Genomic DNA, 46,584 nt, shown 5'->3' with positions numbered 1-46,584 from the left:
ACTGATCAGCCTATTTGCACCTGAATCCTGCACTCCAGAAACAAAAAAGGATCATTCTGCCATATCTCACTGCATTACGATATTTTCGGCAAATTCACCCAGTCACTTTTTGAGTGACTGGACCTTTTCCATTTTCTCTGCCCTGCCGGATTCAGGTTGCGTTTTCCCAGAATAAGATCAATTAAAAGTGGACGGACTGGCGAAGGATCCCCCTCCTCCTCCCGCTGATTTTCCACCAGAAAAACCTGCAGTTACAGGTGTATAAGCCTGACTGTCAGCCACGGCATCTCCACACTCGGCGACACTCTTCTTGTAGCCGGCTGTAATAATCATTTCTGAAATATCATGATTCATTGCCGCCTCTCTCACATCCTGTCCCTTGACACCGGCACAATAGAGCGCAACAACCAGGTTCTGAGGATTCAACCCTTCAAGCGCCAGTCCTCTTTCTACTATTGCATCAGGCTCAGCACCTTCCTTCAAAGCATCTATAACCGCCTGATCAATGCCTTTATTAAAAAAATTATCTTCAAAATCAACCTGCCATTCTGCAAATGCCACGGTACAGAACAATACAGTTGAAATTATCGAGATCAAAATTCTCTTCATCTGGCCCTCCTTTAAAATAAATCGGAACAACGCTTCCGACTCTCTGCTGCCGATAAATCTTTACAAAATATCTATGCAAATAATGAGCCAAAAACAGACACACCCTCCATCACCGTTCATCTCAGTGTATTTACAATTCTTTTAAATGTCAATCCCTTTCAGCCATCTTTTTGTCCTGTTTTTCGAAAAACATTTTTCCGGAAAAACGACCCAAACAGTTCGGATTACCTGTTTCGGGGTGCGGTTTTTTCCAGATTATCGATAAATCCATGCAAAATAAGGCTCTGATTCTTTTCCAGGTCAAGAAATTTAAAACCATGGTACCGTTTTTCACCTCGGCGGGACATCCATAAATGCTTCACGGGTATATCAATCAATTGGTTTTCCGCCGTTCCAGGAAAAGATATTGTCACCACACATTCCCTGCAGACAAACCCAAGTTTGTCAATATTAGCAAGAAATCCTGTTCTGGAAATATTCAGCAGGGTGCCGTCTAGGGCAAATTCAGAAAAATAACTTGAACAGGTTATGGCCATCTCAACTTCGTATCTGACAGCTCCCCGGAAAAAACGATTGGCTCTCAGTCTTGTCAAAAAAGAGTGGACAATCGCCGGGCAGTTCTGTGGTTTTTCCCTTCTCTGGAAGGCTCTTATCATTCCGGCAATTCTTTCTGTAAGCCCGTCAGCCAGGAAGTTACAGAGGAAATAAATGAGAAAAATTCCGAAAAGGAAAAATTCCGGCAATTTCAGGATGCCGCCTACAATACCAACCCCGGAAAGAATGATTACCAAAGTCAGAAGTATTTTTACAGCCTGCTTTTCACTGCAGCCATGTTTTACCAGAATATGGTGAAAATGAGTTTTATCAGGCTTAAAGGGACTTTTGCGCTCAAAAATCCGTTTCAACATAACAGTAAGGGTGTCAGCGATCGGAACGGCTAACACGAGCAGGACAATTATTGGCGAAATAGTTGAAATTTCACCCTGGGTAAGGGCGATGGCCATGAATGACAGGGAGAAACCCAGACAAAGACTGCCCGCATCACCCATAAACAGTTCAGAAGGTGCCCAGTTGAATTTCAGAAAACCCAGAACAGCACCGGCGAGTGCGAGATTCAGCAGCATCAAGGTATTATCTGATGACAAGGATGCCAGGACGGCGAATGCAATAAAGGCGATAAAGGCAAAACCACCAGCCAGCCCGTCAAGCCCGTCTATCATATTGACCGCATTGGTTACCCCCACAACACAGAAAACAGTCACAGTCCAGATAATCCAGGCAACAGCGGGGACAACGATCGCTCCAAGGCCAAGCAGGTCACCAAAAGTGTGAAGTTGCACCTTGCTGAGATAAATCAGCAGACTTGTTGCTGCAATCTGCGCAAGAAATTTTTTCCGATGTCCGAGTTCGAGAAAATCATCAAAAAATCCAACGAGAAGCAGCAGGGCAAGCCCGGAAAAATACCCTCTCATCCCCCCCAGGGGTACAAAAATCAGGGAACTGAATGTCGCTGAAATTATAATACCGATACCACCGACAAGTGGCTGTGGCACATGGTGCATCTTCCTTTCATTGGGTACATCCACCAGACCAATTCTTTTGGCAATAATTGATAAATTAGGCAAAACAAACAACGCCGAAAAGAAAGAAACCAGAAAAGTAAGTATTACACTGAGTTCAAAAGGCATTTAATCTGCCACTCCACTTTATTCCGCAATAAGAATTAACCTGCATCCGTCAAAAAAACTAGAATTTTCATCTGAATCCGGAAGCATCCGCTGGTAAAACTGCCTGATTTTTCTGTAAACAGACCTAATTATTCCCACCTTGAAAAAATTTATCTTTTCAAGGTGAACTTATGAATTTCATGTTCACCTGGCGTGATGTTATCACACGAAAATATCGCAAAGCCATCACGGATTCAATTTTTCATATTAACAACAGGATAGCATATTATCAGAGTTTCAATAGTAATTTTTTGATAAAGAAATCTTTATTGCGGACAAAACTCAGCCTGGTACTTGTGAACCTGGGGATGTGGCTGAATTTCATGGGTAATAAGAAAAATCTTTGGCACCTCCGACCAAATACGGTTCAAAGATGATAAAATCAGATAGTTGTTACCCCTGTGAGGAGTTACACCTGTTGAGTTCGCAGAAAACTTTCAGCATCCCCTGACAGTAGTCCCGGTTCATCGATTCCACTACCGAAATAAGAGTGACACGAACCCGACCCGACCTGCACCAGGTTGATTTTGACCGTTTCATCTCGAAGGATTTCGGTTATAAACTGGAAATACTGTTTTTTCTCACACGCGATGAAATGATAACATCAGACATCCCCCCCGGAGGCTGCCGCAGGAAACACAGATCGGGAAATTCTGACAACAATTTTAAAACCGCAAATGACATATTGAAAATGACAAAAATGTACCTTGGAGTAGACGCAGGCTCAATCAGTCTGGATGCAGTCATAACAGACCACAACGGCAAAACCGTGGCTGAAACTGTTGTTCTCACCAGGGGCCGGACAAACCATGCGCTTGAAAAGGCTCTCCTTGAACTTGACAGAAAATATCCAGACTGTTCGTTGGCCGGCGTATGTGTCACCGGATCAGGACGAACCATTCTTGCGGAAACTCTCCAGGCAGTCAGCGTGAATGAAATAACCGCCCACGCCATGGGTACAGCCCCCCTGCTGCCTGAAAATAAGGCATGTTCCCTGCTTGAAATCGGTGGTCAGGATTCCAAATTCATTACCCTCAAGCGTCGAGACCGAACAGTAGAGGTCCTGGACCACTCCATGAACAGTCTCTGTGCAGCCGGTACAGGTACTTTTTTTGACGGCCAGGCAGCCCGACTCGGCATATCTGTTGCCGAACTTGGAGAACTTGCCCAAAAGGCGAAAAGGGCTGCCCATGTGGCCGGTCGTTGTGTTGTCTTTTCAAAAACCGATATTATCCACCATCAGCAGACTGGAACAGGCAGTGACGAGCTGGCCCTCGGCCTCTGTGAAAGTGCTGTACGTAATATCATAGGCACCCTGATACATGGCAGGACAATTCACCCCCCTCTTTTTTTTACCGGCGGTGTGGCCGCCAACCGTGGAATGTGCCGGGCCCTGCTCACAGTTTTGAATTTGAAGAAAGACCAGTTGATTGTGCCGCCCGATCATCGTTTACTGGGGGCCATCGGTGCTGCTTTACGGGCCAGAGAGGAAAAAACAGACGGTTCACAAAAAACAATTCGGGAACTGCTCAACATGCTGTCCCCGGCAAAAAAAACAGCCTGTGCTCCCGCCGCCTCCTTCACTGACGCTCCAAAAACCATACGGCCTCCTTCCCGTCCATCCTCCGTGGAACCGGGAAAAACAGTGGACATAGGTTTTGATCTGGGCAGTGTAAGTATCAAATGGGCCATAGTTTCCAGCAAAAGCATTCTCGATGAATATTACGCCTTTACCAGGGGGGACCCCCTGAAAGCCCTGGCCCGGGCCCTGACTGAACTCCGGAAAAGCCCGGTATTGGTAAACAGAAGAGTCCGTACTGTCGGTGTCACAGGTTCCGGTCGAAAACTGGCAGCCAGACTACTCAAAGCTGATATCGCGGTAAACGAGATCACGGCCCATACCACCGCCATGCGCATGCTGGACCCGAAGGTTGACACCATTTTTGAAATCGGAGGTCAGGATGCCAAATTTGTCCGTTTCGAAGGCAATCAGATCAAGGAATTTTCCTTGAACACTGCCTGTTCCGCCGGTACCGGTTCACTTCTTCTTGAAGAATCAAAAAGACTGGGACTCAATGTCGAAGAGCTGGACCATATGGCCGCCATGACGGAACATGCTGTCGATCTGCAGGATCGATGTACTGTTTTTATCGACTCCGACCTGGTGGCCAAAATGCAGCAGGGTGTCACCCTGGAAAAATTAAGCAGGGGTCTCCTCCATGCCGTAGCCCGCAATTATATAGAAAAGGTGGTGGGACACAGGAAAACAGGCAGCCATATTGTATTTGCAGGTGGTGTATCCCGTTCCCGCGTAATCACGGATGAACTTGGTCGTCTCACGGGAAAAAAAGTCACAGCTTCACCATGGGGGCCGTTCAGCGGAGCCATTGGAGCCGCCCTGGTTGCCGGCCGTACAACTCTTTTTCGAAAAGAACATGATCTCTCCAGCCTCACCATTCCACTCAAACTCAGGAAAAACCTTCTGTTCACCTGCAACGGGTGTGGAGGAAGCTGCTCTGTCAGGCAACTGGAATTTGACAATCTGAAATTTTATACAGGAGACGGCTGTGGTCGTTGGAGTGAAAAGAATACCAAACCGTCCGACAGCGAAGCTGATATTCACCGCCCCCGCAACCTGCTGGACAAACGAATTCACCTCTGGGAATTTGACGAAGAAAAAACACCTCTCAGCCCTCAGACCATTGGAATACCCCGCGCCCATCAGACATGGGACATGCTCCCCTTTCTCAGGACATTTTTCTCTGAACTGGGACTACAGATCGCGCTTTCTCCACCAAGCACACCATCTTCTGTTCAACATGGCGTCACCCTGAGCCGTGCAGAACAGTGCATGCCTGTGAAAATCGCTCTCTCCCACGTTGATATGATCCTGCAAAAAGGGGCAAAAGCCCTTTTCGTTCCGGTTTTTGGTGAAATGGAACAGGACCCCCGCCTGAAGGATCCTGTTGCTGAAAGACTGATTAACTGCATCTATTCCCTGCAGCTCGGCTCAGTTATCAGGGCAACTTTTGCGGACCGGGCGAACAAACGCCGACTTCCCCTGCTCCATCCATCCATCCCCATGAACCAGGAACGGGAAAAACTTGCGATACAATCCCTCTGCAAGGCTATGAGACCACTAGGAAATTTTTCCCGCAGCCAAATCCGCCAGGCTTTTCGAAAAGCAAAAGCCAGACTGCAGAATATCAAAGAACAATCCTCCCGGCTCGGCCTGAAAACTCTCGGCAACGCAACAGCGAAACAACCGGTTGTTGTTCTGTTCGGTCGCTCCTATACACTCTATGACCCGGTTCTCAATATCCAGATAAGCCGCAGGCTTGAACGACTGGGACTGACTCCGGTACCTTATGATACCATTCTGGCTGACAGTACAGTTCCCCCCGAACTCAGTCATATGCAGTGGCAGACAGGTACCGAACATATACGCGCAGCGGCAGCTATTAAAGCTGTTGCCGGGGCCTACCCGCTCTTTCTCTCTTATTACGGCTGCGGGCCGGACGCTTTCATTGCCAAAAGCCTGCGCCAGGTCCTTGGAGACCGTCTTTCCCTGCAGATTGAACTGGATGGACACAGCGGAGAGGCTGGACTTGAGACCCGTCTGGAAGCTTTCGCCGATGCCATTTTCTCAGGCAATTCCCTGAAAACAGGCGCCCGGACAAAAAAACAGAATATTCCCCTCCGGCACCCCGAACGCCTCAAGGGCAGAACCATTGCCATGCCCTATTTCGCTGACCATGTCTATGCTTTTGCAGGAGCACTGGAGCGGGCGGAAATGTCGGTGATCATGATGCCCCCGGCCACGGAAGAAACCCGTATCCTGGGAGAGCAGTATTGCGATGGAGGCGAATGCAGCCCCTATGCGATGATCCTGGGAGACCTGGTGAAATGGGCCCGGGACAATTCTCTGCCCCAGAACAGAAAAGGATTCTTTATCACCTCGGCCAAAGGTCCCTGCCTGCTAGCCCACTATGCTCACGCCTTTTCCCGTGTTCTCACGGACCTTGACGCCCATGAGCTGCTCGTATGGAACCCGTATGGCTCTGAACTGCCCAGAGTCATGTCCCTGTCCGACCTGATGGAACTGTGGCGGGGAATTGTCGCCTGTGATTACTTCTGGCGCTGGAGCGTAGCCCTTCACCCTTACGCACTCCGGAAAGCTGATCTTACCGAGGCAAAAAAACAGGCCTTAGACTGGATCCGGACCGGGGTGCGGGAGGGTTCTGTTTACGAAAATATCAGAAAAGGTGTTTCCATCATGAAGGCCGTGCCCGTAGACCTGAGCTCCAAAGAGAAACGTTTTAAAGTCGGTATCGTCGGCGATATCTACACCCGCGTCAACCCCCTGGCCAACCAGGGACTGTATGACAGGCTGGAGGAACTCGGATGCCAGGTGCTCGCTCCACCCTTCATGCTGGACGGCCAGCTCTATGATGCCTGGACGGACCCCATCCAGGATATCTACAGCAGAAGATTTAGAACAGCTCTTAAACGCACTGTCCAGTCAACCGTCCAGCTCAGAGAGGCAGCCCGTATCCGCAGACTCTTTCCCAACAACCCGGAAATCAGTTTTGACGGTTCGGGACTCGACTGGTTCCGTAACACATCCACCTACTGCAGCAACCAGTCCGACGGCTACCTTGCCCAGAACCTTGGTAAAACCCTGGACTTTATCAAAATGGGTGCGGACGGTATTCTCAGTGTAATGTGTCATAACTGCATGGTCGGCCTTACTTCCGATGCCCTTTTTCCGGAAATACGTGCCAACCACAACAACATCCCGATCGCGTCAATTTCCTATGATTCGATAGGAGACACCCACATTACCACCAGGCTGGAAGCCTTTGTTGAATTACTGAGAACCCGCAGAAATGGAACAGCAAAATGAACCTGATCACTGGAAAGGGTGCCTGTGAGTAATTACAGCTTCATGAATATGCTCATTTCCCTGACAGCATCTCCCTGTGTAACCGTTCTGCCTGTAGACAAAAAGCCTCCAGGCGGGCCTCGATAATCTGGGGAAAAGGGTTGCCATCAGTTTCAATGGCAAGAAAGGGAAATTTACGTTCATCATCAGCGGGTAGTTGCAGAGATGCGCGGCCGTTCAATTGCTTTCTCTTCTCACCCACCTTGAATTTCTCATTCAAAATGGCCTCTGCTACACGAACCGGCATACAACCGAAAGGTCCTATGGATATGATACCGCAGGCGGGATTAAGCATATCATGGAACGCGGAACCGACAGTAAGAATGACCTCTCCCCGTAACTGAGATGAAATATACTTCTCTCCTGCTTTGACCACATGGTTTACCCGCATATCACCGTTATGAAAAAGCCCACTGGGAGCCAGCAGTCTTCTGATTTTTGCATCAGCCTTTTCTTTGGCTAGACAGCCAAACCAGAATGAGAGAGAACGTTCGCCCAGAATACCATTTTTTATCAACCAGTCCAGATACTTAAACCACTCACTGTTCTGAGCGGTCCGAACAATGAACCCGCGGGATGCCAGTTTTTCTACAAGCTGCTGCAGCGATATGGGATCATGGCGGACATAAATTTCTCCCACCAGAGAAATCTTGGGAATAGTTTCGTATGGCTGAACAAGTTCAATTTCTGAAAGTTCCAGAGCCGCCTGTTTAAGTTGCCGGGCCAGTTCCCGCCACTCACCGGCAATACTGTTTTTTATCGTCGAAAAAATACCGTCAAGAACATCCAGCGCCTCTTCCCTGTTGACAGCTGCGGTCAACAGGGTTGCCCACATCTCATCGAAAAGATCACCAATGACCACCCCCCGCCAGGCGGCAAGGGAAAAGTCGGTCCCGAGACCACCGTAACAGTTTTTTGAAGTGGGTGAAAATACAGCGATATCTTCAAACTCATGCTGACTGATAACCCGTTTTGTATAAACATTATATTGGCCGAAACGACATGGTCCCGGTGCACTGGGCATGAAATAGACAGTCAATTCCCCATCCGGCCGGTCGTGTTCAAGATAATTGAGAATCGAGCCGACAGTTGTCTGCAGGGGCAGGCACTCCTTACAGCTTGAATTTCCACGTCCGAGTTTCAACACCTCTTCATCTGCCGGTTCCAGAGCCATGGCCCGGATACCGGCCCTGGAAAAAACAGCGGCAATAAGGGGTGTGCCAAACCTGCTCATGGCGGGCAGAACCACCCGAATCCTCCCGTCGGTCAGGGGGACCAGCTCCCCGCTCGACCTGCGCATACAGGCCATACCTCCGTGAAATTCCATTGCGGCAGGAGTAAAACCCTTTTGTTTCCTGATCTTTTTCGGTCTCTGCTGCAGCACACGATAGGAGGCGACAATATCCAGGAAGGCCTCAATTCTGGTCTCTATTCCCGCATCGGCGGTGTGGCTGTCAAGTTCCAGAGTAAGGCTCGGTTTCTGAGCCATGATGTCGCGAAAATAGGTGACAACAAAGGAATCCGGTCCGCATGAGAAATTGGTGATATAGGTGCCGAAAAGCTGGGGATGGGAGCGCACAAAACGGGCACACTTCATCAGCATGTTTCCCATGGCCCAGTACATATTGCTTCCTTCTCCCAGCCCTCCTTCATCGTAAGGGAGCATGTCAAAGGGAATAATCCGCACATTTCTTGAGGCAAATTTCAAAGTAATTCCTTTGTTTGCCTCCGGTACAAAGCTGTTGTAGGGCCTGCCGAAAAGAACTACCGCGATATCTTCAGGATTCTTCTCCAGTTCCGCCAGAAACTGCTCCCCCATGACCTTCATGGCTATCCGGTTCTGCTGCTGAGCATTGCAGGCTGCATCAAATGCCCGTCTGCCTTCTCTGCCGGAACATCCCAACCGTCTGGCTATTTCCACAAATTTTTTCCGATTACTACCGAGGCTTTCGGAAAAATCAATCACCGGACTGAGGGTGCGGGGCGAATCCAGCTCTGTGAAGGTGGATTTCAAATAATATGGTTCACCCTGGACGAAGACACAGGTGCACGAGGTATCGCTTTCCCCGGACGGGATACCCTTGAGGTGAGGCAGAAAGGTGTACTCCGCTTCAAGTTCCAGCATCTCTTTCACAAAGCCATGCGCAATTTCAACCGGATAACAAAATGATGATTTTTTTCTGGCAATCCCCGCAGGATCCACTCGTCCGGGCAGAACCAGATCAAATCCCAGACGATCAAAATATGTCCTGTAAAAAGGGAAATAGGTGTTCACCAGGAAAGATCTGTTCATCCGCACCTTCGGTCGATTTCCATTCTCTTCGTTTTCTCCACCGAATACCAGTTCCTGACGCCGGGCGACCAGATCAAAGACTGAAACATCTTCCTTCCTGCCGATTGCCAGGTTATCGTACCGATTGCAGATTCCTCCGAAAGGGTATGTCTGTGCTCCGACCTTGATCAGAGCAATTTCACATTTCCGATCACATTTTTCCCTGCCCCCCCCGCAGGTAAAACTTTTTCCATATCGAACCGAAAGATCCGCCAGATACTCAAGATCAAAACTGCCCTTTTCGAGCAACCCCTGTTCTATCCGCTTCTCAACCTCCAGAGCAACCCCGAAAGCCCCCATCAATCCAGGGTCAGGAGGCACAACAATCTCCCTGCCGGTGAGGGACGCCATGGCGGCAGGGACAGCACGATTATAGCAGACACCACCCTGAACAAAAACTTTCCTGCCCACCGGGCGATTCCCTTTCACCCTGTTGATGTAATTCATGCAGACCGAGTAAACCAGTCCGGCGACGATATCCTCCATACTGATATTCTGCTGGACCGCATTTTTAATATCGGAACCGATAAAAGCGGCACACTGGTCATTAAAATTTGGTGGATTTTCCGCGCGACAGGCAACATCTCCAATCTCTCTGACATCGAGCCCGAGACTCTCCTTTGCCGACTCTTCCAGAAAAGAACCGGTTCCGGCACTGCAGGCCTCATTCATGGCGTAATCATTCGGCACACCATTTGTCAGATAGGTATATTTGGCGTCCTGCCCACCTATTTCCAGGATCGTATCCACTTCGGGATCAAAAAATGCCGCGGCAGTCGCGTGGGCTGTAATTTCGTTGATAACAGCCGTAGCAGATCCATGCAACCCGGCAATCTGTCTTCCCGACCCGGTAATTCCAAGTCCTTCTATGCTGACTGCCACCTTCAACTCCGCAGCCAGGGCCCTGTAAACATTTCTTGAGGCGCGGATCGGATCACCGTTTGTCCGCTGGTAAGACGATGCGAGTATCTTTCTGTCCGAACAGCGAAAAATCACACCTTTGGTGGTTGTTGACCCCACGTCAAGACCGAGAATCGTACTGTCACCGGACTGGGCCCTGCCATGGGGTCTGGTTTTGAAATGAACACGATGATTGAAATCCTTCAACGGCCTGTGACAGGAAAAACGGGAAAGATTGGCAGTGAAAATTTTTTCGCCCCCCGGAAATGGCAGGGTCTCATGTTCCAGCGCCCAGCAGGCTGCCCCCAGTGCTTCGAAAAATGACGCATCCTCAGGAACGAGCAGCTCATCAACACGACTTTCCAAATAGTGGACAAGCCCCTTGTTTTTGCTGCATCCACCAACCAGGCATACATGGCGGACCGGTAACTCCTTAAAGAGTTCCTCCAGCTTGTCGGCCATCATCAATGTCAGACCGGCCACAACTGATTCTTTCGGAATTCCCTTGTTGAGGGCATGGGTACAGTCACTTTTACAGAAGACAGAGCAGCGGCCCGACACTTTGAACGGGTTTTCCGGAATATCCATGGACGAAACACTTTCCAAACTGATATCCATTCTCCGCAACTGCTGCTGAAAAAATTCTCCCGTACCAGAAGCGCATTTATTACCCGTTCTGATGTTCTGGATGCAGCCGGAATCATCAAGGTAGTAGACCATGAAAGTCTCTCCACCTCCACTGATGATCACCCTGAAAGGATGACCGGACGGTAGAATATGCCTGACAGCGAGCTCAACAGCTTCGGGCTCTGAAATGGAACTGAACCTGACAGAATGCCTTAACTGCCTCCCTGTGACACAGATTCTTTTTTTTTCCAGAGAACTGACTCCGGCCAGTAGCTCCCGCAACGTACCACGCACATCACCGAGATGGGGCTTTCCAGTTCTGCTGACAATCTTCCTTTTTTCGTCCCGCTCGGCAATTTCGACAACTGAAATCGTCGAAGCCCCCAGACAAATACCAAGTGACGCTGTAACACTCCTGTTCACTGCAGACACATTCCCCCTTAAAGATGGTTGAATCCGGTAACTCAGCCATTATCCCCCTTGGCTACAAAACAAATGCCTGATTACGCACAAGACTCCGCCTGAAACTTATGAACCTGGAAATATGCCTGTTCTATCAAGCGTATTTCAAAAATGACTCGCCCCAATTCGGTTCATCCGCTGACGACTTCAGATTATAATTGCCCACAGGCACCCCAGCTTTTCACGGTCCCTTTTGCCCGCACAGGTAGGCTATAGCGAACAAAAGAACCTGTAAAAATCTGCGTAACCTGTAAACAATTACAATCAAAGCTAATAAAATCACAAAGTTACTACTGCTGCGACCAATTACTTCAGATGAGTTTCACGGGTAACCAGAAAACAATAAAACTTAACCCTGCACTTCTGAAAATGTAAAAATCAGATTAATCATTACCTGAAATAATAAATAAAGGCTACACCAACCTGCCCGAACTGAATAATTTGAAAGAAATTATTCTGATTACGTACGAAACTCAGCCTGAAAATTATGAGTCTGGGAATGTGCCTGTTTTATCAGGTGTATTTCAAAAATCACATCATACTGGTTATAAAATGAGCTTGGTGGGCAATTATTTATTTGAACTTCTTATCAATTGAGATATCCAGTGATTTTTGACCGCAGCCCAGCCTGATAAATCAGGCACATTCCCAATCCGGCTGAGTTTCATGGGTAATCAGAAAAATCATTATACAGATAATTTTTTCTGAGTCATTGGAAAAGTTCTTAACAATGCCTTGAATTTCTCTCCTTACAATTCCGGACAGGAGCTGAACCTGTTTTATCTGGCTCTCTAATGACAATCCGGGTTTCATAGATAGATTTGGTTATAATTTGAGACATTGATTTTTTCTCCCCTTCTGAGTAGTAGTAGCTCAACCAAAATTTCCATACCCTGAATCAGTGTCGAGCTGGTCGATTTTGTTTTACTCAAGCCCTGTTCTGGCAGAAAAATGAAACGTGCAGCATATGTGAGTATATTTCATTTTCCTGTAACGGAGAAAGCGGACAAAAAGGCAATTTTCAAGATGCCTTTAGGCAATATATATAAAACAAACCGTATCAATGTGAAACGACTCCAGATTCAGGAGACCATGAGGCACTCTAAAACTGCGTATGAAGCTGCAAAATCTTCTCAGCGCCTGGGCGCGTTCTGTCCGCCGACACCCGTTTATCTGGCTTGCCGTTACTTTTCTGCCGACACTGCCATCATTTTACGGGATTTCCAGGCTTGCTCTCAATACAGATGTCATCCGTCTGCTCCCGGATTCAAGTCCTGCGGCCATGTGGACAAAAAAACTGGAAAAAACTGTTTCCGACGGCGGATTTTTCACCATCCTCATCAGGGCTGACAACCGCAAAAAACTTTTAGAAACAGTAGAGAACACAGCAGAAAGAGTTGGCCGGATCGATACAGTCGGCAGCGTGACCTATACCTACCCCAAAAATTTTATTGACCATTTTCGCTACCTGCTTATTTCAACAAATTATCTTGAAAAAATATTTGATTACACCCTTTCCATCAAGGCTGAACTGAATCCGTTCACCACGAATCTTCTTGCAGAAGAAGGAGATGGTGTTACGGCAGTTAACGATAGAGATGAGGATGAAATCAGGCGTCTCTTCGACCGGTATTCCAAACTGACTCGCTACCATGAAAGTCCAGACGGAAAAATCATCGGCATTTTCATCCGGCCAAAGGCAGGTTTCTCCAATATTGCCAATCTCCATACCCTGCTTGTAAAGCTGGAAACCATCAGCCGGGAAATCACCGCCACAACAGGCTTATGGTCGGGAGTCGGCGGTTCCCAGATCAACAACCTCAAGGAATATGATGTAATTCTCTCAGATCTCAAACGTTCTGGTACCATTACAATGGTCGCGGTTGTGCTGATTCTTATCCTCAGTTTCCGCTCCATTTCCATACTGCCGGTTCTTCTCTACCCTCTCGGAGCAGGACTGCTCTGGGCCTTTGCCCTGGTCCCTCCTGTTCTTGGTGATCTGAATATCATCACCTCCTTTCTCTTGATTGTCCTGTTCGGTATGGGCATAGACTACTCCATTCATCTCGTAAAACGGTTCCAGCAGGAACTGCGTATGCATTCGCCGGAACAGGCGCTTATCCTTACATATAAATCGACCGGTGTTTCCGTGGTGGCCTCTGGGCTGACCACCGGCCTGGCCCTCCTGGTCCTTACTGCTTCTGATTTCCGCGGATTTTCAGAATTCGGCCTTATCGGTGGAGGTACAATCCTCATCATGCTCCTGTCCATGGTCACCGTTATGCCGCCGACAATGCTGGTCGCCCACAGGTTCGGGCTTGTTAAACCACTTTCGTCACCGAAAAACCAAAAGAAAAAACTCTTTGCCAAAACAGCAGTAGTCACGACCCTCCTTGTCCCTCTCTGCCTGTACCTTTCCGCTAAAAACCTGAAATTCAACTATGATTTCAACGACCTTAAACCACAGATCGTCCAGGACAGAATATTCAATGAGCGAAACAAGGAGGTCTATAAGACACGCTACATGTCTCCCGGTGCACTCTACCTTGCTCCAGATATCACCGATATGGACCTGCTCCTGCAGGCTGTCAACGCCAGCATGAAACGGAAACAGTCCCTTTTTCAGAAAGTGACCTCGGTTCGCACCTTTGCTCCCACCCTGGAAGACAGACTACGGAGAGCCACTCTCATCAGACAGATACAGGAGGAACTCCAGGGGGGGTGGATTAAAAAGATAAAAGATCCCCTCATCAAGAACTGGGCGCTGGACATCAGGGGCTGGCAATTGCCGGAAAAAGGCCCCGATCTCAACATGCTGCCTGAAAACCTTCTCAATTCATTGACTGCGAAGAACGAGGATGGCAAACTCTTTTATCTGGCCGGGATCTATCCCAATGTTTCAAGGGGAAACGGTAAAAACGCCATGGCCTTTACCAGGGAAATGTATAATTTGAAATTGCCGGACATGATCCAGGGACCGGTGGGAGAAATGCCTGTGTTCGCGGAAATCCTCTGGACTGTTATCGGCGAGGGTCCATGGACACTCATCTTTTCATTTGCCGGGGTTTTCCTGCTGATTTTTCTTTCGGTCCGCTCGTTGAAAGAAAGCCTTTTCATTTCACTTCCCCTGGTAACCGGACTGATCATGACGACCGGCATCATGGCATTGACGAATTTCAAACTCAATTTTTTCAATGTCGTTATCTTCCCTGCCCTCATAGGTATGGGTGTTGATTCCGGAGTTCATTATTACCGGCGCTGGAAAGAGCTGAAAGGTGATACAACCACCTGCCAGCGTGAACTGTTCACACCTCTTTCGGTGTGTACCCTAACCACCATCACCGGCTATTCAGGTATGGTTTTTGCGAGTCATCCCGGCCTGCGTTCCATCGGTCTCCTCGCTTCCCTGGGACTGGCATGTATCTGGATAACATCCCTGGTACTGTTCCCATGGCTCCTTGAAAAAAGCAGAAACAGAAAACAGAGTCATTAACCCTGCGGGTAGTTAGATGATTTTTCTGGATATCAATACATTTTACGGCCCCCGAGGAGGTGGCATTCGGACCTATCACCAGGCAAAAATCGACTATTTCCTGGCCAATCCGGCTGATTCCTACATCCTCGTCTATCCCGGCCCCAAACGACAGGAACAGAGAGTCGGGCAGAATGTTCGTCTTATCCAGCTTCGTGGCAAAGCCATCACTTCCGACCCGGAAGGTTACAGGTTTCTACTCGATTATTTTCGGGTATTTCAGCTCATATACCGAACAATGCCGGACGTTATTGAGTCGGGGGACTCCTACCTGACCGAATTATTCACCCTTGTCTCGCCCTTCCCGAAGAGGATGATCCGAGCCTCTTTTTTCCATTCCGACTCACCGGACACCTACCTCAGTCCATGGCTTGCTGAGCGAAAAATTCCCGCAGGAAAGACCATTGCCGAAACCGGGAAAAAACTGTTTCTTGCCATGCAGAAAAAATTTGACACGACCCTGGTTCCCTCGCTCCTGCTGACTGATAAATTAAAAAAACATGGAATTCAGCGAGTCAGGTACGCGCCATTCGGCAGTGACCCGCTGATGCTTGACACTTATTACAAGAGAAAATTCAACCAGGACCAGAAAAAAAGAACCCTGCTCTATGCCGCACGACTGGATGGTGAGAAAAGCATTGATATCCTTCTCAGCAGTATCCCTGAACTTCTCCAGAATGAGAATATCTCCATTACTGTGGCAGGCAGAGGACAATATGAAAAAGAGTTTGCCGCAATCAACCATCCCCGGTATCATTTTGCGGGTTTTGTTTCCTCAAGGAGAAAACTGGCGAATCTTTTCAACAGGCATCAGATATTTCTTGCAACCGGCCAGTATGAAACATTTGGTTTTTCGGTACTGGAAGCCATGGCCGCCGGACTCACGGTAGTCGGTCCGGACCGGGGAGAAACAGGACTGCGGTTGAAACATCTCAACTCTCCATTCATCTACAGGGGTGGAGATCGACAGGATTTCCTGAAAAAAATCAAACACACCTGCGACACTGATCTCAAGCCGTGGGCAGAACGAGGACACAATTATGCCAGAAAGTTCGGCAGCTGGGATCGGGCCATTGAACGAATGATCCTTCATTATAAACACCTTCTATACAATTTTGTGGATCACCAAAACTTCAGATAACACAAGGGAGAATAACAGTGGCAAAAGTTGACATGCACTGCCATTCAATCCATTCCGACCAGCCGGTCCACTGGATATTCAGAAAACTCGGGGCCCGGGAAAGCTATACTCCACCGGATGAACTGTATCATCGCCTGAAAGCCCTTGGAATGGATTTTGTCACCATCACCGACCATAACCGGATAGACGGCTGCCTTGAACTGAAAGAAAAATATGACGACACTTTTATAAGTTGTGAATTTACAGTAAGTTTTCCATATGAACCGGCAGAAATACACCTCTGTGCCTATGACATTACCGAACAGCAGTTCGCGACAGCCCTGAAACTCCGTCATGACATCAGGGAATTTGTCTCTTTTTCCAGGGAAGAAAACATTCTGATTTCAGTTCCTCATCCCTTTCACTGCAACAGAGGAAAACTGACATTGAACCATCTGGAACAGGTTCTCCTGCTTTTTGACTGCTTTGAGGAAATAAATGGTCTGCAGATGGAAACAGCCAACCGCATGCAGCAGGAATTTTTTGAAAATCTCAATGCGGAATTTTTCACAATCCTCCAGGAAAAACATGATATCATTCCCGTTGACCAGGAACCATGGAGGAAGAGCAGGATCGGCGGCTCTGATGATCACTCCTCCTTTTTTCTGGGCCGCTGCTGGACTGAAGTGGAGGAAGCGGCAGATTATCAATCCTTTCTTGACGGTATACGGGGGAAAAAAAGCCGTGGCAGGGGCCAGAGTATGACAGCCCTGGCTTTCAGCCACTCCACCCAGTCAAACTGGATCAATGCCATTCTCGACCAGTATTGCAAACCCGGCTCTTTTGACGATCGGCTGATCAAAATCGTCTCCAAAGTCAGGCCCCAGTCGCGAACACGAAAGATAATCAACCGACTGGCCTCGGTCAGTGAAACAAAAACCGTTGTCGGCCGCCGGCCATCATTTTTAAAAAAATATATCATCAAAAAACTCATCCGCCTGCGCCTGCTCCTCTTTCTTTTTGCCCAGAAAAAATTTCTCAATCAGCAGCTGCAGGACGATTGTGAATGTCTGGCCATGGATGTGCCCGTCGGCTCAGCCATTGAACTGGAATCATTCAAATCAACGGTAAAACAGCTGATGGCAGACTGGCGGGACACCGATCTGCTGTTTAACCGCAACCCCACGCGGGATCTCCAGGAAGAAACCTACAGGTTTATCTCCACCATCTTTAACACCCTCTACAGGTACTCCTTCGGCCAGTGGCTCTACCATATTCAGACCGGCAATATTCCGGAGGCTTTCGCCAAACTCTCTCTGATTGTCCCCGGCATCCTGCCGGCGGTCCCCTATATCATGGGATATAAACATTTCTTCTATGATAATAAATACCTGAAAGAAATTGGTTCCACCTGGAAACTGCAACATTCTCCAACTCACCAGGCAGAGAAATGGGGCTGGTTTACCGACACTCTGGTGGATGTGAACGGTGCTGCCCAGATCATCCGGAAATACACGGAACTGGCCAGACAAAGCACTATTCCCATAACCGCCATTACAAGTCATCCTGTGGAACCTGATTACAACGGGGATTTCATCAATTTTAAACCGCTCTTTCATTTTCCCCTGCCGGAATATGAATCCATGACCCTTGCCATACCACCGATCCTGGACCTCATTCACCATTGTGAGCAACAGGGATATACAAGGCTGATCATTTCCAGCCCGGGACCGATCGGACTGCTGGGCCTGTGGATCGCCAACCTCCTCTCCATTCCGGTATCCGGAATCTATCACACCGACCTCCCCGGTTACACGGGTCGTCTCACCGGTGATCCCACCATGGAGCAGGCAGCCTGGCAGTTGATCCGTTTTTTCTATGGCAGAATGGACAAGGTTTTCACACTCAGCGAAGCATACAGACAGAAGCTGGTTAAACATGGTATTGCCGAAGAAAAACTCCACCTCTTTGCCAAAGGTATTGATGTTGACTTTTTCAAGCCCGGAAAGGCCAATATGGAACTGAAGAAAAACTGGGGTGCACGGGACAACACCATTCTGCTTTACGTTGGACGGGTTTCCAGAGAAAAGGATCTGGATATCCTGATTGAAAGCTACAGGAAAATCTGTTCATCCCGTGAAGATATCTCTCTGGTCATCGTGGGCGACGGCCCCTATCTCAACGAATTAAAAGAAAAAACAGCTGATCTTCCGGGAGTCGTATACACCGGTTTTATTGTTGGAGAAAAACTGGCGGAAATCTATCGCAGCAGTGATATTTTTGTCTTTCCTTCCACAACCGACACCTACGGCACCGTTCTCCTGGAAGCCCAGGGTTCCGGCCTGCCTGCCATCGTCAGTGATTCGGGCGGTCCGAAAGAAGTCATCGTCAATGGGGAAACAGGACTGGTCACCAGGGCAAAAAACGTGACAAGCTTTACAAACGGTCTGCTGACCCTGCTGGACAACCCGGAACTTCGCCATAAAATGGGCAAAAAAGGCAGAGTGCGGGTGGAGGAAAAAAGCTGGCAGAATGCCTTCCATTCTTTTCTTGCGGAACATGTGAAACTTGACGAAAATTTGAAAAACTGATCCGGAGAGAACTCTCCCGCATACCTCAGCAATATCCCTGTGTCAGACCGGCTTCAATCATACGGACAAGATCAGAAAACATTTTTTCAGCAAGCACCCTCCTCCGTTTCCGGCAGCGCTGCAGATAAGAAAGAAAATTGACAAGAGAATGTGAATCACCCTTCCGGACCTGATCATACTCCCAGGTGACATGAAGGGTAATGACCCGGACCTCCCGGCCTATTGGAAAGTCAGACGTGCAGCCGTAAAAATCTGATCCAATTCTTTCCAGGCGACAACGGGGAATTCTTTTTTCAGAATAATATCTTTTAAAACCAAGCTCTTCCAGAACATTTCCGGTTCTGAATCCGGCCCTGTTACAGGGAGGGATATACTCATCGACCGATACCCCTGTAATCTTTTCAAGGAGTTTCTTTCCCCTTTGCAGTTTTTCGCAGATAACAGAAGAATCTTCATGTTCAAATTCATCAAAAGCACCAACCGTTCCTTTCTGATTAAACGGATCCCCATGCTCCATCAGGTATTTTGAAAAACGTGGGTATCCGTGATCATATCCGTGGAGAACCGGTCGCATGTACCGAAGACCCGAGAGAAAATGTTTCATGTCGTCATCCAGAACGGCGGGAACAATACCGAGACGATACTCCGTTTCCTGCTGCTCAAATTCAAGCAGAACTTCATGTATCATGTTGATATCTTCAACCAGCGGCCGAACACCTGTGGGATAATCATCAATACGGATAAGTTCCCTGCAGAGATCCCCCTGGTATACCGTGAGATCAAACATATCCACTCCGATACCCAATCGATGCTGCAAAACAATTCTCCCTCTCTCTGTATAATCATCGGACAGGGGGACTCCGATATGGATATAATAGCGACAGGATTCAATCACAGCCTTACCCGCCCCGTCAATTATTTCCTGTCCTGGAGGAACAACACCAAGAACAAGGTCATATCTTCCGCCCGTGGGTTTCCAGGACTCAATCCTGTCTGGAAGAGCACTTTTTTCACACAGTTTCATCCCCAGTTCACCCGCAACAAAGAGGGCAACCTCCCCCGCATAATTCAGCTCAATCTCTTCTATCAACCATTTAATTTTTTTCATATTATTTCCTGATCGGCCACATGTTCCACAAACTGTTTCCAGGCAGTTTTCCATTTCTCAAAGGTCCAGCCATCAAAAAAACCCTCCCGCCGTTCCATATTCAGGGCCTTCTGCAAGGCTTTACTCACCTGTTCAACATCTCCACGCTCTTTCCAGGAAATAACCAGACTGTCACGGTACTCAAGATAACTGCCCACATCGGTTGTGACGATAGGCAGGCATGCCGCTTCAGCATCGGCCATTGCATAGCTGGCTCCTTCGCTCAGACTGAGACAGAGATAGCAGTGGGCCCGCCGATAGGCATCTTTCCGGGTTTCATAACTGCAGTCCAGCCGACAGAACTCATAACCATGCAGTTTTTCTTTCAATTTATCGATAATTTCACCCTGTCCCTTGTTCCAGGTTCTCCAGTCTCCAAGAATAACCGGTCTTCCCCTGGGTAAAACTCCATCGATGGTTTCCACCCATGACGGGATTACCGTCGGCTGTGCCACCCGGTAATGACAGACAAACTGCTCCGCAGTCCACCGGGACGGTGCCACGAAAAACCGATTATTTCTCAAATACATCTTTTTCTGGGCAAGGCAGATTTTTCTGTTTTTCATACTGCGCCACAGGGGATCACGATCAAAATGGGTCTGGGCACAACCATGATGAACAACAATGGTACGCAGCTTTTCAGGAACAAGAAGAGAGGTTTCGTTACCGGTTATAACTATGGTTTCGGGCGCCTGGTAAGCTAGTTTCCAGAGGTAGAACCGGTTTTTCCATGATGTGTTCAAGGAAAGAATGTCGGGAAAAACCCTGCGGAGTTCCCAGTCAAATCGAGGAACCCCCGACCAGGCACCATCCTCGAACCTTCGGGGCACAAGACTCACAAGAGAAACATTAGCCATTGGCCATTCGCCTCTTTATTACCGTTCCGGGAAGACTCAGAATAAAATCCCAATCCTCCCTTTTTATCTGTCCACTCAGGGTTCCGAACAGGGCAAAACAGCCGATCACACAGAGGGCAATCGCCGTAAAACGCACACCGGCACTCCCGGCCAGATTCATCTTCAACAGAAACCCGCAAAAGGCCGCCGCAAAACCAGCCGACAAAGTCTTCAGATAACTGCCCAGGGGGAAAACCTCCCGACCTCTCACCCCGGTGGCAAGACCTATACACCGGCAGAACAGAACCACATGAACAATAAATGCCAACAAGGTCCCAAGGGCCGGTCCTTCAAGACCGACAAGGAACATGGCCGGGACACTGAAAAAAATATTGGCGATAAAGGAGAGAACCGCCACCCGGAAGATCAGTTCAGGCCTGCCTGCGGCAACCAGCACATTGCCGAAGGCGGCAACACGTCCGACGGTAAGGAAACAGTACAGCCTGAAAACCATGGCCGCGCCCAGGTATTCCCTCGTAAAAAGAAGTTCGATCAGCTCCTCGGCTCCCACTACAAAGACCAGACCCAGGGGCACAGAGATAAGAGCCACCTTTTCAATGGACAGGCGCCAGATACGTATTGCCTCTTCCGCTCTTCCCTCATGCATCAAGGTGCGGAAACAGGGGGTATATACAGCCCCCACGGAATAGGCAATTGAGGTGACAAAGGGGATCTGCCAGGCCCCGATTTTATACTGTGCGACCAGGGAGGCGGTAAACACCAGGGCGACCAGAAACTGATCCACCCGATTATAAAGCAGCATCGTCGCTTCCGTGATCCCCATGGGTACGGCAAACCTGACAATCTGACCCACGCTGACATCAACAACAGTTTTCTTCCCCTTTGTCCGTGGAAAAAGAACAAGGAGATAGTAGACCAGGAATAGGCCATACAGCAGCCCGGACAGGCTGTAGCAGCTGATAATCACCCAGAGGTCAAGATGAAGAAGAACAGGGACAAGAATGGCGATAACGGCCAGGAGTGATTTGACAACCCCCACCGTGGCAGCCGTCTTTGCCCGGTCTTCAATGATAAGCAGATTGGGCAGCATTCGTGCCGGAAAATCCCCCAGGGGGTAAAAAGCCAATACCAGCAGATATTTTAATCCCGAGGGCCCCATAACCGAGACACCTCCAACAACACTGTCCGTAATCCTGGCCAGAACTCCAGGCAGGAAAAAGGCCACAAGCCCAAGGGATAAAAGTAGAAAGCCCGCAACAACCCCCATCAGCAACATGATAAGAGCGACTTTGATGGCAATCACCCGCCGTTCCGCTGCTATTCTGGTGGGAAGAAAATAAACAAGGGCATCGGGAAAAGCGGTGGCAAAAACAGGTGCCAGAAGGGCATAAACAAGCAGCACACCACTGAGAATACCCACCTCCTCCATGGGCAGGAAACGAACCAGGATAATGGGAATAATTGCCTCCGACAGGGAAGCAAGAATTTTTCCGACTATCAATGCCGTTGCCTGCAACGGTTGTTTTCCATGGTCTACTGCCAATTTCTTTCCTCCTGGCGACAGACACATCGTCCCCTGCGCTTTACTCCCAAAAGAATTAAGTTGAGATTGTTGCAGTTTCCCACTAAGAAAGCAATATATAAAATCTCCATTTTCTCAATAACGTAGAAACCGGGCAAAATGCCTTTTTTCAAAGTGACCCCTCTGTCAACTGGTGTTTTCAATGTTTTTTCACCACAGGCACGCCTGATAATGCCGGCACCTATCCACTTTGACCGAATTTGATGATCAATCAAAAAAACCCCCGATCCACGGAGCTCAACCTTGAAAATACTCATATGGGCAACTACCTTCGGCGGCGACCTGTGGAGTCTTGCCCGATTCCTTGACAGGCACCCAAAGGTCACCCTCAAAATTATAATGGACAACCCGGAACTTCACCTCCGGGAAGGAATAGCGGCACTTTTTCCCCTGCGCGCGGAAATAGTAAAAAAAAGGCGGCACAGCCATCTCTTCGGAATCCCCGGGTTCTCACCTGATATAACCATTATGGATAACCGTGTACCGCTGCGGCAACTGTCTCCCCGGGGGTTTATGCTCTGGCACGGCTTTGGCTGGAAGGGCCCCAATGATCTTCATGAATTTGCCCACCTCCATAAATCCATCAGACGTTGCTGGGGTTCAGCCATGGAGCCCAATAACTTCTTTCGCTGGCAGACTTTCGGCCAATGGGACTTTGATCATCGAACAAAAATCAGCGGCTTTCATCCCCGAAACTGCTGTATTACCGGGGCAGCCTGCCACGACGATCTGCGCGTTCCCCTGGACAGGGAACTCCTCCAGCCGTTTTTCCCCTTTGACGTGGTCAGGAAGAAAACTGTTCTTATTGCTCCCACCTGGCATTACGGCGAAGTTTTTGCCCACTGGGGTAAGGACGAGGAGCTGTTCCACGAACTCCTTTCCAGGCTCAAAGCCCGTGACACCAATGTCATTCTCCGGCTCCATGATTCCTTCAGATACCCGAAAAGCTACCTCAGGACTCTCAATAAACTTGCGGAAAATCATGGGAGTATTGTTCTCAAATTCAAAAATCACTCTCCTGACAATTTTCTCGACATGCAGGTCTCAGACGGGCTGTTAACCAATTTTTCGTCCATTGCCAACCTTTTTTACGCAACAGGCCGTCCCACCATCCATATTTATCCCGTGGCCGACTGTGATGAAGAATTTATGTGGCGAAGATACACTCCTGTTGGTATTTACAGTAAAAAAGTCAATTCGGTAAAATATATCTGGAAACTGAATCCAGAGGAAAATGGCGGCCTCATGGCCCGATCTTTTTCCGAGCTCATGACCCATGTGGACAGAATACTTGAAGAACCTGAATGCTGCCGGGAAAAGGCCGACAACTTCCTGGCAAAATATATGCTCGGAACAGACAGGGATAACTGTAACCGAATCTATACTGAATTACGGAAATTATTAAATCTTGCCGGCTGAAACAGGACTGGTGAAAAAAGCATGCAGCAAACCAAAAAAAAACGGACTGGTGTTGTCCTGGCGGCAGGACTCGGCTCTCGTCTTGTAAATAAAAGCTACGGCAGCAAACCCCTGGTACCGGTTCAGGGCATTTCTCTTCTCCTGCGAACCCTTAAAAACCTTGAACTGGCCTGCCACAGGGCTATCATAGTTCTGGGGTTTGAGGGAGAAACAATCCACAGTTATATAAAACAACATTATACAGGCACCATGGAACTGAAGTTTGCCTTCAACCGCGACTATGTCCTGGCCAACGGAGTTTCAGTTCTTGCCGCAAAAGAATACCTGGACAGTGACTTCATCCTGACCATGGCCGACCATATCATGGAAGCCGGCCTCCTGGAACTGGCCCTGAATCATATTCCCCCTGTCGGAGGAGCAACCCTTCTCGTGGATTATAAGCTTGACACGATATTTGACATGGCTGATGCCACCAAGGTTCTTGAGCGGAAAGGACAGATCCGGTCAATAGGAAAAGAGCTGGACATTTTCAACTGTGTGGACACCGGTCTCTTTGTCTGCACACCGGGTTTATTGAGTGCACTGGAGAGCATTTACCAAATAAAAGGTGATGTCTCCCTTTCGGAAGGCGTTCAACAACTCTGCGAAAACAATCTGATGAACAGTCTGGATATCGGTGACGGGTTCTGGCAGGATGTCGATACCGAAGATATGCTGAAATACGCGGAAGAACAATTAGTCAGACGCCGGAGAAAAACAATTGCTGCATGAGAAATCCAGAACAGAGCCGGTCACCGTTTTTGCAATTTTTCACGTTCTTTTCTGTAAAGCCGATTTTTTTTTGCAAGCCGTTCTATAAGAAAATTAACCGATTTTTTTGCGATAATCCGACTGAACTGACTCTGGTAATTACGGATAGTATCCACTCCATCGGCAATGTAATTGACAATGATCCATCGGCCCGTCTTCTTTTCAAGAATATAATCGAGTTCCACCGATTCCTTCTGAAACCAGGCGATGGTTTTCACCCGGGCCGTCCGCCCCTCCACCTCCTGCCCGAGATAATCAAAACGATCTGCCCGGTATCTGCCGAGTTTGCGGGTGGCATTAAGTTTAAGGAGAGTTATGAATTCATTTTTCAATCGTTCACACGAATGACCGTTCCCGGTGGAACAGGTCTTTTGCACTACCCTGTCAGCAATTTCCTCGAAATCCGTTACTTTTTCCATGACCCTGGTTATATCATCAAGCACATTACCGGTGATCTCGGGGGAGGACTCATAGATATCGAGAACAAGCGTATTTGAACCGCGAATAACATCCAGGGGAGTGATTGCCGCGTAAAGCAGGCGTACGGAACAGACCAGGAGAAGAAGAACAATCAGCCGGCAGACAAACAAGGTTTGCCCCGAAGACCCGCCCACTCCAACACTGCCTGTCACCATGGAAAATTTCATATTATTCATGATTTTCTTTTTTTCTTTTTTGCAACTACTCACAGGGGTAGCAATTATATGATTTTATTACCTCTGAACTGTAATTGCTCACAAGTGCCGCAGATTTTTGCAGGCTCTTTTGTTCGCTATAGCCTACCTATGCGGGCGAAAGAGACCGTGAAAAGCTGGGGTACTTGTAAGTAATTACTCTCTTTTTTCTTTTACGTTTACTGCAACTTTGCCGTTCTGTATCCAGAGAAGAAAAAGATCCATGTCCCCCGCCCCCTTTGCCAGTTCGGCGAGCGAAAGCAGATAATGGTAGCGGGTTTCAATTTCGCTTCCCTTTAGTTTATAGTACGCCTGGTATGCCTTCACCAGCCTTTTCACATCACCGATTCCCATATCAAAATTTTCATTTTCAAGCCTGAGCCAGGTCCTGGCTGATTTTATTGACTTCCCGACAGCCAGAAGAAGTTTTCTGTGGTTTTCTGTCTCGGAATAGGCCTTCCTGAGCCCACCCTCCAACTTGAGCATCGCCAATTTCTTTTTTGCGGCAAGTTTTCGATATTCTAGCAGGGATTTTTCTTCTTTCGAACTGTTGATATGGTAATTAAAATCCCATTTCAATCCCAGAACTCCACCCAGTTTTTTATAGTTATAGTCATCATTTATAAATGCATTAGTCTGCTTTTCCCTGTTGGGGGCAATACCGTAACCGACCCCCATGGCCACAAAAAGATCCGGATATTTCATCTTCTTCTCCAGAGCCGCTTTCTGTTTCAGGGCCTCAAGACCAAAATCGTAGCTCTGCAGCAGGGGTGAATGAAGACGTGAAAAATCTAGAAAAAACGGCAGGGCATTCCTGTTCAAATCGAACTGAGGAACCTCTACCGGAATGACCTTGATTACAGAATCCAGCTCCCGTCCCAACAACCCACGGAGTTGGAGCATGGCTTTTTCCCTGTCCACTTCTGGTGCGGACGCCTGTTTCTCCACCTCAAACAACATTGTTTTTGCTTCCAGCAGATGACCGGCATCAATCTCTCCATCCTGTTCCTCAACCATTTTTTCCAGTCGATCGAGTAATTCTCTATAATGTTGAACCAGTTCCCTGCCTGTTTTTGCCCCTTCACAGCCCGCGGCGACACCAAGAAAAGCTTTGGTTACCTCAAATTCGAGAATATTGATTGATTCACGGAAAACAGCCTTTTTCATGGCCACGTTCTTCTTCCCGGCGCCCAGGGCACTGTCATATTTGCCAAAAGAATAAATCGGCTGAACGGCCGTGATATCAGCCTTGAAAAACGGCCCCATATGACCATAGTCCTCATTGGAATCCGGGGTATCAGTAATATCTCCCCTGGCGTCTGAAACCAGACCACCATAGGAAATCAGTTCAAATTGAGGTGAGTGAAAAAGACCGAAAATTTCCTTAATTTCCTTTCGGGCTTCAATAATTGCAATGCGACTCTCTGAAACAGCCGGACTCTGCCTGCGCGCCATTGCCATGGCCGCTGCCAGATCCAGAGCCAGATCCTCCGCTCGGGAACTGGCTGGAGTCAACAAAACAGTCGAAGACAGAAAAATAATAAAAAAAACAATTGACAATAAACCGTGTAACAAAATGAGTATCCCTCATATTCAGTATCTGGCCGGAACACAGGCCCCCTGTTTTTTACTTGCCCGCACAGGCGCCTGATAAAGCAACCATATCCCCAGACTCAAAAATAGCAGGCTGAGTTTCGTACGTAATCAGATAAAAAAACTGTGCCATCAGTGAGCGGGTACAGTTCAGAGATCAAAACAGTTTTTGCCGCTTCTGCAAAGAAATAATTCAATTGGCTGTCCAGAGGTAATAAAATCACAGAGTTGCTACCCCTATGACCAATTACGTCCGGGTTATGAAAAACAGCTTCTTAAATTCTTGTTCTTGTAAGCACAAGCTGTATATGCTACTGTTCCCGCGGAATGTCAACTTCACTTTTCACTTGAACAGTATCCTGTTCCGGCGAAAATTCTTATTTTCACTTAAAAATAAACAGCATGAGCAAAATCAAAGTTGGGATTATCGGTGTCGGCAACTGTGCAAGCTCGCTTATCCAGGGCATTAATCATTACAAAAAGACGGGCAGCAAAGAGGCAATCGGCTTAATGCACTGGAAAATCGGACGTTATAAACCTTCTGATATCGAGATCGTCACCGCGTTTGACATTGACAGGAGAAAAGTCGGGCTGGATGTCAATCAGGCCATTTTTTCCAGACCCAACTGCACCAAAATCTTCTGCACGGAAATTGCTGAAACCGGGACAATTGTACGAATGGGGAAAATTCTAGATGGCTTTTCAGACCATATGAAAGATTACGATGACGAGTCCACTTTTCTTCCAGCAGATGAAAATGAACCTGATGAAAAAGAAATTATAGAGGAACTGCAGCGCACAGGCACCGAGGTACTCATGAATTACCTGCCGGTGGGATCGGAAGAAGCAACCCGTTTCTATGCCAATTGCGCACTGGAAGCGGGTGTGGCTTTTGTCAATAATATCCCTGTATTCATAGCCAGCGATCCGGAATGGGCTGATCGGTTCAAGGCTAAAAACATCCCTGTTATCGGCGACGACATCAAGGCACAGCTGGGAGCGACAATTGTACACAGGGCACTGACGGACCTTTTTAACAAAAGGGGAGTAAAGTTGGAAAGGACCTACCAGCTCAATACCGGAGGCAATACTGATTTCCTGAATATGCTCAACCAGACCCGCCTTTTTTCTAAAAAGGAATCGAAAACCGAAGCTGTCCAGGCGGTGACTGGAGCACGTCTGGAAAAAAACAATATTCATATTGGTCCCAGTGACTATGTGGCCTGGCAGAAAGATAACAAGGTCTGTTTTATTCGTATGGAGGGCAGGCTGTTCGGGAATGTTCCCATGAATATTGAAATGCGCCTTTCCGTTGAAGATTCTCCCAACTCCGCCGGAGTGGCTATTGATTCCATTCGCTGTGCCAAAATTGCCCTGGAACGAAAACTGGGTGGCGTGCTGACGGCACCTTCCAGCTATTTCTGCAAACATCCTCCGGTCCAGTATACAGATGACAAGGCATATCAGCTGATTGAAGAATTCATCAGCCAGGATGCTTAAGTAATTCCCAGATCCTGACATGCGAAGCAATCCTGCAAAACACTGCTTCTTTTTCGCCCTGCTGCTCTGTTTGATTCTTCATCAATCAAGTTTTCCTGGAGTTGCAGCACTCCCCATGAATCAGGAAGAAGACCCGCAGACAGTGCAGAAGTTACTGTCCGACAGGAACGAACTGGAAAAATCTTTGTTATCCTGTGAAAGCGAACTGAAGCAAACTCCAGAAAATCCAGCTCTGCTCAGAAAATGCGCTTACCTGCACTATTTGACGGGCTGGCTCTATGGAGAAGAAGTCGACAAAAAGAAACATTTCTTTTCACTTCTCAAATACGCCAAAAAGGCCTACAGCCTCTCTTCTGAAGATTACAGAAACTTTCTTTTATTGACCGTTGCCAATGCCAAGACAATCAATTACCTCCAACCCGGTGACCAGGTCCGTATGGTCCACCAACTTGTTCAGGCTACAAAAAACCTGTTGCTGCAGAAACATGATGACCCGGACGTCTACTATCTTCTGGGCTGGCTGAACTTCAAGGTTGGCCAAATCTCCTCCATCCGGAAGTTTCTTGCCTCCGTCCTCTTCGGTGGACTGCCTGAAAATCTCACCATCAAAAAGGGCTTTGTATTTTTGAAACGGGCCAAAACCCTGAGACCTGACAGTGTCGTATACACTTATGATCTCGGACTCTTTTTCCTCAGAACCGGGCAGAAAAAAAAGGCCCTGATTCAATTTCAAAAAGCACAATCCATGGCCGCTTCGACCCTCCAGGACAAAGTCTACAGGCACAGAGCCACTGAACAAATCACCGGACTGAACAAAACTGAGCAAAACTTGCAAAATTGACACCCCTTTTGATAGAATAACTGCTGAAAAGGAAACAATGTTCAGTACAACTCTGTTGAAGGAGAGAAATGCTCGATTTTCGTCTTGCCTCTTCCGCCATTTCCACTCTCCTGGGTGGGCTTGGGCAGGAATCTGCAGCTGACAGGTACAAAACCTATACAACCATAGTACATCTGCTCGACGATATTGAAACACATTCCAGAAACAGCGGCATTGACGACTGGTTCATCAATGAAAAAATCCTTGAATTGCGTGTGATCCTTGCCCATGCGGCCGGCCTGAGAGAAAACGGCACCAGTTTGGAACACCATGTTGTCACAGCGGACAGTATTCTCAAGGCTCTCGTATCAGGTCTTGATCACCTGCAACTTGACCCACTCAAATAAACCGGCATGGCCGGAGCGTACCAAAAACCAATGAAAATCCCCACTGCGGCGGCACAACCCTCGGTCACCGATTTTCAGAAAAACATTATTACGAAAGAGGAGCTTCGATGGAATGCCCAATGTGTTCAAAAAAACTGCAACTGATAAAAAAATACGATATGACGAAATTGAATGCACACCATCCTTCCACAAGCTCCGATTCCCAATTGGCCGATACCGGTTTTAAAACTCTTTTCTGGTGTGATACCTGCAAAAAAGAACTGAACTGGATGGAACCGACCGGCCGCAAACCCTGGTGGGCTTTTTGAAATCTTCTCTTTTTAACAATCAATTGTTTTCAGGTGGATTTTCTGACAAATTGAGGTTTACCCATGCTTTCAATGTGAAGAGTTAAACACATCCTGAACCCTGCAGATTGACCTTAGCCGATGATGTCTGCAGCCAGGACGGCTGCAGTCAAACCCTATGATCAGGTTTTATTTTCGCTTTCTCCGCAGCATTCCGTTAATCAACCCCACTTCCAGGTCAGGCTCTGTCCGCAGGACCAGGCGATTTCCCGGATTGGCTTTCTCTCTCTTTACCCCATCCTCTCCAATCAACTCAACTATACGAACCCGCATCAGTTCCATGGAGGGAAACATATATTCCACTTCCTCCCCCGGGAAAACCGTATTTCTCATTTCCACAAGAGGCATCTTCCCCGTCCTGCGTATCACGGCAACCGGTTCATAACTCTGCTCCGCCCGGGATGACGAATATATCATTTCATCTGCTCCCGGTTTACCGAAGATAAAATTCCCGCTTGTTCCACGGGTACCGATCCTGGTTATTTCTACCATAAACTCATCGGGGAACACAATTTTATCAGGTCTGTCCCAGGCTTCAGCCGGAAGAGCAGCAAGATAGTCCAGGGCCGCCCTGTAGATTCTTACCGTTCCCCCCACATAAAAGATCGATTTCATCCGCCCTTCGATTTTCAGAGAATCCACACCGGTCGACACCAGCTGAGGCAACCTCTCCAGGAGACAAAGGTCCTTGGCATTGAAGATATAAGTGCCCCGGTCGTCTTCCTCGACCGGAAACAGCTCACCGGGCCGCTTTTCCTCCACCAGGCTGTAACTGTAACGACATGGATGTGCACAGTTGCCGCGATTGGCATCCCTGCCCGTCATATAGTTGGAAAGCATACATCTGCCTGAATAGGAAATACAGATGGCACCATGAACAAAGATTTCCAGTTCACCCTCCACCTCTCTTCTGATGGTTTCGATTTCATGTAAGGAGAGCTCTCGAGCCAGGTTGAGCCGGACGGCTCCCCGGTCGAACCAGAAAGAAGCAGAGACATGGTTGGTCACATTGGCCTGGGTGGAGAGGTGGATGGGCAATGAGGGCACAACCCGGCGGGCAACGGCAAAAATTCCTGGGTCAGCAACAATTATACCGTCCACTCCAGTCTTCCACAGGAGAAGCAGATACTCTTCCAGCCCGTTAAAATCATTGTTATGAGCAAAAATATTGACCGTCACATAAATTTTCACCCCATGCTCATGCCCATACACAACTCCTGCGCGGATCATCTCATCACTGAAATTTCCTGCCTTGGCCCGCAGGCTGAACCGTCTTCCCCCGAGATAAACTCCATCCGCCCCGTAATGGATGGCGGTAACAAGTTTTTCATAATTTCCTGCAGGAGCCAGCAGTTCAGGCAAGTTGGGAACTGTTTTTTTGCGTCTTTTATTTTCTTTCATGGTGGGGTATTGTGTTTTTCTGATTTTGGGATGACCTGGGCAGATTACCGCACCACGATAACCAGTAGTTTTTCGCCGGTCAACCTATATAGCTGGTGTCTATCCAGAAATGAGAATTTTTGTTCAAGATCAAGGCGCACAGGAAATTTTACCGCAGGTATATAATTGATATCGGAGTCTACGCTTACCTCCAAGGATAAAATTTTTCGGGCAACGCAGATATCGGGCAAAAAGACCAACTATGGACAGGCACTGGTTGAATAAGTAAAGCGGGGAACAATACCCGGCAATACCCAACTGCAAAATAAAAAATATCCCGTGAGCAGACAGAAAATCGGCATTGCCATGAGCGGCGGAGTGGATTCCACAGCCTGCGCCCTTCTTCTAAAAGAACAGGGAGAAGTCGAAGGTTTTTTCATGCGACTTCATCAGCCTGATTTTGAAAAACAGAAAAGCCGGGTGGAGAGTATCGCAGAAAAACTTTCCATCACACTGAACGTCATCGACTTAAGAGATGAATTTGAAGAAAAGGTCCTCGACTATTTTACTGACCACTATTTCAGGGGACTCACACCAAATCCTTGTGTGGTTTGCAACAGGGAAATAAAATTCGGCCTCTTTTTCGACAGAATAATGGCCCATGGTATGGACAGGACCGCGACAGGCCACTACGCTAACCTGGTCTGTGTCGACGGGATTTATCATCTTCATTGTGGAACTGACAGGTCAAAAGACCAATCTTATTTTCTCTCACGCCTTGACCAGCAACAACTCGGAAGAGTTATCTTTCCACTGGGCGGAATGGAAAAGGAACAGACCTACAGGCTGGTGGAAAAACACGGGTTTTCTGATTTCCGTGGGCTTGAGAGCCAGGATGTCTGTTTTCTTGCAGACGGGAAAATTTCCTCCTTTCTTGAAAAAAAAGCCCCCCGATCACTTCACTGCGGGTCAATCGTTACCAGGTCCGGAAAGAAACTCGGGGAACACAGGGGGATTTTCCGCTACACAGTCGGCCAGCGAAAAGGGCTCGGTATTTCAAGCAGTCATCCTCTTTATGTCACCGCACTTGACCCGGCCACGGGCAGTGTTATCGTAGGGGGTAACGAAGAACTGCTGAAAAGTTCCATTCGGGTGAAAGACCTGCACTGGTTGAGTGGCACCCCCCCGGAAAAAATGAAAAAATATACGGTCAGGATACGTTACAGTCACCGTGGTGCTTTAGCTGCACTGGTCCTTGAAAATAATAATGAAGGACGCTTTCTTTTTGATGAACCTCAACGGGCCATCACCCCGGGCCAGTATGCGGTGGTTTATAACGGGAGTGAACTGCTTGGTTCCGGCATCATCATCTGATTTAAATTTTCTGCAATAACAAATTATTACCTGAATCCTGCACTTCAGAAAATGAAAAAAAAGATTTTTATCAAGACCCTGGGCTGCAAGGTCAATCAATACGAATCTGCTTCCTTTCTTACCGGTTTTACCGAAGCCGGTTACTGCCAGGTGAACGACAAGGCCGGTGCAGATATTGTTGTCATCAATACCTGCGCCGTGACAGCAAAAGCAGGTGCTCAGTCGAGGCAGGCCATCCGCCGTGCCGCCAGAAACAATCCGGATGCCCGCATTATTATTACCGGCTGTTTTGCCGAGATCGGCGCAGATGAACTGAAAAATGACGAAGTTTTGCAGAACAGAGATATTGTCTTTATCGGCAACAGCAGTAAAGACACCCTGGTGATTAACAGCACGGAAAGAACATCAATTCCATTTCTTCCCGGCTCCATCCGCGAAGCTGAAAAAATCTGCAGCCTGCCCGTAAAACGCTTTGCTGACCAGGCCCGTGCCTGGCTCCGAATCCAGGATGGCTGCGAAAGCTTCTGCACCTACTGTATTGTTCCCTACACCAGGGGGCGCAGTAGAAGCCTCAGCCGTGAGGAGGTAATAAACCAGGCAAAAGTATTCGAGCAGCAGGGTCACCGGGAAATAGTTCTCACAGGTATCCACCTGGGATATTACGGTCGTGATCTGGAAAGCGGAATCGACCTGGTTTCCATTCTTGAGGAACTCTCCCGGGTTACTCCAAATGTATCCTATCGCATCAGCTCCCTTGAACCTCTTGAAATTTCGGATAAACTTCTGTCATTGATGAAGGAAAGATCAAATATCCAACCCCATCTCCATATTCCTCTGCAGAGCGGACATGATGAAATCCTCAAGCGAATGAACCGAAGATATTCCACCGCCCAGTTCAGGGAAGTCCTGGAAAGAATCCGCAACCAGCTGCCCGAAGCGGCCCTCGGCATTGATATGCTGGCCGGTTTTCCCGGGGAAACCGATGAACAGTTTGAGGATGGCATAGCTTTTCTCAATGGTCTGCCCCTTACCTATCTCCATGTCTTTCCCTACTCCATCCGTCCCGGTACGGTTGCCGCCGGGTTCCCAAACCAGATTGATGGCAGAACAAAAGAAAAAAGGGTTGCACGGCTCCAGGAACTGGGCAGACAGAAAAAAATAGCGTTTTACTCCAGCCAGCTCGGCAGGAATCTGCCGGTACTGGTTGAAGGCAGACGGGACAGAAACGGTTTCCTAAAAGGATTTACAGGCAACTATGTTTCCGTTATTTTTAATGGTCCCGACAAATTTTACCACTCCAGAACCAGTGTGCGACTCATTTCCCTGGAGGGAGACCATGTACTCGCACGAAGAGAAAAACAATGAAAGTCGAAATCATAGCCATTGGAGACGAACTCACTTCCGGCAGGATCCTTAACACAACCAGTGCCTTTGCCGCCAGAAACCTCTTTGACGCAGGATATGAAATCTATGCCATGCACACCATCGGTGACAGTCCCAGCCTGATCGGAGAAGCATTGAAACGGGCCATCACACGGGTTGACGCCATCGTGGTGACCGGTGGACTGGGGTCAACGGATGACGATCTCACCAATGAAGCGGTCTCCAGGGCACTGAACCGCCCGACCATGCCAAATCTGGAAATTCTCTCCAATATCCGAGCCCACCTGGATGAAATCACCAACGCCCCCGTGGGAGAACTTGAAAAACTGGCCTGGCTGCCCAAAGGGGCCCAGGCCCTCAGTCCCGAATCGCACATGGCCGGTTATCAGCTCATCCATGAGGACAAACCGATCTTCTTCCTGCCTGGTGTTCCGAGCCAGATGAAAATTCTGATGGTGGATCACGTACTGCCCACCCTGGCAACCTGGCACAGGGATCATCATCTCACCACCTACCAGAAAATCTTCCGTATCTTCAACCTGCCGGAGGTGGAAGTGAACCGGCGCATTGCCACCCTGGACCTGGATCCGGACGTGCATATCGGCTACTATCCGGTTTTTCCGGAAGTTCACTTGAGTCTCACTGTCCGGGACAAACAGACCAATAACGCCCGCCGGCTGTTCAAATCATCGTGTAAGGCCATCAACACTGTCCTCGGAGACTCAATCTACGGCCACGACCGTGATTCCATGGAACGGATTGTGGGTAAGCTCCTTCTAAAAAACAACCTCAACCTGGCCGTAGCTGAATCGTGTACAGGAGGATTAATCTCAAAAAAACTCACCGATACACCCGGCAGTTCAACCTATTTCCTTGGAGGCATTATTTCCTATGCAAACTCCCTGAAAAGCTGCTATCTTGAAGTGCCCGACACACTCCTTGAAAAAGTCGGCGCAGTCAGTAGAGAGGTGGCGGAGACCATGGCCGTTACCGTAAGGAGCGGCAGTAATGCCGACATCGGTTTATCGGTGACAGGTATTGCCGGCCCCGACGGAGGTACCGAGGAAAAACCGGTTGGTACTGTTTACATAGGTATCGCCACTGAAGAGGAAAACTGGGTCACAAAATTTCATTTTACAGGAGACCGGTGGCAGATCCGAACTCTTACCGCCCAGAGTGGACTTGACCTGGTGCGAAAATACCTACTGCAACAGGATCCAGGGTAACTCCTCACAGGGGATAAAAACACCTGATTCGGATGTTGCGGATGAGCCAGAGAGCACAAAACACACAACATACTAAATATATTTAAAAAACCCTTCAACCGGAGAGAAAAGATATGGTCGCAGGTGCAAAAAAAGGGAAAATCAGCAGTGTAGACAATGCCATCAGTCAAATACAGAGGCAGTTTGGCAAGGGATCGATTATGCGTCTCGGTTCCCAGGAAGCGGAAAATATTCCCGTTATTCCCACGGGAGCCCTGAGCCTGGATATCGCCCTCGGTGTGGGCGGCTTTCCCAAGGGAAGAGTAACCGAAATTTACGGTCCGGAATCGTCGGGAAAGACAACTCTGGCCCTCCATGTGGTAGCGGAAGCCCAGAAAGCCGGCGGTACAGCCGCATTTATTGACGCAGAACATGCTCTTGATACCAACTATGCTGAACGTCTCGGTGTTGATGTGGATAATCTCCTGGTTTCTCAGCCGGATTTCGGTGAGCAGGCCCTGGAAATTGCTGAAATACTCATCAGGTCTGGCGGAGTTGATGTCATTGTCATCGACTCCGTTGCCGCCCTTGTACCCCGTGCCGAAATAGACGGCAACGTGGGAGATTCTCACGTTGGTCTGCAGGCCCGGCTCATGTCCCAGGCCATGAGGAAGTTCACCGGTGTTCTCAACCGCTCCAATACCGTTCTTATCTTTATCAACCAGATCCGGATGAAAATAGGGGTGATGTTTGGTAATCCCGAAACCACCACCGGCGGCAATGCCCTTAAATTTTATTCCTCCCTGCGTCTGGATATACGCAGGATCGGTCAGATTAAAGACGGCCAGGACGTGATCGGAAACCGCACCAAGGTCAAGGTCGTGAAAAACAAGGTGGCTCCCCCCTTCAAACTTGCCGAATTCGATATTATTTATGGGGAAGGCATCTCCAAAATTGGAGACATGCTTGATCTTGCGGTCGATCTTGAAATTGTCGACAAGAGCGGCTCCTGGTATTCCTACCTGGACGAACGAATTGGCCAGGGAAGGGAAAATGCCAAAAAATTCCTGGCTGGTCAACCCCAGATGTGTGATGATATCGAAAACAAAGTGAGACTTGCCTACGGCATGCAACCTGCTCAGGCTGCAACAGCCCCGGAAACCGAGTAGATAAATCCCGCATTTCAGGCCCGGCACTGTCTTTTCAGGACATCGGGCCTTTTTTGTGACTTCAAAAAAGAGTGAGTCTGGCGCAATGAGCAAATCACGGAAAAATTACGATGTCATAATAGTGGGCGGAGGACCGGCAGGACTGTTTGCGGCCTACTACCTTGGAGAACACAGCAATCTTGATGTCCTTGTGATTGAAAAGGGTAAACCATCCCTGAAACGCAAATGCCCCATTAAAGACAACGGATGTATAAAATGCAGACCCTGTAATATTCTTTGCGGTATAGGAGGTGCCGGGCTTTTTTCCGACGGGAAACTCAACTTTATCCACAAACTTGGAAAAACCGATCTCACCCAGTTCATGGACACTTCCGCAGCAATGGCCCTGATCAATGAGACGGAAACTATTTTTAATCGTTTCAACATGGACGGTCAGGTCTTTCCAACTGACCGGCAAAAAGCCAGGGAAATCAGGAAAGAAGCAAGAAAACATGGTATCGACCTCCTGGTTATCAAGCAAAAACACCTGGGCAGTGACAATCTGCCCCGCCATATTTCACAGATGGCCGACTATGTGGCTGAACAGGGGGTGACGTTCCACCATATGGAAGAAGTAGAAGACCTGCTGGTGAAAGACGGGCGCATTGAGGGAGTAAAGACCACCAGGGCTTCCTATAACGCTCCCTATGTAATTCTGGCTCCAGGCAGAGTAGGGGCCGAATGGGTTGCAGGTGTAGTTAAAAGCCATGGCATAGAAGTTTCCCAGCGGGGAATAGAGGTGGGGGTCCGGGTTGAAGTCCATAATGAAATCATGCAGGATCTCTGTTCCATTATATATGACCCAACATTTTTTATCCGCACGATGAAATATGATGATCAGACACGGACATTCTGCACCAACTACGGTGGATATGTGGCCCTTGAAAATTACCAGGATTTTGTCTGCGTCAATGGTCATGCCTTTATGGATCAGAAATCTGATAATTCGAATTTTGCCTTTCTCTCTAAGGTGGTTCTGACAGATCCGGTTGAAGATAATACGGCCTATGGTGAGGCCATCGGCAAAATAGCCACTCTGATCGGGGGCGGAAAACCCCTTCTCCAGCGCTACGGTGACCTCAAGAGAGGCAGAAGATCAACCTGGAACAGGGTAAAAAACAGTTATATCGAACCCACTCTTAAAAACGTCACCTGCGGAGATATTGCCATGGCCCTGCCGGAAAGAATACTGACAAACCTGGTGGATGGCCTCGAACAGCTCAACGTCGTTGTTCCCGGTGTCGCCAATGATGAAACCCTGCTCTATGCCCCGGAAATCAAATTTTTCGCAACCCAGGTTCACACCGGTAACACCCTGGAAACGGCTGTTTCAGGTCTCTTTGTGGCAGGAGACGGTCCCGGTGTGGCCGGCAATATCGTTTCGGCCACTGCTACAGCACTTATCCCTGCAAAGGAGATTGTAAAAAGAGAAGCAGGCTGACAGTAATTACTCACAGGTAACAAAATCATAGAGTTGCCGCCCCTGTGAGGAGCTGATGATGACAGCATCAGTGTGTTTATTTCCAATCCGATTGAGCGACATGGACAACCATGAAAAAAATAAAATAGGTTATTGACTCTTTGTCTGATACGATTATAATAGAGTCAAACGAGAATAATTATCATTATTCTATTAATTCAAGGAGGAAAACAATGGACAAATGGGAATGCCCCTGTGGTTATGTTTATGATCCGGCTGAAGGTGATGAAGACAACGGTGTAGCTCCGGGTACAAAGTGGGAAGATGTCCCCGAGGACTGGGTCTGCCCTCTCTGTGGTGCGGAAAAGGAAGCATTTTTTAAAGCTGATTAAGTCATATCTGTCCAGAACCGGAAAGGATTTTTATTCTTTCCGGTTCTTTCAAACCATAAATATTAGGATCGTCTTACTTATTTATACAACCATAAAACAGGAGAAAACAAATGAGCCTTCTGGTAACTCAACAGGCCCCCGATTTTTCGGCCAATGCTGTTCTGGCGGATAATTCATTCAAAGAAGATTTTAAACTATCTGATTTTAAAGGGAAATATGTACTTCTTTTTTTCTATCCACTTGATTTTACCTTCGTCTGCCCCTCGGAAATACTGGCGTTCAATAAGGCTGTAAAACAATTTGAAGAGAGAAACTGCCAGCTGATCGGTGTTTCCATAGACTCTCACTTCTCTCATCTTGCCTGGAAGAACACTCCGGTCAACGAGGGAGGAATAGGCAATATCCAGTATCCTCTGGTGGCGGACCTTGATAAATCCATATCAAAATCATATGAGGTTCTGCTCGATGCAGGAATCGCCCTGCGCGGTCTTTTTCTGATAGACAGGGAAGGAATAGTCAGGCACCAGGTAGTCAACGACCTTCCCCTGGGTAGAAATGTGGATGAAGCACTTCGCGTCCTTGATGCTCTTCAGTTTACTGAAGAACACGGGGAGGTCTGCCCGGCCAACTGGAACAAAGGAGACGAGGCAATGAAACCGACTGCGGAAGGAGTGGCCGAATACCTCAGTGCCCACGCCGATGATTAAAAAAGCCCTGGAAAACCAGACTTTTCACCAGGTTACAGAAAACGGGGAAATAAAAAAGGCGCATCATATCAATCATATGCGAGTATTTTTTATTTCCCTGTAACACAGAAATGGCAGCAAATGAGTAGTGCAGGCCCCGGAAATGTTCCGGTTCCTTTTGGTGTTATTTTACCAGGGAAGAATACATTTCTTCGTTATAACCGACAAAAAAGACATCCCCTTTCCTCACGGTCGGTGCCCGCAGATTACCGGTTCTTCCTGTCGCCTTTTTCAGCAGCTCTTCCCTGTCTGCCGTCGCCGGATCAAACTCAAGAATTTTCCTGCCACTGGCAACATAGATTTTTTTTGCGCTGCTTAACAAATCCCAGGCACCTTCCGTTTTAACAGTATCCTTTACCGCATTAACTTCCCTTTCGATTACAATCTTTTTTTCATCAAAAGCCGTCCAGGCTTTTTTACAGGAAACTCATCCTTTACGCATATACGCCCAGTCAATTGCCATTGTTCTCTCCTGATTTTCAAATAAGCCGCGAACCTGTAATTCCCACAAGCACACCTGAACAAGCAGATCCGGCGAAACTGCCGATCCTGCTCCACGGGATCGGCAGTTTTTCACGATGGTGATTTTTTATTCTGATTACGTACAAAACTCAGTCTGATAAAGCAGGTACATCCACAATTCGGCTGACTTTCATGGGTAATCAAGTTTTTTATTCTTCAGTCGGTGCTGTAAAAACCCTTTTTCCCATCTCCATATCCATGGCAAAAAGGCCCTGGCTGCCATCGCCGATCATACGCATCCTGTCTACAATTTCACCCACCGAAGCCTCTTCCTCCACCTGTTCAGCCACGAACCACTGCAGAAAGATATTGGCGGCATGATCACGTTCATCAAGAGCCAGATCAACAAGGTCATTGATAAGACCTGTTACCTTGGCCTCATGGTTTGCCGTCTCCTCCATAACCTCGAGAGGAGTAGACCAGTTACATTCCGGCTGATCAATGGCGGCATACTCCACATGACCACCTCTTTCCAGAACATAGTCAAGCATCTTCATGGCATGAAACATCTCTTCCTGTGCCTGGGCACGCATCCAGGTGGCAAAACCCGAAAGACTCTTTTCTGCAAACCAGGTCGCCATGGAAAGATAAAGATATGATGAATACATCTCCGCATTAATCTGGCCATTGATGGCCGTGTTCATTTTTTCACTGATCATACATTATACTCCCGTAACATGTTAATACTTCAGATTTAAATGACAGAGCAGACGGCTGTCACCATGAAAGAAAACTGGTTTAACAATAAGAGTTGAGTGGCTGAAATGCCAGTTTTTTATGCAGCATCGGGTCCACAAAACAATATCAGATTACGTACAAAACTCAGACGGATTGGGAATATGCCTTCTTTATCAGGCTGAATTATGTACTTAATCTCTAAACAATATTCCCCACAGACACTATGACCATATGAAAGAGCAGGGAAAAATTCAACACTCCAAAAAGATGTCGATATCGTGAAGGCCCCTCCCCGGCCAATCCTGAAAAAAAACAGGACAGGAGAACAAGCCCGTTAATCAATACCAGAAAACGTACAACGACCTGGTTTGCCGTGGGCAGTACTGTAAAAAGAATCATCACCGCAGCCAGACTACCGATCCAGGTCACAAAAAATCGTTTAATCACATTTTCCCCAAAGAGCGAAAAAAAACTTGGAATGATATTTTTTTTATAGTCCTCTCCATGGCGCAGCAGAATAAGCCAGAAATGGGGAACCTGCCACAGAAACAGCAGGAAAAAGAGAAGGAACGCTTCAAAGGCAAGCGGCCTGCCGCCCCCGACCAGCCAGCCTATGCAGGGAGGCAGTGCGCCGCAGACGGCACCGGGAATTATCGCCAGAACAGTACGTCGTTTCAGGGGAGTGTAAACTCCATTATAGAGGACAACAGCCAGCAGAGCTATAAAAAGAGGCAGAAAATTGGCCGAGACCGACCAGAGAAGGAGCAGCCCGCCCACGCACAGAACAATTGCCTGGAAAAAACTGAAAGACACACCAACCCGACCTTCAGCCAGCGGTCTTTTCCGGGTACGGGCAAAGAACCTGTCAAGACGGCGTTCCTGAATGGAATTGAGTGTTCCGCAACCAGCCGCAAGAAAGAAGATACCTAAACCCGTAATAAAGGCACTGCTTGAAACATCAGAAGCAGCGAGAAGATAACCGAACAGGGCCGAACAACCAATAAGAGAACAGAGAACAATCTTGGCAAGATCCATTGAAGCACGCAGCCCGGCAGGTAATCGCATTGCCCTTCCCCCCCTATTCTTCCTCAAGCCATTGTTCAAACTTATCCGGGAGAACAATCCTCAGTTTCGCAAGCATGGCTGAATGACCGACTCCGCAGTATTCCGTACACTGTATATCATATTCACCGACCTTATCCGCATAAAACCAGGCATAAGTATTGATGCCCTTCACCGCATCCACCTTGATCCTGAACGCAGGAATGTAAAGACTGTGCACCACATCAAGCGAGGAAACATTGAGCTTTATCGCCTTTCCCGCTGGGACCACAAGCTCATCTTCCGTTTCCTTGTCATTGTCGTAAACAAAAATCCAGGAATATTTCTGAGCCAAGACCTCGATTTCAAGGGCGCCTTCCGGAACGTCCCTCAATCCCACGTAGGAACTCCAGCCCACGTAAAACATGGACAACGCAATGAGTGTAGGAATAATCGTCCAGATAATTTCCAGGACATAGTTATCACGAATATCTGAAGCAACAGGATTCCTGCTTCGTCTGTATCGTATAACAAAATAGACCATGACAATGGTAATTCCAAACAACAGTACAATTGAAACACCAAGAATATACCAAAAAGCCTGATCCACACCTTCAACAGGGGTCATCTATCTCTCCCTTTACCTGAATACAACATCCCAGAAAACAAAACCGATCATGATCATCAGAAAACCGGCTGTACCGATAAACGACAGGTAGATAATCGGACCTTCATATTTCAGATGCATAAAAAACAGCAGAACAAAACTGACCTTCACACAGGCTATCCCCAGGGCCACGGGCACATTAAAAAAACCCATATCCACATAGGATACTCCCACTGTAATTCCGGTGAGAAGGAGGAGGATCCCGAGAACCAGGGCCAGTTTTTTATAACTGAGGATATGGATCTCTTTTTTCTTTTTCATAAAGTCTCTACCTCCTATAGAACCAGATAGAACAGAGGGAAAACAAAGATCCAGATCAGATCGACAAGATGCCAGTACAGTCCGGCATTCTCAAGCATCCCGAACTTTGTCTCCGTAATTTTCCCTCTCAGCACCAATACCAGGCTGATTGACAGCAGCACCATACCAATGACCACATGAAGTCCGTGCAGACCGGTGATGATATAGTAGAGTCCGAAAAAAATATTCAGGCCTGGTTCACCTGAAGTCAGAGTCTCCGAATTGGGGTATATGTCATGGTGAATCTTCGCCCCCCATTCAAAATATTTGTTCACCAGAAAAACGACACCACAGAGAAGAGAAAAGAAAAGCAGACCTGCTGCCTGCTTTTTTTTACGCAATTGTATGGCGGTAATTGAGGCGGCCACCGTGAAACTTGAAACCAGGAGAACAATAGTATTGATACTGCCTATTATTCTGTTCAGTTCCTTACCGCCCTCGGAAAAGAACTCTGAATATTCATAAAAATAGGCGCCATAAAGTACAAAGAGACCACCGAATAAAATAATCTCGGAATAGAGAAACAGCCACATCCCGATTTTCACCCCTGTCCTGTCAATTTTTTGCATCATAAAGTCTTTCTATTCCTCCTTTTCCATCTCTGTTGTGATGGCGGTGAAATCATAGGGAAAGCTCTTGATTTCAGGAGATTCGGTGAAATTGTGCAGGGGGGGAGGCGATGAAACCATCCATTCCAGGGTAGTCCCTCCCCATGGATTAGCCGGGGCCGGCACACGTTTTTTAAAACTCATGAACAGGTTTATAAACATAAGAAGAATACCGGCGCAGAGTATTATGGCCCCGAAACCCGCAAGAAAATTACCAGTCTCATATTTCGGCAGATAATCATAATATCTTCTCGGCATTCCCTGTAACCCGAGAATAAACATAGGCACATAATGAAAAAGAAAACCGACTGCCGCCAGAACACTGCCGATATACGCTTTTTTAAAATCGTACATGATGCCGAACATCTTCGGCCACCAGAAATGCAGCGCAGCAAAAAAGGCAAACCCTGTCCCACCAAACATAACAAAATGAAAATGGGAAACAACAAAATGTGTATCATGGACATGAATATCCGTTCCCACAGCACCGAGCACCAGCCCGGTCAAACCGCCCACGCTGAACAGGTAGATAAAGATAAGGGAGAGAAGCAGGGGCGGTGTCATCTCAATGGAACCCTTGTACATGGTGGCAATCCAGGAAAACACTTTCACCGCTGAGGGAATGGCGACCAGGAAGGTGAGCAGGGAAAAAACAAACACGGACACATCACTCATACCACTGGTATACATATGATGGGCCCAGACCAGGGAACCCGCCACTGCAATAGCCATGGAAGACCAGACAATTGCCTTGTAACCGAAAATGGACTTTCTGGAAAAAACCGGAATGATCTCCGAAATAACACCCATACCAGGCAGAATCATGATATACACCGCAGGGTGAGAATACATCCAGAAGAGGTGCTGGTAGAGAATCGGATCCCCTCCCTTGTCCGGGTCAAAGAGCCCCACGGAAAATAACCGCTCCGCCACAACCAGCAGGAGAGTAATGGAGATAACTGGGGTTGCCAGTATCTGCACCCAGGCCGTAGCATAAAGTGACCAGGTAAAAAGAGGGATCTGCATTAGCCCCATCCGCCTGTCCCGCATGCGGTGAAAGGTGGTGACAAAATTAAGGCCGGTCAACATGGAGGACATGCCAAGGGTAAAGGCTGCCATCACAGTCAGACTGACATTGGTGTTGATTTCCACACTGAAGGGGACATAAAAAGTCCAGCCCGTATCGGGGAAACCCTCACCACTGAACAGGGAAATCAGGGCAAAAAGCCCGCCGAACATAAAAAGATACCAGCTGAATAGGTTCAGTCTCGGGAAAAAGACATCATCAGTCCCCAACTGGATGGGAAGAAAAAAATTACCGAATATTGCAGGGATAGCCGGAATCACAAAGAGGAAGATCATGATGACCCCGTGCAGGGTAAAAAGAGAATTATACGTTTCCGGCCCCATGATCGTTCTTCCCTGGCTCATCAGCTCAAACCGCAGAAGCAGGCCGAGAAACATGGCCAGCACAAACCAGAAGAGAATGGCCCACATGTACATAAGGCCAAGACGCTTGTGGTCATGGGTAAGCAGCCAGGCACCGACACCCTTTAATCCCGGTGGTGACGGTGTATCATAAAAGGAAATGGATTTATTCATTTTTCTGCTCCCTCACTTCTCCGGAATCATTTCCACCACCCTTCGCCTCTCGTCCCTTTTTTCTGAAAACAAAAAACAGAAGACCAAGGCCGACTGCAAAAGCCGCCAGAACAGACAGTTTAATAATCTGAAAAAGAGATTTGTTTTTGTCCGGATCATAACTCAGGCAGAAGGCCAGAAGCCGGCGGACGGAAAATGAAGGAGTGCCTTTCTTTGCATCCATCAGCGCCACATCAATGTCCCCGGCAAGAAAAGAACCGTAAACATAACGGATAATTTTCCCGTCACTACCGGTAATAACCAGGGCCGTGGGATGGATGAAAGTGGAATCACTCAATCGCTTGAAACGAAACCCGAGGGAATCAGTCAACCGGCGGATATTTTCTTTTGTACCTGTCAGAAAAAACCACTCCCCGGCAGGAAAACCATCTCCGACAATTTTCAGATAATTTTCCTTTGCGCGGGCTGCGTCATCGCTGTTTTCAAGCTCATTAAAGCTGAAGGCGATTACCCGGTAATCCCTGCCGGGAACATGGCTTAAATCCCTTAGAGCCTCTGCCAGATGAGCCAGATTCAGGCTGCATATCCCTGGACAATAAAAATAAATGGGAAGAATAATGGTGGGCCTGTCTATAATGGAACCCAGGGTACGTGTTTTTCCGGTTTCATCTGTAAAACTGAGTCCAGTGGGAAGGAACTCCCCACCCTTTTCCGTAATCCACTTAACCGGATTTGCATTTTGATCAGCGGGAGAAACAGCAGCCGTTTTCTCCATGGCCTGGTGGTTATGGCCGCCGGCCATCTCCTCCTGTCCCCCGGCACAGACCTGACCTGCGACAACCGCATGAAACAGAAAAAAAAGGATAAAAGAGAGGCAGCGTTGCATCATAATGGTGAAGATGCCCCCGTTGCCAGATTGACCTTCAAGGCAGTTCGATACTTATGGCGGGTTCTGAAACTGTCTCTTCCGGGTCCATAGGCAAGAAGAACCACCGTATCTCCTTCCACCTTTATCCGGGAATCATATTTATCTTTAGATTGAAGGGGAATGGTAAATTCCAGGGTCGTAATTCCACCTTCCTCAGTGCCACCCACCAGCACGACATCCACATTGCCGCCCAGCTTTTTGTCCGGAGAATGCTTTGTTTCCCCAACCCCGAATTCATCAGTCAATTTCGCTTTTCCCTTCTTCACATAACCAAGAATAAAGTTTGCATCCTTCATCTCTTCGCTGGGGTTAAAACCGATACCGACCCATCCTGTTGTTTTTGCAGACAGCCGGACAGCGAGCCTGTCGCCATCCACCCGCCAGCTGAAAGATATTTTTTTGGCCTTGACCTCATGGCTGTAGTCAGCACCATGAACCACGGTGACAAAAAAGATCAACAGAAAACACCAGGCAGACATCAGACATACTTTATTTTTGTTTTTCTTTTTGTTTTTCATACACACTCCTGTTCTTTTCATTGCTCTGAAGTAACCGAATCTCACCGAAAACTTTATCACACATAGTGGTATAAAGTAAGGTTTTCCTCAAATTATCCCGAAAGAAAACTGAGATATTTTTTCTTTTAAAACATTTTTAGTAACCGCTTAAACAACCCCATCTACCCATAGCCGCAAAAATATGATTCACTCCATTTTTAATATTTGCAAGGAGTGAAAAATGGCAAACAAGACAAAAGAGCAGCATCAGGCGAAATATGAATTCTGGCAAAATCATATCAATTCATGCGAAAACAGCGGGCTCACTCAAAAAGAATACTGCAGGCAAAATGGTCTGGCAATCCAGACTTTCGGCTACTGGAAAAGGAAGATCCTGAATAAAAGTTTCGTTTTTGATAAACCCAGGTTTTTTCCTCTTACAGTAAAGCAAAATAGAAGTGGAAAACCTGCCGGGATTTTATTGTCCGTACAGGCGGGAAGATTTCGGATAGAAGTAGGCGAGAATTTCAACGAGACTATTCTGAAAAAACTTATAGTTGCTCTGGAGCAGCTCTAATGCTTTTGCCTTCGGATGTGCAGGTTTATATTGCTCTTGGTTATACCGACATGCG

General features: G+C 47.8%; 35 protein-coding genes and 1 pseudogene. 18 read left to right on the top strand and 18 right to left on the bottom strand.

From position 1 onward, the window contains the following. Nucleotides 1-177: 177 nt before the first annotated feature. The gene (locus ACXLDX_RS06185) at nucleotides 178-609 is read right to left on the bottom strand and encodes a hypothetical protein (protein WP_457576325.1); all 432 of its coding nucleotides are present in this window, start codon (nucleotides 607-609) and stop codon (nucleotides 178-180) included. 224 nt (nucleotides 610-833) lie between these two features. Further along, complete coding sequence (locus ACXLDX_RS06180; RefSeq protein WP_457576324.1) at nucleotides 834-2,297, bottom strand: glycosyltransferase family 4 protein; 1,464 nt, start codon at nucleotides 2,295-2,297, stop codon at nucleotides 834-836. 529 nt (nucleotides 2,298-2,826) lie between these two features. Here ACXLDX_RS06180 and ACXLDX_RS06175 point away from each other — a divergent pair. Continuing rightward, nucleotides 2,827-7,242 carry an acyl-CoA dehydratase activase gene (locus ACXLDX_RS06175; protein ID WP_457576323.1) on the top strand — a complete coding sequence of 1,472 codons (4,416 nt, stop codon included), beginning with the start codon at nucleotides 2,827-2,829 and terminating at the stop codon, nucleotides 7,240-7,242. Nucleotides 7,243-7,294: 52 nt separating this feature from the next. On the opposite strand, the gene ACXLDX_RS06170 is transcribed toward ACXLDX_RS06175, so the two are convergent. Beyond that, the gene (locus ACXLDX_RS06170) at nucleotides 7,295-11,572 is read right to left on the bottom strand and encodes an acyl-CoA dehydratase activase (protein WP_457576322.1); all 4,278 of its coding nucleotides are present in this window, start codon (nucleotides 11,570-11,572) and stop codon (nucleotides 7,295-7,297) included. A 1,144-nt stretch (nucleotides 11,573-12,716) separates the two neighbouring features. Between ACXLDX_RS06170 and ACXLDX_RS06165 the strand changes: the two genes are divergently transcribed. The 3 genes from ACXLDX_RS06165 to ACXLDX_RS06155 are packed head-to-tail and all read left to right on the top strand — an operon-like array spanning nucleotide 12,717 to nucleotide 18,845. After that, nucleotides 12,717-15,095 carry an efflux RND transporter permease subunit gene (locus tag ACXLDX_RS06165; RefSeq protein ID WP_457576321.1) on the top strand — a complete coding sequence of 793 codons (2,379 nt, stop codon included), beginning with the start codon at nucleotides 12,717-12,719 and terminating at the stop codon, nucleotides 15,093-15,095. Between the two features lie 16 nt (nucleotides 15,096-15,111). Further along, complete coding sequence (locus ACXLDX_RS06160; protein ID WP_457576320.1) at nucleotides 15,112-16,275, top strand: glycosyltransferase; 1,164 nt, start codon at nucleotides 15,112-15,114, stop codon at nucleotides 16,273-16,275. A 17-nt stretch (nucleotides 16,276-16,292) separates the two neighbouring features. Then, nucleotides 16,293-18,845 (top strand): glycosyltransferase, encoded by a 2,553-nt coding sequence (locus ACXLDX_RS06155; protein ID WP_457576319.1) that lies wholly within the window; start codon nucleotides 16,293-16,295, stop codon nucleotides 18,843-18,845. 25 nt (nucleotides 18,846-18,870) lie between these two features. Here ACXLDX_RS06155 and ACXLDX_RS06150 read toward each other — a convergent pair whose 3' ends face one another. Genes ACXLDX_RS06150 through ACXLDX_RS06140 form a run of 3 tightly spaced genes read right to left on the bottom strand, consistent with a single transcriptional unit; the run spans nucleotide 18,871 to nucleotide 22,392 of the window. Beyond that, entirely contained in the window at nucleotides 18,871-19,953 is a 1,083-nt protein-coding gene (locus ACXLDX_RS06150) for a hypothetical protein (RefSeq protein WP_457576318.1), read from the bottom strand. Further along, the gene (locus ACXLDX_RS06145; RefSeq protein ID WP_457576317.1) at nucleotides 19,950-20,849 is read right to left on the bottom strand and encodes a glycosyltransferase; all 900 of its coding nucleotides are present in this window, start codon (nucleotides 20,847-20,849) and stop codon (nucleotides 19,950-19,952) included. The genes ACXLDX_RS06150 and ACXLDX_RS06145 overlap by 4 nt, the downstream gene beginning before the upstream one ends. After that, nucleotides 20,842-22,392, bottom strand: a complete 1,551-nt coding sequence (locus ACXLDX_RS06140; RefSeq protein ID WP_457576316.1) for an oligosaccharide flippase family protein — start codon at nucleotides 22,390-22,392, stop codon at nucleotides 20,842-20,844. Before ACXLDX_RS06140 ends, ACXLDX_RS06145 begins: the two co-directional genes overlap by 8 nt. A 282-nt stretch (nucleotides 22,393-22,674) precedes the next feature. On the opposite strand from ACXLDX_RS06140, the gene ACXLDX_RS06135 reads away from it, so the two are divergent. Next, a complete protein-coding gene (locus ACXLDX_RS06135) occupies nucleotides 22,675-23,850 on the top strand; it encodes a CDP-glycerol glycerophosphotransferase family protein (protein ID WP_457576315.1) in 1,176 nt (391 codons plus the stop codon). Between the two features lie 21 nt (nucleotides 23,851-23,871). Further along, nucleotides 23,872-24,621 (top strand): phosphocholine cytidylyltransferase family protein, encoded by a 750-nt coding sequence (locus ACXLDX_RS06130; RefSeq protein ID WP_457576314.1) that lies wholly within the window; start codon nucleotides 23,872-23,874, stop codon nucleotides 24,619-24,621. A 20-nt stretch (nucleotides 24,622-24,641) separates the two neighbouring features. On the opposite strand, the gene ACXLDX_RS06125 is transcribed toward ACXLDX_RS06130, so the two are convergent. Continuing rightward, nucleotides 24,642-25,316: an ABC transporter substrate-binding protein gene (locus tag ACXLDX_RS06125; RefSeq protein ID WP_457576313.1), complete on the bottom strand. Its 675-nt coding sequence runs from the start codon at nucleotides 25,314-25,316 to the stop codon at nucleotides 24,642-24,644. A 174-nt stretch (nucleotides 25,317-25,490) separates the two neighbouring features. After that, complete coding sequence (locus tag ACXLDX_RS06120) at nucleotides 25,491-26,909, bottom strand: TolC family protein (protein ID WP_457576312.1); 1,419 nt, start codon at nucleotides 26,907-26,909, stop codon at nucleotides 25,491-25,493. A gap of 420 nt (nucleotides 26,910-27,329) precedes the next feature. On the opposite strand from ACXLDX_RS06120, the gene ACXLDX_RS06115 reads away from it, so the two are divergent. The 4 genes from ACXLDX_RS06115 (at nucleotide 27,330) to ACXLDX_RS06100 (ending at nucleotide 29,962) form a co-directional block, all read left to right on the top strand. Next, nucleotides 27,330-28,427 carry an inositol-3-phosphate synthase gene (locus tag ACXLDX_RS06115; protein ID WP_457576311.1) on the top strand — a complete coding sequence of 366 codons (1,098 nt, stop codon included), beginning with the start codon at nucleotides 27,330-27,332 and terminating at the stop codon, nucleotides 28,425-28,427. Between the two features lie 19 nt (nucleotides 28,428-28,446). Continuing rightward, nucleotides 28,447-29,268 carry a hypothetical protein gene (locus ACXLDX_RS06110; protein ID WP_457576310.1) on the top strand — a complete coding sequence of 274 codons (822 nt, stop codon included), beginning with the start codon at nucleotides 28,447-28,449 and terminating at the stop codon, nucleotides 29,266-29,268. 68 nt (nucleotides 29,269-29,336) lie between these two features. Next, nucleotides 29,337-29,654, top strand: coding sequence for a hypothetical protein (locus ACXLDX_RS06105; protein WP_457576309.1), 318 nt, complete (start codon nucleotides 29,337-29,339; stop codon nucleotides 29,652-29,654). A 119-nt stretch (nucleotides 29,655-29,773) separates the two neighbouring features. Continuing rightward, complete coding sequence (locus tag ACXLDX_RS06100; protein WP_457576308.1) at nucleotides 29,774-29,962, top strand: hypothetical protein; 189 nt, start codon at nucleotides 29,774-29,776, stop codon at nucleotides 29,960-29,962. A gap of 168 nt (nucleotides 29,963-30,130) precedes the next feature. Here the strand turns inward: ACXLDX_RS06100 and ACXLDX_RS06095 are convergent, their stop codons facing one another. Then, nucleotides 30,131-31,402, bottom strand: coding sequence for a U32 family peptidase C-terminal domain-containing protein (locus ACXLDX_RS06095; protein ID WP_457576307.1), 1,272 nt, complete (start codon nucleotides 31,400-31,402; stop codon nucleotides 30,131-30,133). Nucleotides 31,403-31,720: 318 nt separating this feature from the next. On the opposite strand from ACXLDX_RS06095, the gene mnmA reads away from it, so the two are divergent. The 7 genes from mnmA to ACXLDX_RS06060 all read left to right on the top strand — a co-directional run bounded on the left by mnmA (nucleotide 31,721) and on the right by ACXLDX_RS06060 (nucleotide 39,070). Further along, entirely contained in the window at nucleotides 31,721-32,755 is a 1,035-nt protein-coding gene (gene mnmA / locus ACXLDX_RS06090) for a tRNA 2-thiouridine(34) synthase MnmA (protein ID WP_457576306.1), read from the top strand. A 51-nt stretch (nucleotides 32,756-32,806) separates the two neighbouring features. Then, the gene (gene mtaB / locus ACXLDX_RS06085; protein WP_457576305.1) at nucleotides 32,807-34,120 is read left to right on the top strand and encodes a tRNA (N(6)-L-threonylcarbamoyladenosine(37)-C(2))-methylthiotransferase MtaB; all 1,314 of its coding nucleotides are present in this window, start codon (nucleotides 32,807-32,809) and stop codon (nucleotides 34,118-34,120) included. Continuing rightward, complete coding sequence (locus tag ACXLDX_RS06080; RefSeq protein ID WP_457576304.1) at nucleotides 34,117-35,364, top strand: CinA family nicotinamide mononucleotide deamidase-related protein; 1,248 nt, start codon at nucleotides 34,117-34,119, stop codon at nucleotides 35,362-35,364. Before mtaB ends, ACXLDX_RS06080 begins: the two co-directional genes overlap by 4 nt. A gap of 113 nt (nucleotides 35,365-35,477) precedes the next feature. Continuing rightward, nucleotides 35,478-36,512, top strand: a complete 1,035-nt coding sequence (recA, locus tag ACXLDX_RS06075) for a recombinase RecA (protein WP_457576303.1) — start codon at nucleotides 35,478-35,480, stop codon at nucleotides 36,510-36,512. An 85-nt stretch (nucleotides 36,513-36,597) separates the two neighbouring features. Continuing rightward, nucleotides 36,598-37,992: an NAD(P)/FAD-dependent oxidoreductase gene (locus ACXLDX_RS06070; protein ID WP_457576302.1), complete on the top strand. Its 1,395-nt coding sequence runs from the start codon at nucleotides 36,598-36,600 to the stop codon at nucleotides 37,990-37,992. Nucleotides 37,993-38,204: 212 nt separating this feature from the next. After that, nucleotides 38,205-38,363 (top strand): rubredoxin, encoded by a 159-nt coding sequence (locus tag ACXLDX_RS06065; RefSeq protein WP_228856267.1) that lies wholly within the window; start codon nucleotides 38,205-38,207, stop codon nucleotides 38,361-38,363. A gap of 110 nt (nucleotides 38,364-38,473) precedes the next feature. Then, nucleotides 38,474-39,070, top strand: coding sequence for a peroxiredoxin (locus ACXLDX_RS06060; protein WP_457576301.1), 597 nt, complete (start codon nucleotides 38,474-38,476; stop codon nucleotides 39,068-39,070). A 163-nt stretch (nucleotides 39,071-39,233) separates the two neighbouring features. On the opposite strand, the pseudogene ACXLDX_RS06055 reads toward ACXLDX_RS06060, so the two are convergent. The 9 genes and pseudogenes from ACXLDX_RS06055 to ACXLDX_RS06015 form a co-directional block, all read right to left on the bottom strand. Continuing rightward, nucleotides 39,234-39,521 (bottom strand): annotated as a pseudogene (locus ACXLDX_RS06055) (ArsC family (seleno)protein); the annotation flags it as partial. 259 nt (nucleotides 39,522-39,780) lie between these two features. After that, nucleotides 39,781-40,290, bottom strand: coding sequence for a ferritin (locus ACXLDX_RS06050; RefSeq protein WP_457576300.1), 510 nt, complete (start codon nucleotides 40,288-40,290; stop codon nucleotides 39,781-39,783). A gap of 217 nt (nucleotides 40,291-40,507) precedes the next feature. Then, nucleotides 40,508-41,374, bottom strand: coding sequence for a UbiA family prenyltransferase (locus ACXLDX_RS06045; RefSeq protein WP_457576299.1), 867 nt, complete (start codon nucleotides 41,372-41,374; stop codon nucleotides 40,508-40,510). A 13-nt stretch (nucleotides 41,375-41,387) separates the two neighbouring features. Next, a complete protein-coding gene (gene coxB, locus ACXLDX_RS06040) occupies nucleotides 41,388-41,978 on the bottom strand; it encodes a cytochrome c oxidase subunit II (RefSeq protein WP_457576298.1) in 591 nt (196 codons plus the stop codon). A 12-nt stretch (nucleotides 41,979-41,990) separates the two neighbouring features. Continuing rightward, on the bottom strand, nucleotides 41,991-42,278 hold the full coding sequence (locus ACXLDX_RS06035) for a cytochrome C oxidase subunit IV family protein (protein WP_457576297.1): 288 nt from the start codon (nucleotides 42,276-42,278) through the stop codon (nucleotides 41,991-41,993). Nucleotides 42,279-42,292: 14 nt separating this feature from the next. Continuing rightward, a complete protein-coding gene (locus tag ACXLDX_RS06030; protein ID WP_457576296.1) occupies nucleotides 42,293-42,889 on the bottom strand; it encodes a cytochrome c oxidase subunit 3 family protein in 597 nt (198 codons plus the stop codon). 9 nt (nucleotides 42,890-42,898) lie between these two features. Then, entirely contained in the window at nucleotides 42,899-44,527 is a 1,629-nt protein-coding gene (locus ACXLDX_RS06025; protein ID WP_457576295.1) for a cytochrome c oxidase subunit I, read from the bottom strand. After that, a complete protein-coding gene (locus ACXLDX_RS06020) occupies nucleotides 44,520-45,416 on the bottom strand; it encodes an SCO family protein (RefSeq protein WP_457576294.1) in 897 nt (298 codons plus the stop codon). The genes ACXLDX_RS06025 and ACXLDX_RS06020 overlap by 8 nt, the downstream gene beginning before the upstream one ends. Beyond that, complete coding sequence (locus ACXLDX_RS06015; RefSeq protein WP_457576293.1) at nucleotides 45,413-45,973, bottom strand: DOMON domain-containing protein; 561 nt, start codon at nucleotides 45,971-45,973, stop codon at nucleotides 45,413-45,415. The genes ACXLDX_RS06020 and ACXLDX_RS06015 overlap by 4 nt, the downstream gene beginning before the upstream one ends. 220 nt (nucleotides 45,974-46,193) lie before the next feature. Between ACXLDX_RS06015 and tnpA the strand changes: the two genes are divergently transcribed. Then, on the top strand, nucleotides 46,194-46,529 hold the full coding sequence (gene tnpA / locus ACXLDX_RS06010) for an IS66 family insertion sequence element accessory protein TnpA (protein ID WP_457576292.1): 336 nt from the start codon (nucleotides 46,194-46,196) through the stop codon (nucleotides 46,527-46,529). Nucleotides 46,530-46,584 lie beyond the last annotated feature (55 nt).

The organism is Desulfomarina sp., assembly GCF_054039375.1.
Note: the sequence above shows the minus strand (reverse complement) of the source record. Positions and strands in the feature narration are given on the sequence as shown.

Coding starts and splice junctions, on each gene's coding strand:
- ACXLDX_RS06065 (WP_228856267.1), top strand. CDS start 38,205: ATGGACAAATGGGAATGCCCCTGTGGTTATGTTTATGATCCGGCTGAA.
- mtaB (WP_457576305.1), top strand. CDS start 32,807: ATGAAAAAAAAGATTTTTATCAAGACCCTGGGCTGCAAGGTCAATCAA.
- ACXLDX_RS06020 (WP_457576294.1), bottom strand. CDS start 45,416: ATGATGCAACGCTGCCTCTCTTTTATCCTTTTTTTTCTGTTTCATGCG.
- ACXLDX_RS06180 (WP_457576324.1), bottom strand. CDS start 2,297: ATGCCTTTTGAACTCAGTGTAATACTTACTTTTCTGGTTTCTTTCTTT.
- ACXLDX_RS06080 (WP_457576304.1), top strand. CDS start 34,117: ATGAAAGTCGAAATCATAGCCATTGGAGACGAACTCACTTCCGGCAGG.
- tnpA (WP_457576292.1), top strand. CDS start 46,194: ATGGCAAACAAGACAAAAGAGCAGCATCAGGCGAAATATGAATTCTGG.
- ACXLDX_RS06115 (WP_457576311.1), top strand. CDS start 27,330: ATGAGCAAAATCAAAGTTGGGATTATCGGTGTCGGCAACTGTGCAAGC.
- ACXLDX_RS06060 (WP_457576301.1), top strand. CDS start 38,474: ATGAGCCTTCTGGTAACTCAACAGGCCCCCGATTTTTCGGCCAATGCT.
- ACXLDX_RS06095 (WP_457576307.1), bottom strand. CDS start 31,402: ATGAAAGAAAATAAAAGACGCAAAAAAACAGTTCCCAACTTGCCTGAA.
- ACXLDX_RS06110 (WP_457576310.1), top strand. CDS start 28,447: ATGCGAAGCAATCCTGCAAAACACTGCTTCTTTTTCGCCCTGCTGCTC.
- ACXLDX_RS06160 (WP_457576320.1), top strand. CDS start 15,112: ATGATTTTTCTGGATATCAATACATTTTACGGCCCCCGAGGAGGTGGC.
- ACXLDX_RS06125 (WP_457576313.1), bottom strand. CDS start 25,316: ATGAATAATATGAAATTTTCCATGGTGACAGGCAGTGTTGGAGTGGGC.
- recA (WP_457576303.1), top strand. CDS start 35,478: ATGGTCGCAGGTGCAAAAAAAGGGAAAATCAGCAGTGTAGACAATGCC.
- ACXLDX_RS06105 (WP_457576309.1), top strand. CDS start 29,337: ATGCTCGATTTTCGTCTTGCCTCTTCCGCCATTTCCACTCTCCTGGGT.
- ACXLDX_RS06185 (WP_457576325.1), bottom strand. CDS start 609: ATGAAGAGAATTTTGATCTCGATAATTTCAACTGTATTGTTCTGTACC.
- ACXLDX_RS06015 (WP_457576293.1), bottom strand. CDS start 45,973: ATGAAAAACAAAAAGAAAAACAAAAATAAAGTATGTCTGATGTCTGCC.
- ACXLDX_RS06165 (WP_457576321.1), top strand. CDS start 12,717: ATGAAGCTGCAAAATCTTCTCAGCGCCTGGGCGCGTTCTGTCCGCCGA.
- ACXLDX_RS06130 (WP_457576314.1), top strand. CDS start 23,872: ATGCAGCAAACCAAAAAAAAACGGACTGGTGTTGTCCTGGCGGCAGGA.
- coxB (WP_457576298.1), bottom strand. CDS start 41,978: ATGACCCCTGTTGAAGGTGTGGATCAGGCTTTTTGGTATATTCTTGGT.
- ACXLDX_RS06030 (WP_457576296.1), bottom strand. CDS start 42,889: ATGATGCAAAAAATTGACAGGACAGGGGTGAAAATCGGGATGTGGCTG.
- ACXLDX_RS06070 (WP_457576302.1), top strand. CDS start 36,598: ATGAGCAAATCACGGAAAAATTACGATGTCATAATAGTGGGCGGAGGA.
- ACXLDX_RS06050 (WP_457576300.1), bottom strand. CDS start 40,290: ATGATCAGTGAAAAAATGAACACGGCCATCAATGGCCAGATTAATGCG.
- ACXLDX_RS06145 (WP_457576317.1), bottom strand. CDS start 20,849: ATGGCTAATGTTTCTCTTGTGAGTCTTGTGCCCCGAAGGTTCGAGGAT.
- ACXLDX_RS06100 (WP_457576308.1), top strand. CDS start 29,774: ATGTGTTCAAAAAAACTGCAACTGATAAAAAAATACGATATGACGAAA.
- ACXLDX_RS06045 (WP_457576299.1), bottom strand. CDS start 41,374: ATGCGATTACCTGCCGGGCTGCGTGCTTCAATGGATCTTGCCAAGATT.
- ACXLDX_RS06150 (WP_457576318.1), bottom strand. CDS start 19,953: ATGAAAAAAATTAAATGGTTGATAGAAGAGATTGAGCTGAATTATGCG.
- ACXLDX_RS06035 (WP_457576297.1), bottom strand. CDS start 42,278: ATGAAAAAGAAAAAAGAGATCCATATCCTCAGTTATAAAAAACTGGCC.
- ACXLDX_RS06025 (WP_457576295.1), bottom strand. CDS start 44,527: ATGAATAAATCCATTTCCTTTTATGATACACCGTCACCACCGGGATTA.